Origin of the sequence: Mycobacteroides abscessus ATCC 19977 (genome assembly GCF_000069185.1) — a bacterium.
GTDB lineage: Bacteria > Actinomycetota > Actinomycetes > Mycobacteriales > Mycobacteriaceae > Mycobacterium > Mycobacterium abscessus.
Map to the genome: position 1 here is coordinate 56,103 of NC_010397.1, position 56,489 is coordinate 112,591.

General features: G+C 65.3%; 55 protein-coding genes and 1 pseudogene (2 of these 56 cut by a window edge). 30 read left to right on the top strand and 26 right to left on the bottom strand.

Annotated features, from left to right (window positions below; translation table 11 throughout):
• Together MAB_RS00440 and MAB_RS00445 are read right to left on the bottom strand one after the other, a co-directional pair.
• Positions 1-437, bottom strand: the 5' end (the start) of a protein-coding gene (locus MAB_RS00440; RefSeq protein ID WP_005072184.1) for a MinD/ParA family ATP-binding protein. The gene continues 793 nt to the left of window position 1, outside the view; the window shows 437 of its 1,230 coding nt (coding positions 1-437); it begins with the start codon at positions 435-437; the stop codon falls past the left edge of the window.
• A gap of 186 nt (positions 438-623) precedes the next feature.
• Positions 624-956 carry a hypothetical protein gene (locus tag MAB_RS00445; protein WP_005112834.1) on the bottom strand — a complete coding sequence of 111 codons (333 nt, stop codon included), beginning with the start codon at positions 954-956 and terminating at the stop codon, positions 624-626.
• 173 nt (positions 957-1,129) lie between these two features.
• Here MAB_RS00445 and MAB_RS00450 point away from each other — a divergent pair, with 173 nt between their 5' ends.
• Genes MAB_RS00450 through MAB_RS00460 form a run of 3 tightly spaced genes read left to right on the top strand, consistent with a single transcriptional unit; the run spans position 1,130 to position 4,421 of the window.
• The gene (locus MAB_RS00450) at positions 1,130-1,777 is read left to right on the top strand and encodes a response regulator (protein ID WP_005087440.1); all 648 of its coding nucleotides are present in this window, start codon (positions 1,130-1,132) and stop codon (positions 1,775-1,777) included.
• A gap of 5 nt (positions 1,778-1,782) precedes the next feature.
• Positions 1,783-2,970, top strand: a complete 1,188-nt coding sequence (locus tag MAB_RS00455; RefSeq protein WP_005112836.1) for a sensor histidine kinase — start codon at positions 1,783-1,785, stop codon at positions 2,968-2,970.
• Between the two features lie 47 nt (positions 2,971-3,017).
• The gene (locus MAB_RS00460; RefSeq protein WP_005086123.1) at positions 3,018-4,421 is read left to right on the top strand and encodes a mycothione reductase; all 1,404 of its coding nucleotides are present in this window, start codon (positions 3,018-3,020) and stop codon (positions 4,419-4,421) included.
• Positions 4,422-4,427: 6 nt separating this feature from the next.
• Here the strand turns inward: MAB_RS00460 and MAB_RS00465 are convergent, their stop codons facing one another.
• The 4 genes from MAB_RS00465 to MAB_RS00480 all read right to left on the bottom strand — a co-directional run bounded on the left by MAB_RS00465 (position 4,428) and on the right by MAB_RS00480 (position 8,158).
• The gene (locus MAB_RS00465) at positions 4,428-4,811 is read right to left on the bottom strand and encodes a heme-binding protein (protein ID WP_005086124.1); all 384 of its coding nucleotides are present in this window, start codon (positions 4,809-4,811) and stop codon (positions 4,428-4,430) included.
• Positions 4,812-4,909: 98 nt separating this feature from the next.
• Complete coding sequence (lipE, locus tag MAB_RS00470) at positions 4,910-6,157, bottom strand: lipase LipE (protein ID WP_005086125.1); 1,248 nt, start codon at positions 6,155-6,157, stop codon at positions 4,910-4,912.
• Between the two features lie 33 nt (positions 6,158-6,190).
• Positions 6,191-7,336, bottom strand: coding sequence for an acyl-CoA dehydrogenase family protein (locus tag MAB_RS00475; RefSeq protein WP_005072191.1), 1,146 nt, complete (start codon positions 7,334-7,336; stop codon positions 6,191-6,193).
• Between the two features lie 45 nt (positions 7,337-7,381).
• The gene (locus MAB_RS00480; RefSeq protein ID WP_005086127.1) at positions 7,382-8,158 is read right to left on the bottom strand and encodes a helix-turn-helix transcriptional regulator; all 777 of its coding nucleotides are present in this window, start codon (positions 8,156-8,158) and stop codon (positions 7,382-7,384) included.
• 25 nt (positions 8,159-8,183) lie between these two features.
• On the opposite strand from MAB_RS00480, the gene MAB_RS00485 reads away from it, so the two are divergent.
• The 4 genes from MAB_RS00485 to MAB_RS00500 all read left to right on the top strand — a co-directional run bounded on the left by MAB_RS00485 (position 8,184) and on the right by MAB_RS00500 (position 11,471).
• Complete coding sequence (locus tag MAB_RS00485; RefSeq protein ID WP_005091887.1) at positions 8,184-9,092, top strand: sterol desaturase family protein; 909 nt, start codon at positions 8,184-8,186, stop codon at positions 9,090-9,092.
• Positions 9,093-9,167: 75 nt separating this feature from the next.
• The gene (locus MAB_RS00490) at positions 9,168-9,806 is read left to right on the top strand and encodes a GntR family transcriptional regulator (protein ID WP_005062703.1); all 639 of its coding nucleotides are present in this window, start codon (positions 9,168-9,170) and stop codon (positions 9,804-9,806) included.
• Entirely contained in the window at positions 9,799-11,058 is a 1,260-nt protein-coding gene (locus MAB_RS00495; RefSeq protein ID WP_434089299.1) for an MFS transporter, read from the top strand. The genes MAB_RS00490 and MAB_RS00495 overlap by 8 nt, the downstream gene beginning before the upstream one ends.
• Positions 11,059-11,084: 26 nt before the next feature.
• Positions 11,085-11,471, top strand: coding sequence for a DUF1304 domain-containing protein (locus MAB_RS00500; protein ID WP_005086131.1), 387 nt, complete (start codon positions 11,085-11,087; stop codon positions 11,469-11,471).
• On the opposite strand, the gene MAB_RS00505 is transcribed toward MAB_RS00500, so the two are convergent.
• Genes MAB_RS00505 through MAB_RS00520 form a run of 4 tightly spaced genes read right to left on the bottom strand, consistent with a single transcriptional unit; the run spans position 11,468 to position 15,556 of the window.
• Entirely contained in the window at positions 11,468-12,304 is an 837-nt protein-coding gene (locus MAB_RS00505) for a sulfurtransferase (protein WP_005114312.1), read from the bottom strand. The two genes, MAB_RS00500 and MAB_RS00505, sit on opposite strands and share 4 nt — an antisense overlap.
• A gap of 27 nt (positions 12,305-12,331) precedes the next feature.
• Positions 12,332-13,162, bottom strand: a complete 831-nt coding sequence (locus MAB_RS00510) for a mycofactocin-coupled SDR family oxidoreductase (protein ID WP_005112839.1) — start codon at positions 13,160-13,162, stop codon at positions 12,332-12,334.
• A gap of 1 nt (position 13,163) precedes the next feature.
• Positions 13,164-13,958 (bottom strand): mycofactocin-coupled SDR family oxidoreductase, encoded by a 795-nt coding sequence (locus MAB_RS00515; RefSeq protein WP_005086134.1) that lies wholly within the window; start codon positions 13,956-13,958, stop codon positions 13,164-13,166.
• On the bottom strand, positions 13,955-15,556 hold the full coding sequence (locus tag MAB_RS00520) for a flavin-containing monooxygenase (protein WP_005086135.1): 1,602 nt from the start codon (positions 15,554-15,556) through the stop codon (positions 13,955-13,957). The genes MAB_RS00515 and MAB_RS00520 overlap by 4 nt, the downstream gene beginning before the upstream one ends.
• A gap of 143 nt (positions 15,557-15,699) precedes the next feature.
• Here MAB_RS00520 and MAB_RS00525 point away from each other — a divergent pair, with 143 nt between their 5' ends.
• The 4 genes from MAB_RS00525 to MAB_RS00540 all read left to right on the top strand — a co-directional run bounded on the left by MAB_RS00525 (position 15,700) and on the right by MAB_RS00540 (position 19,724).
• The gene (locus tag MAB_RS00525; RefSeq protein ID WP_005112840.1) at positions 15,700-16,881 is read left to right on the top strand and encodes an acyl-CoA dehydrogenase family protein; all 1,182 of its coding nucleotides are present in this window, start codon (positions 15,700-15,702) and stop codon (positions 16,879-16,881) included.
• Positions 16,881-17,780 (top strand): biphenyl-2,3-diol 1,2-dioxygenase, encoded by a 900-nt coding sequence (gene bphC / locus MAB_RS00530; RefSeq protein WP_005087449.1) that lies wholly within the window; start codon positions 16,881-16,883, stop codon positions 17,778-17,780. The genes MAB_RS00525 and bphC overlap by 1 nt, the downstream gene beginning before the upstream one ends.
• Before the next feature lie 175 nt (positions 17,781-17,955).
• Positions 17,956-18,807: an IclR family transcriptional regulator gene (locus MAB_RS00535; protein WP_005087450.1), complete on the top strand. Its 852-nt coding sequence runs from the start codon at positions 17,956-17,958 to the stop codon at positions 18,805-18,807.
• Positions 18,804-19,724 (top strand): alpha/beta hydrolase, encoded by a 921-nt coding sequence (locus tag MAB_RS00540; protein ID WP_005086138.1) that lies wholly within the window; start codon positions 18,804-18,806, stop codon positions 19,722-19,724. The genes MAB_RS00535 and MAB_RS00540 overlap by 4 nt, the downstream gene beginning before the upstream one ends.
• Here MAB_RS00540 and MAB_RS00545 read toward each other — a convergent pair.
• Together MAB_RS00545 and MAB_RS00550 are read right to left on the bottom strand one after the other, a co-directional pair.
• Positions 19,721-19,978 carry a hypothetical protein gene (locus tag MAB_RS00545; RefSeq protein ID WP_005086139.1) on the bottom strand — a complete coding sequence of 86 codons (258 nt, stop codon included), beginning with the start codon at positions 19,976-19,978 and terminating at the stop codon, positions 19,721-19,723. The two genes, MAB_RS00540 and MAB_RS00545, sit on opposite strands and share 4 nt — an antisense overlap.
• On the bottom strand, positions 19,975-21,132 hold the full coding sequence (locus tag MAB_RS00550; protein ID WP_005086140.1) for a 3-ketosteroid-9-alpha-monooxygenase, oxygenase component: 1,158 nt from the start codon (positions 21,130-21,132) through the stop codon (positions 19,975-19,977). The genes MAB_RS00545 and MAB_RS00550 overlap by 4 nt, the downstream gene beginning before the upstream one ends.
• Before the next feature lie 172 nt (positions 21,133-21,304).
• On the opposite strand from MAB_RS00550, the gene MAB_RS00555 reads away from it, so the two are divergent.
• Positions 21,305-23,011 carry a 3-ketosteroid-delta-1-dehydrogenase gene (locus tag MAB_RS00555; RefSeq protein WP_005112843.1) on the top strand — a complete coding sequence of 569 codons (1,707 nt, stop codon included), beginning with the start codon at positions 21,305-21,307 and terminating at the stop codon, positions 23,009-23,011.
• On the opposite strand, the gene MAB_RS00560 is transcribed toward MAB_RS00555, so the two are convergent.
• The gene (locus tag MAB_RS00560; RefSeq protein WP_005087452.1) at positions 23,012-23,701 is read right to left on the bottom strand and encodes a PadR family transcriptional regulator; all 690 of its coding nucleotides are present in this window, start codon (positions 23,699-23,701) and stop codon (positions 23,012-23,014) included.
• A gap of 86 nt (positions 23,702-23,787) precedes the next feature.
• On the opposite strand from MAB_RS00560, the gene MAB_RS00565 reads away from it, so the two are divergent.
• Positions 23,788-24,222, top strand: a complete 435-nt coding sequence (locus MAB_RS00565; protein WP_005112844.1) for a MarR family winged helix-turn-helix transcriptional regulator — start codon at positions 23,788-23,790, stop codon at positions 24,220-24,222.
• Between the two features lie 183 nt (positions 24,223-24,405).
• Positions 24,406-25,343, top strand: a pseudogene (locus MAB_RS00570) (DUF1254 domain-containing protein).
• A gap of 7 nt (positions 25,344-25,350) precedes the next feature.
• Here the strand turns inward: MAB_RS00570 and MAB_RS00575 are convergent.
• Positions 25,351-25,911, bottom strand: coding sequence for a TetR/AcrR family transcriptional regulator (locus MAB_RS00575; RefSeq protein WP_005086144.1), 561 nt, complete (start codon positions 25,909-25,911; stop codon positions 25,351-25,353).
• 72 nt (positions 25,912-25,983) lie between these two features.
• Between MAB_RS00575 and MAB_RS00580 the strand changes: the two genes are divergently transcribed.
• Complete coding sequence (locus tag MAB_RS00580) at positions 25,984-26,916, top strand: TauD/TfdA dioxygenase family protein (RefSeq protein ID WP_005086145.1); 933 nt, start codon at positions 25,984-25,986, stop codon at positions 26,914-26,916.
• Between the two features lie 76 nt (positions 26,917-26,992).
• On the opposite strand, the gene phoA is transcribed toward MAB_RS00580, so the two are convergent.
• Genes phoA through MAB_RS00600 form a run of 4 tightly spaced genes read right to left on the bottom strand, consistent with a single transcriptional unit; the run spans position 26,993 to position 31,515 of the window.
• A complete protein-coding gene (gene phoA, locus MAB_RS00585; RefSeq protein WP_005086146.1) occupies positions 26,993-28,552 on the bottom strand; it encodes an alkaline phosphatase in 1,560 nt (519 codons plus the stop codon).
• Positions 28,553-28,604: 52 nt separating this feature from the next.
• Entirely contained in the window at positions 28,605-29,744 is a 1,140-nt protein-coding gene (locus MAB_RS00590; protein ID WP_005112846.1) for a PDR/VanB family oxidoreductase, read from the bottom strand.
• Positions 29,744-30,661: a metal-dependent hydrolase gene (locus MAB_RS00595; RefSeq protein ID WP_005062745.1), complete on the bottom strand. Its 918-nt coding sequence runs from the start codon at positions 30,659-30,661 to the stop codon at positions 29,744-29,746. Before MAB_RS00595 ends, MAB_RS00590 begins: the two co-directional genes overlap by 1 nt.
• 20 nt (positions 30,662-30,681) lie before the next feature.
• Complete coding sequence (locus MAB_RS00600) at positions 30,682-31,515, bottom strand: SDR family NAD(P)-dependent oxidoreductase (protein ID WP_005086149.1); 834 nt, start codon at positions 31,513-31,515, stop codon at positions 30,682-30,684.
• 501 nt (positions 31,516-32,016) lie between these two features.
• Here MAB_RS00600 and gltB point away from each other — a divergent pair.
• The 3 genes from gltB to MAB_RS00615 all read left to right on the top strand — a co-directional run bounded on the left by gltB (position 32,017) and on the right by MAB_RS00615 (position 39,316).
• Complete coding sequence (gene gltB / locus MAB_RS00605) at positions 32,017-36,612, top strand: glutamate synthase large subunit (protein ID WP_005086150.1); 4,596 nt, start codon at positions 32,017-32,019, stop codon at positions 36,610-36,612.
• Entirely contained in the window at positions 36,605-38,071 is a 1,467-nt protein-coding gene (locus MAB_RS00610; protein ID WP_005062753.1) for a glutamate synthase subunit beta, read from the top strand. Before gltB ends, MAB_RS00610 begins: the two co-directional genes overlap by 8 nt.
• Before the next feature lie 453 nt (positions 38,072-38,524).
• Positions 38,525-39,316 (top strand): DUF3298 domain-containing protein, encoded by a 792-nt coding sequence (locus MAB_RS00615; protein WP_005114310.1) that lies wholly within the window; start codon positions 38,525-38,527, stop codon positions 39,314-39,316.
• 5 nt (positions 39,317-39,321) lie between these two features.
• Here the strand turns inward: MAB_RS00615 and map are convergent, their stop codons facing one another.
• Positions 39,322-40,089 carry a type I methionyl aminopeptidase gene (gene map / locus MAB_RS00620; RefSeq protein ID WP_005084151.1) on the bottom strand — a complete coding sequence of 256 codons (768 nt, stop codon included), beginning with the start codon at positions 40,087-40,089 and terminating at the stop codon, positions 39,322-39,324.
• Positions 40,090-40,164: 75 nt separating this feature from the next.
• Between map and MAB_RS00625 the strand changes: the two genes are divergently transcribed.
• From MAB_RS00625 to MAB_RS00675, 11 genes are all read left to right on the top strand, one after another.
• Positions 40,165-40,431, top strand: coding sequence for a helix-turn-helix domain-containing protein (locus MAB_RS00625; RefSeq protein WP_005112851.1), 267 nt, complete (start codon positions 40,165-40,167; stop codon positions 40,429-40,431).
• A 25-nt stretch (positions 40,432-40,456) separates the two neighbouring features.
• Positions 40,457-41,788, top strand: coding sequence for a glycosyltransferase 87 family protein (locus MAB_RS00630; protein WP_005112852.1), 1,332 nt, complete (start codon positions 40,457-40,459; stop codon positions 41,786-41,788).
• A gap of 10 nt (positions 41,789-41,798) precedes the next feature.
• Entirely contained in the window at positions 41,799-42,809 is a 1,011-nt protein-coding gene (locus tag MAB_RS00635; protein WP_005065134.1) for a PHP domain-containing protein, read from the top strand.
• 44 nt (positions 42,810-42,853) lie between these two features.
• On the top strand, positions 42,854-43,447 hold the full coding sequence (locus MAB_RS00640) for a TetR/AcrR family transcriptional regulator (protein ID WP_005112853.1): 594 nt from the start codon (positions 42,854-42,856) through the stop codon (positions 43,445-43,447).
• A complete protein-coding gene (locus MAB_RS00645; protein WP_005112854.1) occupies positions 43,444-45,006 on the top strand; it encodes a flavin-containing monooxygenase in 1,563 nt (520 codons plus the stop codon). Before MAB_RS00640 ends, MAB_RS00645 begins: the two co-directional genes overlap by 4 nt.
• Positions 44,990-45,820 (top strand): mycofactocin-coupled SDR family oxidoreductase, encoded by an 831-nt coding sequence (locus MAB_RS00650; RefSeq protein WP_005112856.1) that lies wholly within the window; start codon positions 44,990-44,992, stop codon positions 45,818-45,820. The genes MAB_RS00645 and MAB_RS00650 overlap by 17 nt, the downstream gene beginning before the upstream one ends.
• A complete protein-coding gene (locus MAB_RS00655) occupies positions 45,817-47,067 on the top strand; it encodes a cytochrome P450 (RefSeq protein WP_005112857.1) in 1,251 nt (416 codons plus the stop codon). The genes MAB_RS00650 and MAB_RS00655 overlap by 4 nt, the downstream gene beginning before the upstream one ends.
• Before the next feature lie 22 nt (positions 47,068-47,089).
• Positions 47,090-47,656: a class I SAM-dependent methyltransferase gene (locus tag MAB_RS00660; protein ID WP_005091907.1), complete on the top strand. Its 567-nt coding sequence runs from the start codon at positions 47,090-47,092 to the stop codon at positions 47,654-47,656.
• 113 nt (positions 47,657-47,769) lie between these two features.
• Positions 47,770-49,260, top strand: coding sequence for a flavin-containing monooxygenase (locus MAB_RS00665; RefSeq protein WP_005084144.1), 1,491 nt, complete (start codon positions 47,770-47,772; stop codon positions 49,258-49,260).
• Positions 49,261-50,043, top strand: coding sequence for an enoyl-CoA hydratase/isomerase family protein (locus tag MAB_RS00670; protein ID WP_005112858.1), 783 nt, complete (start codon positions 49,261-49,263; stop codon positions 50,041-50,043).
• 66 nt (positions 50,044-50,109) lie between these two features.
• Complete coding sequence (locus MAB_RS00675) at positions 50,110-50,304, top strand: hypothetical protein (protein ID WP_021268929.1); 195 nt, start codon at positions 50,110-50,112, stop codon at positions 50,302-50,304.
• Here MAB_RS00675 and MAB_RS00680 read toward each other — a convergent pair.
• The 7 genes from MAB_RS00680 to MAB_RS00710 form a co-directional block, all read right to left on the bottom strand.
• A complete protein-coding gene (locus MAB_RS00680) occupies positions 50,294-51,580 on the bottom strand; it encodes a D-arabinono-1,4-lactone oxidase (RefSeq protein WP_074232739.1) in 1,287 nt (428 codons plus the stop codon). The two genes, MAB_RS00675 and MAB_RS00680, sit on opposite strands and share 11 nt — an antisense overlap.
• The gene (locus tag MAB_RS00685) at positions 51,577-52,764 is read right to left on the bottom strand and encodes an amino acid deaminase/aldolase (RefSeq protein WP_005112859.1); all 1,188 of its coding nucleotides are present in this window, start codon (positions 52,762-52,764) and stop codon (positions 51,577-51,579) included. The genes MAB_RS00680 and MAB_RS00685 overlap by 4 nt, the downstream gene beginning before the upstream one ends.
• Complete coding sequence (rraA, locus tag MAB_RS00690; protein WP_005084140.1) at positions 52,764-53,252, bottom strand: ribonuclease E activity regulator RraA; 489 nt, start codon at positions 53,250-53,252, stop codon at positions 52,764-52,766. The genes MAB_RS00685 and rraA overlap by 1 nt, the downstream gene beginning before the upstream one ends.
• A gap of 67 nt (positions 53,253-53,319) precedes the next feature.
• Positions 53,320-53,925: a hypothetical protein gene (locus MAB_RS00695; RefSeq protein ID WP_005112860.1), complete on the bottom strand. Its 606-nt coding sequence runs from the start codon at positions 53,923-53,925 to the stop codon at positions 53,320-53,322.
• A gap of 149 nt (positions 53,926-54,074) precedes the next feature.
• Positions 54,075-54,641, bottom strand: coding sequence for a copper resistance CopC family protein (locus MAB_RS00700; protein ID WP_005084138.1), 567 nt, complete (start codon positions 54,639-54,641; stop codon positions 54,075-54,077).
• Positions 54,641-55,309 (bottom strand): YcnI family copper-binding membrane protein, encoded by a 669-nt coding sequence (locus MAB_RS00705; protein WP_005084137.1) that lies wholly within the window; start codon positions 55,307-55,309, stop codon positions 54,641-54,643. Before MAB_RS00705 ends, MAB_RS00700 begins: the two co-directional genes overlap by 1 nt.
• Before the next feature lie 3 nt (positions 55,310-55,312).
• Entirely contained in the window at positions 55,313-55,969 is a 657-nt protein-coding gene (locus tag MAB_RS00710) for a DUF6474 family protein (protein ID WP_005065147.1), read from the bottom strand.
• A 316-nt stretch (positions 55,970-56,285) separates the two neighbouring features.
• Here MAB_RS00710 and MAB_RS00715 point away from each other — a divergent pair, with 316 nt between their 5' ends.
• Positions 56,286-56,489, top strand: partial view of a hypothetical protein gene (locus tag MAB_RS00715; RefSeq protein ID WP_005112861.1) — the 5' end (the start) only. Its footprint extends 1,257 nt past the window's final position; only the first 204 of its 1,461 coding nucleotides appear in the window; the start codon lies at positions 56,286-56,288; its stop codon lies off the right edge, out of view.

A 56,489-nucleotide genomic window follows, 5' to 3' on the forward strand; every position in this document is an offset into this window, starting at 1 on the left:
CGCCAGGGGCTGCGCACGACGGCAGTGAGTTCCCGAAGCTCGGCCTCCTCGCGGGACTCACCGGGATTGATGACTCCAAAACTTCCGCGGTACACCCATTTACGCCAGCCCGCGGATGCTGGGCGACGCAGTGGAGGAAGAATCTCCGAACGGAGCTGGGCTCCCAGCGCGTCGCCGATGGCCGGCGGAAGATCCACCAGCGGGTCGTGTGGCGGCACCGCATCGACAATGGAAAGCGGCCCGCGGGGCGGCAATTGGGACGGTAGCGGCTCCGGTTGGGTCTGCTGTTGTTGCTGTGCGGCTGCTTCCGCGCGTTGCCGTTTGGCGTGCGCGCCGAGCTTGATGGGAATGATGGGACCGGTCCGGTCGAGGATCTCGTCCTCGGAGCCGTCCGCCACGGAGTCGTTGGGCGCACTCACGACAATCTCCTTCTCCACCAGAAGCTCTCTGGCCCAGCGCTCTGACAGTTGCGTCCTGCGTCGCGGGCAGCGTGAGACCCGTCGCATACGCAGTCTCGTATGGCCGGAGCACCGTTGGCGAGCGCCGTTACCCACCCGTGTCTGAATCGGCACCAAATGGGACGAGGTTGGTGCGTACTCGAGACCAGCCCCTCCGCCCGCGCCTCAGCAGGTGATGTCCACGTACATGGTCTTGGTGGTCGTGGTGGTGGTGAAGACGCCTGGTCGCTTGTTGCTCGGCAGGCCGTAATCGGACCGAACAGTGGTCTGTCCGGGACGGACGCTGCTCGCGGTGCACTGGTTGAGGGCCTTGGATCCGGTCTTGCTGACGATCACGTGGTAGCCCTGCGACTGCAGCTCTCGGACGGTCTGCTGGGCGTCGGAGCCGTCGTTCTGGTCGGAGCCGTCGTTCTGGGCGGCCGCGGTGCCGAGCGCGCACCCGAGCGGCGCGAGCGCGAGAGTGGCTGCGGTGATTCCGGTGATGAGGTACCTCTTCATGATTTCTCCTGTGCCAGTTGATCTTTAAGGTGGATCACCGGGAGCTTGGTGATAGTTCAACGATGCGGCGGCGAAGCCGGAAAGTCTGTCGGGCGACCGACGGATGCACCGGGGGATCTTGATGTCCCCCAATCGGGGGACAGGCGTGGATTTAGCGTGTCAAGCTTGCGTTTATGCAGGTGAGCGGCGAACTTGTGCGGGTCGTCGTCGGGGACGATCACCCCCTCTTCCGGGAGGGCGTGGTGCGGGCGCTCACGGCCAGCGGGCAGATCACCGTGGTCGCGGAGGCTGAGAACGGCACCGGCGCGCTGGAACTGATCAGGGAGCACCGGCCCGATGTCGCGTTGGTGGACTACCGAATGCCGGAGTTGGACGGCACCCAGGTGGCAGCCGCGGTACGCCGTGACGAACTACCCACCAGGGTGCTGCTGCTCTCGGCACACGACGACGCGGCCATTGTGTATCGCGCATTGGAGGAAGGGGCGGCCGGATTTCTGTCGAAGGAATCCACTCGGACTGAGCTGGTCGGCGCCGTGCTCGACTGCGCGCGGGGACGCGACGTGGTGGCGGCAAGCCTGACGGCGGGGCTGGCCGGCGAGATCCGCAAGCGGGCACAACCGGCGGGGCCCTCACTGAGTACCCGCGAACGTGAGGTGCTCAGGATGATTGCCGCCGGGCAGACGGTGCCGGCGATTGCCAGGGCGCTGTTTCTGGCTCCCTCCACGGTGAAGACTCATGTGCAGCGCCTGTACGAGAAGCTCGGTGTCGGCGACCGTGCCGCGGCGGTGGCAGAAGCGATGCGCCGCGGCTTGCTGGAATAGCTGCGATGACCCGGCTGGATAACATGGCCGACTATTTCGCCGCTGAACCCATGCGGGTGTCGGCCTGGCTGCGGCTGCCGCTTATCGGGTTGATAGTGCTGCTGGGTTCAGATCCGAATATTCAGATGTGGCACAACGGCGTCTACTACGGGGTGCTGGCCGCGTACACGCTGTCGGCCGTCGTATGGGTGGGGATCGCGGTACGCGGACAGGTTGCCGATTGGGTTGCTCCCGCAGCCACTTCGGCAGATATCGCCGCCGTGGTGATGCTGTGCCTGGCATCCGGCGCAGGCAACACCGAGTTGCTGCCGGTGTTCTTCCTGCTCCCCGTGTCGGTGGCTTTCCAGGAACGGCCCGCTATCACGGCAATTCTCGGGATCATCACGGCCGTAGCATATTTCGGCATACTTGTGTACTACATCGCCGATGGCAATCTGGAGAGGATTCCGGGCGACGAGTACGTGACCTGGGCGGCGCTACTGTGGTTGACCGTCTTCACGACAGGTATGTGCTTTGTGCTCAAACGCCGTTCCGCGCGCGTCGTCCAGCTGGTGCACATACGTGAGCAGTTGGTCCTGGAATCGATGCGTGCCGACGAGCGCCGCAATCGCGAGGTGGCCGAGCGGCTGCACGATGGTCCGCTCCAAAATCTGTTGGCGGCTCGTCTGCGCATCGAGGAAGTACTTGAACGCCAGTCGGATCCGGTGCTGACGGCGGTGCACTCATCGTTGCGAGAGACGGCGGCCGAGCTACGCGGCGCGGTGTCGTCGCTGCATCCGCAGGTGTTGATCGAGCTGGGATTGACGGCGGCGATCCGGGAGCTGGCGCGTCAGCACACGGCGCGTGGCATCGTCGACGTCAGCACGGCCGTCGAGGAGGTGGGCAGCCCCCCGGCGCAACCACTGGTCTACCGCGCGGCCAAGGAATTGTTGACCAATGCTGTGAAACACGGCAGGGCCAAGAACATTCGGGTGGAGCTCAGCTCGCGACGGTGCTGGCTCACCCTCGTCGTCACGGATGACGGCCGGGGCTTCGACCCGCGTGATCTCGTGCTCTCGGTTGCCGATGGGCATATCGGCCTGGCCTCGCTGACCGTTCCCATCGAGGCCGCCGGTGGCGCAGTCACGATCACCTCGGCGCCGGGCGCCGGTACCCGGGTGTCCGTCACGGCGCCGGCCGATATGGCAGCGTAGAGGGGTCCGCTGGCCGTCACGGGCCCGCCTCAGGAGATGGAGAGTAGATGTACGACCTCGTCATCATCGGTTCCGGCAGCGCAAACTCCTTGCCCGACGATAGGTTCGCCGACCAGGAGATAGCGATCGTCGATCGGGGCGTGTACGGAGGCGCGTACGGCGGTACCTGTCTGAACGTCGGTTGCATCCCTACCAAGATGTTCGTCTATCCGGCGGACCTGGCCGATGAGGCACGTGAGGGCGCACGGCTGGGCGTGGACAGCTCGGTTAACGGCACCCGGTGGGGCGATATCAGGGATCGGGTCTTCGGCCGGATCGATCCCATCGCGGCGGCCGGATTGCGCTATCGCGTGGAGGATTGCCCGAATATCACTGTCTTTCAGCAGGAAGCGCGGTTCATCGAGCCGGGGACCGATGCCGACGGCGACTCGGTGCACCGTCTCAAGCTGGGCGACGGGACGGTGCTGGAGGCGCGGCAGGTGGTGATCGCGGCCGGTTCGCGGCCGGTCATTCCGCCGGTGATCGCCGCAAGCGGCGTGCCGTACCACACCAACGACGACATCATGCGGCTGCCAGAACTGCCGGGACGGGTACTTATCGTGGGCAGCGGTTTCATCGCCGCGGAGTTCGCGCACGTGTTCAGTGGGCTGGGCTCGAAGGTCACCGTGATTGCGCGCGGCCCGCGCTTGCTGCGCGCTCAGGACGAGACCATTTCGCGGCGTTTCACCGAGATCGTCGGGCAGCGGTGGGACGTGCGGTTGAACACCGAGGCAGTGGGCCTGCGTGAGACCGGAAGCGGCGGTGTCGAGGTAGACCTCAGCGATGGGTCGACGGTGACCGGCGATGTACTGCTGGTCGCCACGGGGCGTACGCCCAACGGCGATCAGCTCGACGTGGCGGCGGCGGGCTTGACGCTCGATGCCAAGGGAAGTGTGCCGGTCGATCAGTACCAGCGCACCGCGGTGCGGGGCATCTACGCGCTCGGGGATGTCAGTTCGAAATATCTGCTCAAGCATGTGGCCAATCACGAAGCGCGTGTGGTGCAGGCGAATCTGCTGTCCGGATGGGATTCGCCGACCACGGCCAGCGACCACCGGTATGTACCGGGTGCGGTATTCACCCGTCCGCAGGTGGCGTCGGTGGGGCTCTCGGAGGAACAAGCGCGCGAACGCGGACTCGATATCGCGGTCAAGGTGCAGACGTACGGCGACATCGCCTACGGGTGGGCCATGGAGGACACCGAGGGCCTGTGCAAGCTGATCGCCGATCGTGCCACGGGGTTGCTAGTGGGCGCGCACATCATCGGCTACCAGGCTTCGGCGCTGATCCAGTCGCTGATCACCGCGATGAGCTTCTCGATTCCGGCTCGCGAGATGGCGCGCGGGCAGTACTGGATTCATCCCGCACTTCCCGAGTTGGTCGAGAACGCCCTGCTGGGTCTGGACCTCTAGCCCTACTCAGCCGGCCATGAATTCGTCGTAGGCGGAGGCAAGCCCCGGGGGTAAGACGGTCACGTTGCATTCGCGTTGGGCATCCCCGATCGGCGCCAGGATGCCGCGCAGCTCGTGGTATTCGGTCGGGTGCGCGGTGAAGTAGGAACGGATGTTGGCGGAGGCTTCGGGCCGTGACTGGTTGGAGGCAGCGTCGATCACGGCGCGGGCCCCAGGATGGCTATCGAGATAGCCGCGCGCCGCGATCGTGGTCGAACCGACGGTGTCCGATAGTCGTTCCTGGCTGCAATCCGGTGCGGCTGAGGCGGCAGGGGCCGTTATGACGGCGGCGGCCCCGAGCACGCACGCGGCGCCAGCCGTGCGGCGGGTGAGGTGATGGGAGAACTTCATGTCGGTATTTCCTTTACTGGGTCCGTGGTCACTGATTCCCCGATCCAGCGCAGGTATACCCAGTAAACAAGCCGTGAAACAGGTGCTCGTCGGGCCGGTCAGCCGACGAGCGGCACCTCGGCGGCGATCAGGTCCAGCAGCGCGGGATACCGCTTGGCCTCCTTGTGGTTGCCGGGCTTACCGCTGCTGACCACGCCGACGGACAGGGCGCGCGCTGGGTCCGCCCACACGGCGATGTCGACAAGGCCGGTGTGTCCGAAGGCCGCCGGTGAGTTGCGGCCGAAGGGCCCGAAACGCTTGGAACCCAACATGTATCCGGTTCCCCAGCGCATGGGCATGCCACCGGTCGCCATGTCGGGACGCAGGCGCCGGGCCGGTGCCGCCGCGGCCCGGATGGTCTCGGGTGACATCACCCGTACGCCGTCGAGTTCCCCTCCCCGGCAGAGGATTTCGGCGAATCGGGATAGCTCGTTTGCCGTGGAGACGGTGTTGGACGACGGCACCACACCGGTGAGGAAGAACGGCTGGTTCGACATCGGGATGATCTCGTGCATGGTGCCGCCGACCACCGCGCGGAAGGCCGCACGCATGGGTGCGGGCAGCGGCTTGCCGGTGGGATGGCTCGGTGCCACCAGCGGTACATCTTCGGGCGCCACACCGTAGTTGGTCCATCGGAACCCAAGGGGGTCAAGGATTTCCGTGGCAAGGATGTCGCGAATGCCCTTGCCGGTGGCGCCCAGAACGATCTCACGAACCAAGGGCCCCCACGTCAGCGCGTGATACATGTGCACCAGGCCGGGCCGGTACAGCGGGCGCAGCTGCCCGAGCTGTTCGCGGGTGTACTCGCTGTCGTCCATCCGGGTGATGTCCGGACGCGGACCGGTGGGGACCGGGATACCGGCGCTGTGCGTCATCACGTGCCGGATGGTGATGCGGTCCTTACCGCGGCTGGTGAAGGTGGGCAGATATTCGCAGACCCGGTCGTCGAGCGAGAGCGCGCCGCGCTCCACCAGCAGGTGGACCACCGTCGTCGAGATGGCCTTGGCGGCCGAGTACACGCAGAACGGCGTGTCGGTGGTGACGGGAATCTTCTCGGCGTCGACGGGATCGGTGGGGGCGTTGCCCCAACCGTGCCCGATGGCACGGTTGAGGATCACCTTGCCCCTATGCCGCAAGCACACCTGGATGGCGGGGTGCATGCCGGCCTGGTACCAGTACCGTGCCGCCTGCCAGATGCGCTCGACGGCGGCCGGGCCTATGTCTGAGTGGTCTTCCTCGGCGATATCCGTCACCGAGTCCAGATCGGCGGGAACTCGGATGCGTCCGGCTTGGTCGCTGGCGGTCATGAATTCCTTCCTACCCGACCCCGTTCTGCGGCCTCAGAAGCCCAGGTCGCGGCCGATGAGTTCCTTCATGATCTCGTTGGAGCCTGCCCAGATCTTGGTGACGCGCGCGTCCATCCAAGCGCGTGCGACCCGGTACTCCTTCATGTAGCCGTACCCGCCGTGTAGCTGTACGCAGGCGTCGATGACCTCGTTCTGGACCTGCGACGACCACCACTTGGCCTTGGCCGCGTCAATCGCGGTGAGCTCGCCCTTGCTGTGGGCCAGTACTGCCTGATCGACGTACACCTGTGCCGCTTCCAGCTTGGTGACGAGCTCGGCGATGAGGAACTTGTTGTACTGCAGGCTGCCGATCTGCTGACCGAACGCCTTGCGCTCCTTGGCGTATTCGACGGTCTCCTCCAGCACGGCGACCGCGTGTGCGATGTTGGCGACCGCACAGCCCATCCGCTCCTGAGGCAGGCGCTGCATCATCGAGATGAATCCCTGGTTGACCTCGCCGATGACGTTCTCGGCGGGCACCCGCACATCGGTGAAGAACAACTCGGCGGTATCGGCCTCGGGCTGGCCCACTTTGTCCAGCTTGCGGCCGCGCTCGAAGCCGGGCATGCCCTCCTCGACCGCGAACAGGGTGATGCCCTTGGCCTTCAGCTCGGGCGCGGTGCGTGCCGCGACGACGACGAGATCGGCTCGCGCACCGTTGGTGATGAACGTCTTGGAGCCGTTGATGACCCAGTCGTCGCCGTCCTTGACGGCCGTTGTCTTGAGGGCCGCCAGATCGGAGCCACCCGAGGGCTCGGTCATGCCGATCGCGGTGATCATCTCGCCGCTACAGAACTTGGGCAGCCAGCGTTGCTTCTGCTCGTCGGTGGTCAGCTCGACGAGGTACGGGGCGACGATGTCGAAGTGAATGGACATCGAGGAGGCCAGGGCCGCGCTGGAGCGGGCCAGTTCCTCCTGCAGTACCGCGTTGTAGCGGTAGTCGCCGGCGCTGCTGCCGCCGAACTCCTCGGGGACGTCGAGGCCCAGGTAACCCTGCTTACCGGCCTCTTCCCAGAGCTCGCGGTCAATGTAGCGCTGCTCGATGAATGTCTCGGCGCGCGGGTCGACGTGGCGTTGCACAAACGCCTTCACGGACTCGCGGAATGCCTCGTGGTCCTCGGTGTAGATGGTCCGTTGCATGGTGTTATCGAAGCACGCGTCTAAATCCATGCGCACCGGGCTCCGCTAGCTCAGCTGCACACTGCGGTGCAGCTCCACCGGGGTGATGCCGAACATCTCGTGAAACGCCCGGTTGGCGTGGGAACTGTCGCTGAAACCGGCCGCGTGCGCGGCATCGGTCAGGGTGCCTCCGGTGCGCGCGACCTCGATGGTGCGGATGAGCCGTGCCCAGCGGACATACGCGGGGAAGGACATGCCGGTATCGCGGGCGAACATGCGGCCCAGCCGGTCCGCGGAGAGATGTACGACCCGCGCCACTTCGGCCAACCGCACCGGCCCGGTCAGCATCCCGGGCAGCAGCCGGATGGCCTCCCGGACACTTTCGTGTGGTTCTGACGCGTGCACATCGCCGACAAGTCGGGCGATGACGCTCTCTGCCGAGGACGAATCATCTTGTATGTCACTGAGTTCTGATGCGGCGGCGCACCAGGCGGTGGCGTCGTCGCGTGCGGCATTGTCGAACAGCGCGCCGAGAGCGCGGCCTTCGAAGCAGGTGGGTTCCAGATAGATCATCAGGCCGGTCGATGTGCCGCCGTGCACGGTGTGTTGCGCTCCCGCGGGAATGACGGCGGCGCGGGTGCTGACCCTGCGATCGGCGCCGTCGGTGAGCTGCAGTGTCCCGTCCAGGGCGATGGCGATCTGCACCGCCGCATGAGTATGGCGATGGGTATCCCCCAGCGCCCCGCGGTAGACGAGCCGCCCGGGTTCGATGACTGCCGCGCCTGTCCAGACCATGCCTTTGAGTATCTGCGACAGGTCAACGGATCTGTACATGCGCGGCATACACACAAAAACCAAGACTGCTTGCATGGCTATTTGGTTTGTGCGATACGGCTACGTGCCGCTGATGTTGTTGGGTATCAACGGGGTTGCGATTGCGCTGGCGCACCGGCCCTGGGCACCGCTGTGGATGGTGGTGCTCATTTTGGTGGCGATCGGACTGTCGTTCCTCGCCGAGCGGGTGGCGCCCTACTCGCCCGAGTGGAACGAGTCGATGGGAGACGCGCGGCGGGATGCCGCGCATGCCTTCGTGAACGAGACCGCGCTGCTACTCACGGTGCTGGTCGTACCGGCGGTGGCGCTGCTCTCGCCGTTCCACACCTGGTGGCCGTCGTCGATCCCCTTTGTGTTGCAGGTGCTCATCGCTGCGGCCGTCGCCGATTTCGGAATCACGCTCATGCACTACGCCAGCCACAAGGTGCCGGCCCTGTGGCGACTGCATGCCGTGCACCACAGCATCAAAAGGTTCTACGGCTTCAACGGATTGATGAAACATCCCGTGCACGGTGGGCTGGAACTGATGGCAGGGACGGCGCCGCTTCTCATCATGGGGTTGCCGCAGGCGGTCGCCGAAGCATTGACGGTCTTGATCGCGGTCCAGCTGTTGCTGCAGCATTCCAACGCCGACTACCGGATCGGCCGGCTGCGGGTGGTGCTGGCGCTCAATGAGGGGCACCGGTTCCATCACCTCAAGTGGGCGGGCATCGGCGACGTCAACTTCGGGCTGTTCACGCTGGTCTGGGACCATCTGCTGCGGACGTTCTCATTTGACCCGGCGCGGCGCTTTCACAGCGACGACCTGGGCATGGCGGCCAAGCCGAACTATCCGGCCGGATACACCGCGCAGCTCGCCGAGCCGTTCCGGACCAGCGGTGCGTGCCACTTCGACGGTCTGCAATCCGAGGTGACGGCGACCGGGCGGCAGCCGTCGACGTGACGCTGAACACCCTGTGAGGTGCGACTTTCGGCTTGTGGGGGCCACCGGCGGTGAGCTTAGATACATGTTGTGTCTATGATTCGTACGGTGGCCATCTCCGCGAGTGAAGAGGCCTACCGCTCCGTCAAGGAGAGCATCCTCAACGGTGACATTCCTGGCGGCGAACTGCTGAGCGAAGGGGAGATCTCCGCGCGCATGGGGTGCAGCCGCACCCCCGTACGCGAGGCATTCCTGCGGCTGGAAACCGAAGGCTGGCTGCGGCTCTATCCCAAACGCGGAGCGCTGGTGGTGCCCATCACCCCCGAGGAGCGCCGTCATGTCGTCGACGCCCGCCGCGTCATCGAGGGAGCTGCGGCGGCACGCATCGCCGAGCGGGGCGCACCTCAGTCGTTGCTGTCCGACCTCTCGGCGCTCATCGAGGTGCAGTTGGGCCGCGCGGCGCAGGGCGATGCCGCGGGTTTCGCGGCGGCCGATGTGGACTTTCACCGTGCGATCGTGGCCAAGCTGGGCAACCCGCTGTTGGAGAACTTCTATGACTCCCTAAGGGAGCGCCAGCGCCGGATGGCGGCCGCGGCCATCGGAGTGGACCCGGTGCGGGTCGCGCGATCGGTCGCCGGGCACCGTGCGCTGGTGGACGCGCTGGCGGCGGGCGACGCGGCCCGTTTCAGCACCGAATTGGTCGAGCACATGAAAGTGGTGACGGAAGTTGACTAGTCGTCTGCCCTCACGCCTCGCGCCTTGGCAGCGTGTCGGTCTGGCGATGTTCGGAATTGCTTGGGGTGGTAACGAATTCACTCCCCTGCTGGTGATGTACCGGCAGGCGGGACAGTCCGCGGCATCGGTCGATACGCTGCTGTTCGCGTACGTGCTGGGCATCATCCCCGCCCTTTTCCTGGGTGGACCGCTCTCGGATCGTTACGGTCGTCGCGCGGTGATGCTGCCCGCACCGTTTATCTCGATGCTGGGTTCGCTGGTGCTCGCGCTCGGTGCGCAACATTTCGCGTTGCTGTTCACCGGCCGCGTCTTGTCCGGTGTCGCGCTGGGCCTGGCGATGGCGGCCGGGAGCTCGTGGGTCAAGGAGCTTTCCGCGCCGCCGTTCGACCGGCCCGGTGCCGGCGCGCGGCGCGGGGCGATGAGCCTGACCGCGGGATTCGCACTGGGCGCCGCCGTGGCCGGTGCGTTGGCGCAGTGGGGGCCCTGGCCGCAGCACCTGGCCTTCCTGGTCAACATCGCGATCACGATTCCCGGTGCGGTGCTGGCGCTTTCGGTGCCGGAATCGGCGGCCGAGCGCGCTCCGGGCCGGCTGATCGACGACCTGAAGATTCCGGCAGCGCGCCGCCGGCGCTTCCTGTTTGTGGTGATGCCGTTGGCGCCGTGGGTGTTCGGCTCGGCGGCGGTGGCCTATGCGGTGCTGCCGACACTGATTGCCCCGACACTTCCGGGAGATCGCATCGCTTTTTCCGCGCTGTGCTGCCTAGTGTGCCTGGGCTGCGGTTTCACCGCCCAGATGCTGGCGCCCAGGCTCGACCGGGCGGGCACCGCCCGGCTCGGCATCATCGGGCTGGCGCTGGTCGCCGTGGGTATGGCACTCGCCGCGCTCGCCGCACACCAGCTCACCATCCCACTGGTGTTGATCGCCGCGCTGGCACTGGGCGCCGGCTACGGCACGGCACTGGTCAGTGGCCTGCAAGAGGTCAATCGGATTGCCGGGCCGACGGACCTGGCCGGACTCACCGCCGTCTTCTACGGACTGACCTACCTGGGCTTCGGGGTACCGATGATGTTGACGATGCTCAGCGATGCGTCGCCGCTGCTGACGCATCCGGTGCTGCTGTGTGGTGGTGCACTTTTAGCCACGGTCTGCCTGGTGGTGCTGATGCTCAACTCACGGACCGATGTCGGCGCACGGCCGGGCACCACGGCGGCGGTACCGGCCGACGAAACGCGTGAGCCGGTGTTGCGTTAGCCAGACCCCGGATAGGATTTCGCGGCATGATCATCGCCGGGCTGGTACTGACGGGCATCGCCGCGCTTATCCACGTGTACATCTTCTACCTGGAGTCGATCTCCTGGACCAGCGAGAAGACCCGGAAGGTCTTCGGGGTCCGGACCGCGGAGGAAGCCGAGATCACCAAACCGCTGGCCTTCAACCAGGGTTTCTACAACCTGTTTCTGGCCGTCGCCATCGGCGCGGGCACGGTGTTGTGGGCGCGCGGTTGTACCTCGGTGGGTGCGACGCTGGTGTTCACCGGCGCCGGATCGATGGTCGCTGCCGGGCTGGTGCTGCTGATTTCGTCGCCCGATAAGGCCTCCGCGGCCCTGAAGCAGTTGATACCACCGCTGCTGGGAATCATCGCGCTGGCAGCCGGACTGCTCTAGGCCGGGTTGGGACCCGTCGCGACGGGGCGTTGCGGGTCGCTCGACCACTCCGACCACGAGCCCGGGTAGAGCGCCGCGTCGTATCCGGCGATGGCAAGCGCCGCGATCTGATGGGTGGCGGTGACGCCCGAGCCGCAGTACACCGTGACGGGTGCGGCACCCGCACCCAACTTGTCGAAGCGTTCACGCAACTCGGCTACCGGTTTGAAGGTGCCGTCCGCGGTCAGGTTCTCGGCGGTGGGAGCGGACACGGCACCAGGGATGTGCCCGGCACGAGGGTCCAGGGGTTCTTCATCGCCGCGATAGCGGGCCGCTGCGCGTGCGTCGAATACCAGATTGTCTGGTGATTGGGCTTGAGCGGCAACCGCATCGGCGTCGACGGCGGCAAGACCGTGCAGCGAGGTGATGGTGATGTCGCCCACCACGGGGACAACCTCCTCCGTCGCGACCGGACCACCCGACCGCTGCCAGGCGGCCCAGCCGCCATCGAGTATCCGGACATTCGAGACGCCCGCCGCGCGCAGCAGCCACCAGGCGCGCGCAGCTGCCTGCCCGTTCCAATCGTCGTAAACCACCACGGCGTCGCCGTCGTTCAGACCCCAGCGGCGGGCGCTGGCCGCAAGAGCCTGCGGTGTGGGCAGCGGATGGCGCCCGCGACCCGTGACGGAGTGATCGGCGAGGTCGACGTCGAGATCCACGAACACCGCGCCGGGAAGGTGACCCGCCAGGTAGGCCGCGCGACCGTCCGGCGCCATGACGGTCCAGCGCACGTCCAGCAGCCGGAAGTCGGTTAGCCGGTCAGCGAGTTCGGAGGGCGAGATGAGCACGTCCATACCGGTGACGGTACGCGCTGATGGCTCCTATCGTTGGGTGCTGCCCGCGTCGACGGGAAGGCTCACCGAGGTGATGTACCGCGCCTCGTCCGAGGCCAGGAACAGCGAGGCGTTGGCGATATCGAGCGGCTCTACCCACGGTAGGTCGAGCAGGTTCATGGTCTTGGCGGCCGCCGCGAAATCCTCGCGGGTGGGTTGCTCGAGATCGGGCCGGAACAGTGTGCGTACAAATTCGTTCTGAATCATGGGGGTATCGACGTTGGTGGGGTGCACCGTGTTGACGCGAATCTTGTGGGGCGCGAGTTCGATCGCCAGCGAGCGCATCAGGCCGACCACGCCGTGCTTGGCCGCCACGTAGTGCGAGACCCCGACCAGTCCGCGCAGGCCGGCGATGGAGCTGACCAGCACCATCGCGCCGCCGCCACGCGCGATCAGGTGCGGTGTGGCCGCGCGGGTGGTGTGCCACACTCCGGTCAGATTGACGTCAAGCATTGTCTGCCAATCACTTTCGGGCATATCCAGCAGCATCCTGCGCGAGGTGATGCCGGCGGTGGCGCACACGATATCCAGGCCACCGAACTCGGTGACCGCGTCCTGGGTGAAGGTCTGCACATCGCGCAGATTGCGCACGTCCACCACCCCGGGAATGACCCGGCGTCCGGCCGACTCGACGAGCTCCGAGGTCTTGTCGAGGTCGGCGCGAGTGGCCGGCGGGGTGATGGTGGTGTGTACCGGGGCGCAGATATCGAGCGCGATGATGTCGGCGCCCTCCTGCGCGAAACGCACCGCCTGGGCGCGCCCGATGCCCCGGGCGGCGCCGGTCACCAGGGCCACCTTGCCCGTCAATCGTCCCGTCACGTTATGCCTTCTGTGTCAGTCCGGCGTCGACCACCAGCTGGGTGCCGGTGATGTACCGCGCTTCGTCGGAGGCCAGGAAGACCACCGCATTGCTGATGTCGACGGCTTCTACCCACGGCACCGGTAACAGGGTGCGGGCCGCCAGCGCCTCGGCGGCATCCTCGACAGTTGGGTGCTCCAGATCGGGGCGCAGCCGTGCGATGACCGCCGGGTTGAGGATCATTCCGGTACTCACCGCGCCGGGATGCACGGTGTTCACCCGAATACCCTGCGGCCCCAGTTCATTGGCCGCAGTGCGGGCCAAACCCACCACGGCATGCTTGCTTGCGGTGTAGTGCGCGGTGTTGGCGGTGCCCTTGAGCCCATTGGTGGAGCTGATGATGATCACCGAGCCGCCGTCCAGAAGGTGGGCGGCACCCGCCTTGACCGTGTGCCAGGCTCCGGTGAGGTTCACGTCCAGCGCGCGCCGCCAGGAGTCTTCGGTTAGCTCGCATGACGGAGCCAGGCCGTCGTAGACCCCGGCATTGGCGACCACGATGTCCAGCCGGCCGAGCATCCGCACCCCGGTGTCGATGGCCTCGGTCAGTGCCGCGGCGTCACGGACATCGGCGAATGCCCAGACACAGCGCCGGCCATGCTCCTCGACGGCAGCGGCGGTCTGCGCCAGATCGTCGGATCCGGGTAGGTCGATGGCGATGACGTCGGAGCCCTCCTCAGCCAGACGCTCACAATGCGTGCGTCCCATGCCCTTTCCGGCGCCGGTGACGACGGCAACCCGGCCGCCAAGGCGGGTCATGCGCGGCTCCCGGCCAGGGTGAACCCCTTGTACCCGCTGGCCGCGACATCGGCACAGATAGCGCCGTACACGCCGAAACCGCCGATGAACGGCATGAAAACCCTTGGCTTACCAGGGATATTCGCCCCGAGGTACCACGAGTTGGCTTGGGGGAACATGGTGGCGGCCGCTCGCTCATTGCATTCGGTTACCCAGTCGGCAACGGCCTGAGGCTCCGCCTCCACCGTCGAATAGCCGTGGGCTGCCATGTAGTCGAGCAGGTCGCCGATCCAATCGACATGTTGTTCGGCGCCCAGCACCATGTTGGCGAGCACCGAGGGACTGCCCGGGCCGGTGACGACAAACAGATTGGGGAACCCGTCCACGCCGAGTCCCAAGTAGGTGCGGGGGCCCGCCTGCCAGGCGTCCTTGAGCGGCCGCCCGGCGCGGCCCCGGATATCGATCCGGTTCAGCGATCCGGTCATCGCGTCAAATCCGGTGGCGAACACGATCATATCGAGTTCGTAATACTTTGTGGTGGTGGTCATGCCGCGCCTATTGATGGACTCGATGGGCGCGGCCCGTAAATCCACCACATGGACGTTGTCGCGGTTAAAGGTCTGAAAGTAGTTGGTGTCCGTGCAAATCCGTTTGGTTCCGATGGGGTGATCGGTGGGGACCAGGATGTCGGCGATGGCGGGGTCATGGATGACGGCACGGACCTTCTCCTCGAAGAAGGCTCGGGCCTCGTTGTTGGCGCGCATGTCGGTCGTCTGATCCGGGAAGGTCTTTCCGAACAGCACGCCGCCGAGTTCCCAGCGTCTCTCGAACGCCGCACGACGTTCGGCGGCCGAGATCTCGAGCGTCTTCTTGGGATAGGCCTGATGCGGTGAGCCACCGCCGCTCTCCCGTGATTGACGACGCCGCTCGGCGTAGTTGGCCTTCACCTCGGCGCGACGCTCGGGGCTGATCACGGTATTGCCAGCGGGCACAGTGTAATTGGCAGTGCGCTGGAAGACGAAGAGTTCCTTGGCCGTCTGCGCGGCGATCGGCACCAGTTGGATGCCGGAAGACCCGGTTCCGATCACCCCGACCCGTTTACCGGCGAAGTCCACGCCGGACGCGGGCCAGTGTCCGGTGTGATACAGCTCGCCGGTGAACGCGTCCCGGCCGGGAATGGTGGGCATGTTGGCGGTGGACAGTGCGCCGGTGGCCATCACACAGAATCGGGCGCTCACCGTGTCGTTCCGATCGGTGCGCACCGTCCAGCGCAGCTGATCTTCGTCGAAGACGGCCGAGGTGACCCGGGTGCCGCAGCGGATATCACGGCGCAGGTCGAAGCGGTCGGCGACATGGTTGATGTAGCGCAGAATTTCTTTTTGGCCGGCGTACTTTTCGGTCCAGTCCCACTCCTGTTGCAGCTCGTCGGAGAACGAATAGGAGTAGTCGATGCTCTCCACATCGCAACGGGCGCCTGGGTAGCGGTTGAAGAACCACGTGCCGCCTACATCCGAGCCTGCTTCGAACACGACGACCGACAACCCCTGCGATCGCAGCCGCTGCAGGGCATACAACCCGGCGAAACCGGCGCCGACCACCACCACATCGACGTTCTTCACGAGGGCTTTCACGATTGGTCACGCTAGGGCGACATCGGTTCTCGGCGGGCAGTCGTTCCCGGTGACCGGTCAATCGGATCCAACCGACCGCTGATCGGGAAAAGGCCATGGAGGGGCAACGCGGCGGGCGCACCATCGTGGCCATGACCGAACGCGTAATCGACCGCATCAACGATCTCGCTGAACAGCTGCGTGAGCAGGCGTGGGAGGCGGAGAAGCTGGGCAGGCTGCCCGACGAGACCGCCAAGATGCTCAAGGCCGCAGGCCTCATCCGGCTACTGCAGCCCCAGAAGTACGGCGGCTACGAGGCGCATCCTCGTGAGTTCGCCGAAACCGTGATGACCACCGCGGCTTTGGACCCCGCCTCCGGATGGATCTGCGGTGTGGTCGGTGTGCATCCGTGGCAGGTGGCCTTCGCCGACTCGCGAGTCGCCGAGGAAATGTGGGGCGAAGACCAGGACATCTGGATGGCCTCTCCCTATGCGCCGACGGGCGTGGCCAAGCCGGTGGACGGTGGCTACATCTTCAACGGGCGCTGGCAATTCAGTTCCGGTACGGACCACTGCGACTGGATCATTCTGGGCGCCATGCTCGGTGACGCGGACGGCACACCGATCATGCCCCCGAAAATGCTGCACATGATCCTGCCGCGTGCGGACTACCAGATTGTGGAGGACTCGTGGAATGTGGTGGGGCTGCGAGGCACCGGCTCCAAGGACATCATCGTCAACGACGCGTTCGTGCCGTCGTACCGCGTGATGGACGGTGACCAGGTGATCGACGGCACCGCGCAGCGCGATGCCGGAATGACCGACACCCTGTACCGGATGCCGTGGTCGACGATGTTTCCACTCGGCATCAGCTCGGCGGTGATCGGTATCGCAGAGGGTGCGTTGGCAGCGCACCTGGAATATCAACGCGAACGCGTCGGAGCCCAGGGCACCGCGGTCAAGGACGATCCCTACGTGCTCTTCGCGATCGGTGAGGCCGCCGCGGATATCAATGCCGCACGCCAGGAGATCCTGGCGAACGTCGACAAGATCTGGGGCATCGTCGATTCCGGCAAGGAGGTGTCCTTCGCGGATCGGGCCGCGGGCCGTCGCACCCAGGTGCGTGCCGCGTGGCGGGCCGTGATGGCCGTCGACCAGATCTTCTCGCGTTCCGGCGGTAACGCGATGCGATTGGACAAGCCGCTACAACGGTACTGGCGCGACGCTCATACCGGTTTGGCACACGCGATTCACGTGCCCAGCACGGTGTTCCACGCGTCGGCACTGAGCTCGTTGGGTATCGAGCCGCAGGGCCCGCTGAGGTCGATGATCTGATGTTGACGAGCTTGGGATACCTGACCGTTGCGACCCGGGACATGGACCGCTGGAGACATTTCGCGCTGCGTGTGCTGGGTTTCGCCGAAGGCAGCGGGCCCGATCCCGACGCCCTGTATCTGCGGATGGACGAGCGTGCCGCGCGCGTCGTGGTGGTGCCGGGCGAGACGGATCAGGTCATCACCGTGGGCTGGGAGGTGCGAGACGGCGCGGCGTTGCGTGCGGTCGTGCGGGCCTTGGAGGCAGCCGACATCGGCGTCGAGCGGTTGTCGCCGGAGGAGGCCGACAGCCGCCGGGCCGAGGAGGTGGTGGCTTTCACCGACCCCGCTGGTACCCCCGTGGAGGTGTTCCACGGACCGGTGCTGGACCATAGCCCGGTGGTGACGCCGTACGGGGCGCGATTCGTGACGGGTGCCCAGGGGCTCGGACACGTGGTGCTGCCGGTCACCGACCCGGAGGGCGCCTTCACCTTCTATACCGAGGTGCTCGGGTTCCGGCCGCGGGGCGCCTTTCGGATTCCCGCGCCGCCGGAATTCGGTCCTATGCGGGTGCGCTTCCTGGGCATCAACGAACGTCATCACAGTCTCGCGCTGTGCCCCGCGCCGCATGGTGGCGCACCCGGGCTGGTGCATGTGATGGTGGAGGTGGACAGCCTCGATGCCGTCGGGCAGGCGCTCGACCGCGTGCTCAAGGACGATTACTCGTTGTCGTCCACACTGGGCCGGCACACCAACGACAAGATGGTGTCCTTTTATGTACGGGCACCAGGCGGATGGGATATCGAGTTCGGGACCGACGGCATGCGCGTCGACGAAACGTGTTACACCGCAGAAGAAATCACCGCAGACAGTTATTGGGGACACGACTGGTCCGGTAGCCAGCCGCTGGCCGCGATGTAATCCTCCCCCCCGTTCGGCCGAGCAGACGCTTGGTGCACGCGAAGTCCAGGCGCGTGTGCACCAGGCGTCTGTTCGCGTTTATCGGGAGTTGTGTCGGAGGACACACCCATGATACAAACAGCTATATGACTAATAGTCATATGTGACCGAGACCCCAACGCCGTGGGAGGGCACCATGACCATCACCGCCGATTCGGCCACCCCCAGCGCCGTCATCGATCGGGTATCGCTGCTGCTTGACGCCTTTGATGGCCCCGGTCGGCTCACGCTGGCGCAGTTGGTGCGCCGGACCGGACTCCCCCGCTCGTCTGTGCACCGGATGCTGGAACGGCTGGTGCAGCTGCGCTGGTTACGGCGTGACGGCCGTGACTATGAGCTGGGCACGCGGCTGGTGGAGCTTGGCTCGCTGGCAGTGCACCAGGACAGGTTGCACGCCGCGGCGCTGCCGATGCTGCACGAGCTGCATCGCGCCACCGGGCTCGTCGTGCATCTGTCCATCCTGGACGGCGCCGACGTCGTCTATCTGGAGAAGATCGGCGCCGGGATCGGTGCCGCCGTGGCCACTCGCATCGGTGGCCGCCAGCCGGCGCACTGTACGGCCTCCGGCAAGGCAATCCTGGCGTATCGTGCCCAGATCCTGGACGGCTGCACCGCGCTGGCCCGTAAGACCCGCTACTCGATCGGTTCGGCGGCCCAGTTGCGGCCGGAGTTGGACAAGGTGCGTGGGCATGGTGTGGCCTTCGACCGTGAGGAGCTGCAGCAGGGCATCGGCTGCGTGGCGGCTCCGATCGGAAGCATCGGCGATGCCGTGGCCGCCGTGTCGGTGTGTGGCCCGATGACGCGGATGACCTTCGACCAGCGCCTGGCGGCCCCGGTGCGGATGACGGCGATGGGAATCTGGCGCAATGTGGAGAACGGTCCGAGCCGAGTGGCCCCGACCTTGCAGCCGATTCGCCCACTGCGTTGCGGTCCCGCCGCCTCCTCAACTGGACGCGAGATGAACTCGCCCGCATTGCAGTACGCGTGACCCTCGATCCTCAGCTGGCCGCCCTGCTACCGGCGCTCAATGCGGGCTTTCCGCGCGTCGAGAAGATGACGGGTGCACAGGCGCGGGCCGCAATCCGTGCCCGATACGTTCCGCCGGCCAGGCCACTGCCGATGCGTTCGGTGACCGACGAGTGCGTGTACGCCTTCGGCGGAGAGCTACCGATCCGCGTCTATCGTCCTGCCGTGCCCGGACCGCTGCCCACTGTTGTCTTTGCGCACGGCGGCGGATTCGTATTCTGCGACTTGGACTCTCATGACGGACTATGTCGTCGTTTGGCAGCCGGGATTCCCGCCGTGGTGGTGTCTGTCGACTATCGACGCGCCCCGGAGCACCGATGGCCGACGGCGGCGCAGGACATGTTCCTGGCGGCGTGCTGGGTGACACGCAATGCCCCCACGTTGGGGGGTGATCCCGCGCGGGTGCTGGTGTGCGGTGACAGCGCGGGAGGAAATCTGGCGGCGGTGACCACATTGATGGCCCGGGATCTGGGGGGACCCGTACTGGCGGGCCAGATCCTGATTTACCCCGTCTTGGACGCAGACTTCGATACCCCCTCGTACCGCAGCTGCGGCTCCGGGTACTACAACACGCGAGCTGCGATGCAGTGGTACTGGGATCAGTACCTGCCCGACCCGGCATTACGCGACCACCCGTACGCGGCTCCGCTGCGCGCCGACCTGAGCGGGTTGCCACCTGCGGTGGTGGTGACGGCGCGCTATGACCCGCCATGCAGCGAGGGCGAGGCCTATGCGGCGGCGCTGCGCGAAGCAGGCGTGCCGGTACGGTATCGACGCTACGACAATGCGATTCACGGATTCATGACCATGCCAGGCCTGGAGCTGGCGGATGCGGGGATCCAGCGACTGTGCCGCGATGTCGGCGAAATGCTTGGTTAGCCGCCGTACTCCTCGGCGAGCACGGGCAGCCGGCCGCTGTGCGCGGCATCGAGAATCGAGCTGCGCAACTCCGAGCACACCAGGAACAGGCCGGTGCAGTTGCGGCGCTGCGCGCACCGCGACTCCGCATCGGCATTCCACTGCACGCTGGTCTGCTGCCAGCTGCTCTTGCGTGCCAGCACCTGGGCGCCGCAGCGTTCGCAGCCCACGGGCACCATCGGCGAATCGGCCAGGCGGTTGTCCGTGCGGATCATGAAGGCGCGCCCCCGGCCATCGCCGCGAGGTTCTCCTCGACCTGGGCCTTCCACGCCTCGCCAGGGCGAGTGGTGTCCACCTCGTACTCGAACCGGTCGGTCATCTCGGCGGTGACGTCGGCGACGTCCACATAGAACTGCTCATACCAGCGCCGTAGCTGATAGACCGGGCCGTCTTCCTCACACAGCAGCGGATTATCGATGCGCGCCTTGTTCTTCCAGATCTGTACGTCCTGCTCGAAGCCGGCCTTGATCCAGTCCCCCAGCGTGATGGCGGCGGCCAGCGCGTCGTCGTCGGACAGCCCGGCGGATTTCTTCACAATGATTCCGTATTGCAGTACAAAGGAATTCGCATCGATCGGGTAGTGGCAGTTGATCAGGATCGAATTCGAGTCGTATCCCACGAAGTGGTAGGTCAGATCGTCGATCATGAACGAGGGGCCATAGTACGACGCGACCGACGTCTGCCCGGTCATCTGAACGCCCTCGGGGATCGGGAGGTCGGCACGCGGTTCACCGGTGTTCATGTATTGCGTGGCGATGTGTCCTTCGAAGATGTTCTTGAAATAGGTGGGTACCGCGCCGTGCACGTAGAAGAAGTGCGCCATGTCCACCACGTTGTCGATGATCTCGCGGCAGTTGGTATTGACGACTGTTGTGTACCAATGCCAATCGGTCCATTCCGGGCTGGTGGCCCCCTCGATACGGGGAATGGCGACATCCTCTGGCGGCGGATTGCCCTGCGGGTCATGCCAAATGAACAGCATGCCGTCCTGCTCCAGGGTGATCCAGGTGGCGGTCCGGGCCAGTTTAGGGGTCCGTCGACTGTAGGGGACCTTCTTGCAGCGTCCGTCACCACCCCACCGCCAATCGTGGAAGGGACAGGCTATCTCGTCGCCCTTTACTTCGCCCTGACTCAGGTCGCCGCCCATGTGCCGACAGTAGGCATCCAGAACACTGACCTTGCCGCCTGCCGGGCGAAATACCACCAATTTCTGCCCGAATGCGTTGACGGCATGTGGTTTTCCATCCCCGAAGTCCTTGATGAGGCCGAGGCAATACCAGCCACGGGCGAACCGTGCGGGCGCCGCGTCCGCCTCGATGCTCCGAACGGTCGCGGGGTCGAATTCGGTAGCTGACTGGGCTGTCGTCATGGACCTGTTCTAACAGCCGGTTTACCGCCGACCCAGGGGGTCGGTCCGCTCACCGGACATCGTTGTGCCCTTTTGCGATCACCTCCCGCTGGGAGGGAAACGTGACCGCAGCCCGCTGCTCGTCGGCTTAGCCTCGGCGCCGTCCACGTGAATTCGACGGAGGTATGCACAGATGGCGTCAGCACCCCCCGGGCTGATCCCCGCCGGGACCGTCGCAGGTGATATCGAGATCGATCTGCTGATCGTCGGAGCCGGGACGGGTATGGCTGCCGCACTGGCCGCCAGCGAGCTCGGATTGTCGGTGCTGATCGTCGAGAAGTCGCACCAGGTGGGCGGGTCTACCGCTCGCTCCGGGGGAGCGCTCTGGCTACCGGCCAGCCCGGTCCTGCGGGCCGCGGGAACGGGTGACTCCGTGGAGCGGGCGCGTACCTACCTACGGTCGGTGGTCGCGGGCAGCGCGCCGGACGCACGCAGTGACGCCTTTCTGGAACATGAAGCGGCGACCGTCGACATGTTGACGAGATTGACCCCGATGCGTTTCACCTGGTGCCGAGATTACGCGGACTACCACCCGGAGGAACCAGGAGGCAGCCCGACCGGGCGCACCTGCGAATGCCGGCCGTTCGACGCGTCTGTGCTGGGCGAGTACCGGACCAGGCTGCAGCCGGGAGTCATGAAGCCCCCGGCAGTACCGATGCCCGTGACCAGCGCTGACTACCGCTGGATGAATTTGATGGCCCGGCTCCCTCGTAAAGCATTGCCGCTCATCGTAAAGCGAATTGCGCAGGGAGTCGGCGGCGCCGTATTGGGACGGCGCTACCTGGCCGGCGGTCAGGCGCTGGCGGCAGGACTCTTCGCGGGAGTGCTGCGCGCGGGGATTCCGATCTGGACCGGCACCTCACTGGTACGTCTGACCACCGCGGGCGGGCGTGTCACGGGCGCGGTGGTCGCCCTTGCGGGGCGCGAATTCACGGTGACGGTCAGCCGGGGCGTGGTGCTGGCGGCCGGCGGCTTCGACCACGACATGGAGATGCGACACAAGTTCCAGTCGGCGGCACTGGGAGAAAACATGAGCCTGGGCGCCGACACCAACACCGGTGATGCGCTCCGGATCGGTCAGGACTGCGGTGCGGCAATCGATTCCATGAACCAAGCATGGTGGTTTCCGGCTGTGGCGCCGCTGCCTGGTGGCGCCCCGAAGGTGATGTTGGCGGAGCGATCGCTTCCGGGATCGTTCATCGTCGATCACACCGGAAACCGCTTCATCAACGAGGCGACTGACTACATGTCGTTCGGACAGCGGGTACTGGAGCGGGAGCGTTCCGGTGACCCGGCGGAATCGATGTGGATCATCTTCGACCAGCAGTATCGCAACAGTTATGTCTTTGCGGGCCAGTTGTATCCCCGGATGCCGGTACCCGTCAGCTGGTTCGAAGCCCGGATCGCCTATCGTGCGGACAGTTTGGCTGATCTTGCGGCCATGATCGGGATACCGAGGGACGCGTTCTTGGCCACGGTGTGCCGTTTCAACGAATCGGCCGCAGCCGGGGACGACGGTGACTTCCACCGCGGCCGCAGCAGCTACGACCGCTACTACGGTGACCCGACGGTCACCCCCAATCCGAATCTGCGCCCGCTGCGGCGCGGGCCGTTCTATGCGGTGCGCATGGTGCTCAGCGACCTGGGGACCTGCGGTGGCTTGCGTGCTGACGAGCGCGCACGGGTGCTGCGTGAAGACGGCAGTGTCATCAAGGGTCTGTATGCGATCGGCAATACCGCCGCCAACGCGTTCGGTGCCACCTATCCGGGTGCCGGGGCAACAATTGCGCAGGGACTCGTCTACGGATACATCGCGGCACATGACGCGGCCGCGCGGTGATCAGTCCGCCGTATCGTGCTGTGTAGAAAGCTTTTCGGCGTCCACTCGCTTCTCGACCTCACGCCAGTAGCCGGGAACGAGGCGAGGTGTTCCACCGTCCGGCCCGGCCTTGTCGAACTCCTCGGCCGCCTCCGCCAGATCCTCGATCATCATCATCGCCAGATCGCGCTCGGCCGCGTAGTAGCGCTCCGCCCACTTGAGCGCCACGCGCGAGTACGCCCAGGCGGGCTGCGCCGCAGCACCGGCGGCGTCCAGTGCCGCGCGCCGCTGCATATTCTCGGCGTACTCGATGTGTCGTTCCAGAATCTCCTTGAGCCGGGCAGGATCTGTCATGTGGCCCTGCATCACACGCAGCACCACACTGTGTTTGAGCACTTGCGGCTCAGCGGGCGTCTCATTGGCCCACTGACTCATCGCCGCCATGCCCGCCGGGGTGATCTTGTACAGTCGCCGGCTGCGGGCACCGTTGTCATGGTCCACACGCGAGGTGGCGTAGCCGATCTTCTCCAGTTTCCTCAGCTCGGAATAGACCTGACTGAAAGACGGGCTCCAGTAGAAGTAGCTGATGCTCCAGTCGGCCCACTTCTTGATGTCGTAGCCGGAAACCTCTTCCTCGTAGGACAGCATGCCGAGGATCGTCCAGCTCGTGGCAGCAAGATTCGGTTCGCCGGGCGAACTGATTGCTGCCATCGATCAAGGGTAGCAACGGCCGATAGCGGGTACGGTGCTCCCGGGCCGCTCAGCGGGACGACAGTAGCTGTGTCAACATCACTGATATGGATGAGCAGGAATGGCAGCCGCTCGGCGCGTTGATGTATCGCGTGTCTGCGGCTTTGCGATCTGAGATCACGGCGGCGTTGGCATCGCTGAATCTGCCATTCCCCCAGTACGTCTGTATGCGGGTGCTATCGAAGAACCCGGGTTGGTCCAACGCCGATCTGGCCCGTGCGATCGATGTGACTCCGCAGTCGATGAATACCGTACTGCAGGCTCTGCAGGACGCCGGGTTGGTATCGCGGCCGGACACCGTGGACACCGGTCGCGCCCGGCCGGCGCAGTTGAGCCGGTCCGGCACCGCCCTACTCAAACAGGCAGATGTGTTGGCCCGGGAGGCCGAGGAACGCCTGTTGTCGGGTATCTCGGCGCGGCAACGCAGCGACTTCTTCCAAACGCTGCGCGATATCGCCGGCGAGGATGCTCCCTGTCCATAGGGTGCGTATCGCACGGCAGGGCCCGGTACTTTCGAGGTCGTGAGGTGGCTCGCCGCGAGTGCGTTGATAGGAGTTTCGGCCGTACTTGTCGGGTGCTCGCCGTCGCCCCGCCCACCCGCGGACGGCGAAGCTGCCTCGAGCGCGCCTTTCCCGGACAGGCGCACACCCGACGGCGCGATCATCGTGACCCCCGACAATTTCGCGCGGGCGGAGACGGATCTGTACTTCGGAAACATCGTGAAGGATGGCGGTTTTGGCACGTTCCATCACATCCGTGAGCTGTCACCACTGGACCGCCAGCTGGTAATCCGGCAGAACCGCGACACGTTGTATTCCTCGGCGGTGTTCGATCTGGACGCCGGGCCGGTCAGCATTTCCACGCCCGATCCGGGCCAGCGGTTCATGTCGCTGCAGCTCATCACCGAAGACCACTACGTACCTGCCGTTTTCTACGGCAAGGGTCAGCACACGATCACCAAGGAGCAGACCGGTACGCGCTACATTGCCGCGGTGGTGCGCACCCTGGTCGATCCCGGAGATCCAGCGGACCTTGTACAGGTCCACGCCCTGCAGGACGGTGTTTCGGCGCGGCAAGAGAAGCCGGGCGCCTTCGATGTCCCCAAATGGGACGGCGCAAGTCAACGAAAGGTACGTGACGGTCTGCTTCAGCTGGCCGCGACGCTGCCCGACACCACGGCGATGTTCGGGGCCAAGGCCACCACCGACCCGGTCCGCCATCTGATCGGCACCGCCTCCGCCTGGGGCGGGAATCCGGAGAAGGATGCCCTCTACCTCACCGTGAATCCCGCCAAGAACGACGGAACCACGGTGTACCGGCTCACTGTCGGGCCGGTACCGGTGGACGGCTTCTGGTCGGTCACCGTCTACAACAAGGACGGGTACTTCACGCCGAATGCGCGGAACGCCTACTCACTCAATAACATCACCGCGCGGCACGGCACCGGCGGACAGACCACGGTGCAATTCGGTGGATGCGCACCGACCACGATGAATTGCCTGCCCATTACGCCGGGCTGGAACTACATGGTCAGGTTGTACCGGGCGCAACGCAGGTTCTCGACGGCAGCTGGGTCTTTCCCGAGGCGCTGCCCGTCGCGTAGACCAAACCTAATGGGGTGTAACGATCTTGGCGATCTGTTGGGCAATTTCGGCGCGCATATCCGCGTCGGACATGTCATCCAGGCCGAATCCCGCACGCAGGCTGGGCCCCATCAGCCGCCAGCCAAGTTGTAGCGCTATCGCGTGGGCCGCGGCCAGCCGGGCATCACGCTCATCGGCGTGCCCGGGGCGTACCTGTTCGAGCAGCCACGCCATTCCCGGCTTGCGCTCCTGAAGCTCTTCGATGGGAAAGCCGTCCAGCGTGGAACGGACCATCACGCGCAGTTGCAGGTCGTGCGCGGCCTCGAGTTCCTCGATGGGGGCTCCTGCCTCGCGCACGGCTGCCGCGGTGTCGGCGAGGTGCTGCAGGGTTGCCGCCAGCAGCTGACGCTTGCTGCCGAAATGGCGGTGGACCAGGCCGTGGTTAACCCCTGCCCGGGTAGCGACCTCGCGGATCGATGTCGCGGCCGGGCCCTTCTCGGCGAACAGTGCGGAAGCGGCGGTCAGGACGGCTTCCACGACCTCCTCCTTGCCGACGGGTTTGGCGTCCGTTGCCTCCGGTGTAGTCATGTGTGTACAGTAGCGGATGACCAAAGTGTAGTCAGTTGACTACACCGGATTATCGGACGGAAGGAACGGGTCATGAGCAGCGATTTGCGGGTCGTGAAGCTGGGCGAGAACATCGGCGCCCGTATCGACGGAGTGCGCCTCGGGGAGGTGGACACCGCAACCGCGAGTGCCATCAATGAGGCGATGTTGGAGCACAAGGTGGTCTTCTTTCGTGGGCAACACCATGTGGACGACGAGGTGCAATTCGCGTTTGCGAAGAGCATGGGCATACCCACGACTCCGCATCCGACGCTGACTTCGAGTGACGTCAAGGTGCTCCCGATCGACTCAGAGGAGGGCGGCCGCGCCAACCAGTGGCACACCGACGTGACCTTCGTGGACCGCATCCCCAAGGCCTCCATTCTGCGTGCGGTCGAGCTGCCGCCCTACGGCGGAACCACCACGTGGACGTCGACGGTCGCCGCGTACCGACAGCTGCCCAAGCCGCTGCAGGATCTGGCGGACAACCTGTGGGCCATGCACAACAATCAATTCGATTACACCCAGGTCGATCCCGCCAAGGTGGCCGAGTTGTTGGCCAAGGCTGGATCCGGCTCGAAGTACGTCCGTGAGTTTGGTGCGACACATTTCGAGACGCACCACCCGGTGGTCCGGGTGCACCCGGAGACGGGCGAGAAGGCGCTGCTGCTGGGCAACTTCGTCAAGCGGATCTTGGATGTGAGTGCCAGCGAGTCGCAGGCGCTGTTCCGGATGTTCCAGGATCGGGTTACCTGGCTGGAGAACACTATTCGATGGAGCTGGGAGCTCGGCGACGTGGCCATGTGGGACAACCGCGCTACCCAGCACTACGCCATCTCTGATTACGGTGATCAGCCACGCCGCATGCACCGCGTCACGCTGGCCGGTGACGTTCCGGTGGGGGTCAATGGTGAGAGCAGCCGGGTGATCGCCGGCGATGCCAGCGACTACTCGGTGATCGACAATCCGAAGCGGTTGGTGGCCTAGCGTTGTCGGCGAGCAGACACGTATTGCGCGCCCATCCAGAGGTTGTTGTCATGCGTGTCTGCTCGCGCGTGGGGCGCTAGGTCTGGCGCTTACCCACGAGGAACGCGGCCGCGGCACCCAGGGCGGCCGCCACCACCGCGATCCCCCCGGCCGCCCACCAGGACGGGCCGCTTGCGGCGTCGGGGCTCTTGGGTCCGAGTAGTGCACCCACGATCGTGTTGAAGTTGTCGGTCTGATCGGTGAGTCCGGAAACGTTCGCGGCACCCGGGCCGTATGCGGCGATGCGGACCTGGGTACCGGTGTGGGTCTGTGACTCCCCTTCCGGCGCAGTGGGATACATGATCCGCATGGTGGCGCCGTCGGCGGTCTTCACCGCGACGGACAGGGTTGTGGGGCTATTGAAGTCATCGGGCACGATGAGCGAGGAATGCCCGTGATCGGAGGTCACGATCACCAGGGTGTTGCGGTCCTGGCGGGCGAAGTCGACGGCGGCGGCGACGGCCTCGTCGAGGGCGATGGTCTCGCCGATCTGTCCGCAGATATTGGCCGCGTGATCCTGTTTGTCGATCGACGCGGACTCGACCTGCAGGAAGAAGCCCTTGTCCTTGCCCTTCTTCGAGTTGACCAGTAGATCAATGGCTTTGGTGGTCATCGCGGAGAGCTGAGGTTGGTCCCTGGGCAGGTCCGGATTTTGCCTGCAGACGGTTGGGGGCAGCTTGCCGCCGTTGGGTACCGCGGCCGGTACCTTGTCCCACTGCACCGGCAGGTTTCCCGTGCCGAAGATGCCCAGCACCGGATTGTCCAGATTGTTCACCTTGTTCAGATCGCCTGCTGTGGTGGGTAATTGGTATCCCGCAGCCTTGGCGACCTCCAGCGAGGTTTTGCCCTTGTGCTCACCGGCGGTGATGGTCTCCGCAAAGTACTTGCCGCCACCACCCAGGCTGATATCGGCGCGGGTGTTCACCAGCTGTTCGGAGATGGATCCCCTGCCGCCGTTGTCGACGGCGTTCCCGGCGCACCTCGCCAGGGTCTCTTTGGGGCCCTTGCAGTCCCGATCGGTGACATGTGCGGTGAGCACGGCCGGCGTAGCATCCTGCAGCTCCGCGGTGGTGACGTTTCCGGTGGCGAAACCCTGCCTCTGCACGATCTCCAGGATCGTATCCAGCGGCTTGCCTTCGAGATCGACCGAAATGGCGCCGTTATAGGTCTTGGTGCCGGTGGCCCATCCGGTGCCGGAGGCCGCCGAGTCGGTGACATAGTCCGGCTTGCCCTTGTCCGGCCCGTCCTTGGTCAGTGCGAACGTGGTGTACTCGCCGGTGATCGGCAATGCGTCCAGCCCCGGTAGTGTCCCGGCGGCGCCGTACTGATAGTTGCGCGCCGAGGTGATCTCCGATGTGCCCATGCCGTCGCCGATCAGCAGGATGACGTTCTTGGCGTTGCGCCCCCGCACCGAATCGCGCAGATCGGCTGTCTTGTCGCCGTCGCGCCCGCCCGTGGTGCGGTTGGCGCCGCCTGTCTTGGCGATGTCGCCCACGGGGACCTCGGGCGCATCCGATGGTGGCGCGGCGGCAGCCACCGGAGCGAGCGCGAGGGTGAGTGCGGATGTGACGGCGGTAGCTGCGTGAGCGATGCGCATCGGGCCAGTTTGCCGGGAACCGATGAACGCCGGGTAAACCCTCCGCAGTGGGCTATTCGGCGGGCAGGTCCAGAACCAGGCGTCCTTCGCCGCGCGAAACGCAGGTGAGGATCTGACCCTCGTCGCGCTGGGACTCGGTGAGGATCTGATCGCGATGATCGACGGTGCCGGCCAGCACGTTGACCTTGCAGGTGCCGCAGAAACCCTGCTGGCACGAGTAGGCAACATGCGGCAGCCGCTTCTTGATCACATCCAGCGCCGTGCGGTCGGCGGGTACATCCAGCACCGGTCCGCCAGGCCCCAACTGCACCTCGAAGGGATGGCCATCCACCACGGGCGCGGCGGCGAAGCGCTCGAAATGCAGCTCTACCGAGGGCATTTCGAGGAGGCGCCGCTGTAACACCGCGAGCATCGGAGCCGGGCCACAGCAGTACACCGCGTCGTTCTCCCCCACGCCGGGCAGTAAGTCGTCGGCGGTCGGAAGTCCGGATTGATCGTCCGTCCGGATGATCACGCGGTCGCCAAAGCGCTTGAGCTCGTTGAGGAATGGCAGCGAGTCGCGGTGCCGTCCGGTGTACACCATGGTCCATGGCTTGCCCAGCTGCTCAGCGAACGCGATCATGGACAGGATCGGCGTGATACCGATGCCACCGGCCACGAAGTGCAGCTTGCGCGGCCCCGGCTGGGTCATGGCCAGCGGGAAGGCGTTGCGCGGTCCGAGGATGGACACCGTGGCACCGATCTGCAGCGCGTCATGCACCTCGATGGATCCGCCCCCGCCACCGGGAATGCGGCGTACGGCGATGCGGTAGTGGTACGGATCGGAAACGTCGCCGCACAGCGAGTATTGCCGCATCCGGCCGGAGGGCAGCAGCAGGTCCAGGTGCGCGCCGGGATGCCACGGTGGCAGCCGGTCCCCGTCGGGCGAGGCCAGCACGAGGCTCGCCACGTCCTGATCCTTGGCTTCGATCCAGCGGTCCTTGACCACCAGCTTCAGCGTGCGGTCGACGTGGTTCTCCGGCGGCTTCTTGAGAATCAGCAGCGCACCGATGGCCCGGACCGCGACCGGGAACAGCGCGGTGCCCAGCGCGATGGTGGGTGAAACCGGCAGCGTGCCGTACAGCGTGGGCGGCAGCGACGGCCGCTTGCGCTTGGAGGTGGGCTGGCCCGTGTGGCGGAAACGATCGAACATCAGTAGCCAGCCGCTGCCTTGGCGGCGGGCGACGTACTCAGGTACGCGACTGCCTGTGCGGTGCTGCCCACCTGGTCGGGTGAGAAGCCCGGACGCATGAACTCAAGAGCCGACTTGCCCAGCTCGCGCCACCGCAGGAAAGCGCCCCGCTTCATGGCCTTGTTCATCTGGCGCAGCACGCCGAACACTCCGTAGTTGGGCAGTGACGGGTCCTGCCGCACCAGGAACTTGGTGTAGCGCAGCATCACGCCGACCAGCAGCATGGTGGCCAGCACGAAGGTCAGCATCATGTGCCCGCGCCGGATCTGGAAGTACCGGGCGACGTCGTATGCGACGCTGCGGTGCTCGACCTCCTCGGCGCCGTGCCAACGGAACAGATCCACCATCTCCGGGTCGGCATTGAATTTCTCGAAGGGGTGGTTGAGTACCCAGTCGCCGAGAACGGCGGTGAAGTGCTCGATGCCGGCGATGAGTGCCAGCTTCTCCACCATCACGCGGTAGCGCAGCTTCTCGCTGCGCAGCTCGTTGGTCCGCTCCAGCATGTGTGTGATGTATTCGATCTGCGTGAGCGCGGGCCGTACGTCCAGACCGTTCTTCTCCAGGAAATCCCCGAGCACCTTGTGGTGAGTCTCGGCATGCACGGCCTCCTGGCCCATGAACCCGATCATGGCTTCGCGGATCTTGTCGTCCTTCACGTAGGGCAATGCGCGGGTGAAGGTGTCGACGAAGGCCCGCTCGCCTTCGGGGAGAAGGAGATTGAAGGCCGAGATGAAGTGCGACACGATGGGCTCGTTCGGAATCCAGTGCAGCGGCGTGTGGCTGGTGTCGAACTGCACATTGCGCGGCCGCAGCACGACCTCGCCCGGCTCGGTGGGTACGACCTGCACGCCCGTGGTGTCAGTTGTGTTGCGCACCATGATGTCTGATCTCCTTCTTGCTACCGACTGATCTTGTCGCTGAGGCCCCAGAAGAACCTGTTCAGCGCCGGGGCCAGGCGGCTGAAGTGGTACTGCACGTGTGCCTCCGGAGTCACCGGCACAACCGACTTACCCTTGGCGACGGCGTTGACGATTTCCTTGGCGACCTTCTCCGGGCCGTATCCACGCTTGGCGTACAGGCCCGCTCCCTGCTGTTGCCGCTTGGCCTCGTCCTCCGGCGAGAGGCCCGAGAACTGGGTGGTGCGAATGATGTTCGTGTTGACGATGCCCGGGCAGATGGTGCTCACCTTCACCTTGTCGCGCGCGAGTTCGCCGCGCAGCACGTCGGAGAACATGAACACGGCCGCCTTGCTGGTGGCGTAGGCGCCCATCTCGGGGATCGGCGTGTATGCAGCGGCACTGGAGATGTTCACGATGTGGCCGCTCTTGCGCTCGGCCATCCGCGGCCCGAACGCGCGACAGCCGTGGACCACTCCGCCCAGGTTGATGTTGAGTACCCGCTGGAAGTCGGTGGAAGACGTCTCGAAGAACCGGCCGCCGTGTCCGACGCCGGCGTTGTTGATCAGGACATCGGGCACGCCGTGCTTGGCGCACACATCGTCGGCGAAGGCAGTCACCGCCGCCTCGTCGGACACGTCCAGCGCGTACGGGTACGCGGACCCGCCGAGCTTCTCGATGAGCCCGACGGTCTCGTTGGCGGTGTCATGGTTGATATCGGCGACCACGACACGGGCGCCCTGGCGGGCGAAGGCCAGCGAGGTCTCGCGGCCGATGCCGCTGCCGGCCCCGGTCACCACCACCAGGCTGTTGCGCTGGGCACTGCCGGATGTCATGCATCCTCCGAATCCTGCGCACCGCTGCGCTTACGTGATGAAGGAGATTGTAAATCACTGCGAGCAGGCAGAAAAAGACGTGACGTTCAATACGGGATAGGTGGAGGTTCACCGGGGAAACACGCGTTGACCTTGCTGTGAAGAAGGCGTTGAGAACGTGACGCCATCAGGTGTCGCGCCATCTAACCACCCGAGTTGGCGTGCGACGGGGTTCCTGACATATCGTTTTGGTTACTTGTCGCGTCGGGGCACGAGATCCGCTGGTCAACGGTGTCCGGTGGGTGCCTCATCGTCGGAGCCGGATGCTCTTCACGCAAGCGGTTCATCGCCGCGAGCCCACGGAGCAGACGGCCGAGAAGGACGCTACGGACAAGGGCCAACGGGCCAGCCCCGGGGTACAGCACCACCCCGTGCCGGTCTGTGAGGCACCTTCGAGGAGGGCACGACGGGAGCATCCAGGCGATGCGCCCGGGCAGGCCCTGGAGACGAGACGAGCAGCCCATGCCACACCCCGCGACCGGGCTTTACAACCCGGCATACGAGCACGATTCGTGCGGTGTCGCCATGGTCGTGGATATGCACGGCCGGCGCAGCCGCGACATCGTGGACAAGGCCATCACCGCACTGCTGAACCTGGAGCACCGTGGTGCCGCGGGAGCCGAGCCGAACAGCGGCGACGGCGCCGGAATCATGCTGCAGATTCCCGACAAGTTCTTCCGTGCTGTCCTGGCCGAACAGGGAAGCTTCGAGCTACCCGCCGAGGGCAGCTACGCGTCCGGTATCGCCTTCCTGCCGCAGGGGTCCAAGGACGCCGCCACAGCGTGCGAGGCCGTCGAGAAGATCGTCGAGGCAGAGGGTTTGACGGTCCTGGGTTGGCGTGAGGTTCCTCATGACGACTCTTCGCTGGGTGCCCTCGCCCGCGATGCCATGCCCACCTTCCGTCAGCTGTTCATCGCCGGCGCCTCCGGCATCGATCTGGAGCGGCGCGTCTACGTGGTGCGCAAGCGCATCGAGCATGAGCTGGGCAACCAGGGATCCGGCCGGGGCAGCCTGGGTGAGGAAACCGTCTACTTCCCAAGTCTTTCCGGCCGCACCTTTGTCTACAAGGGCATGCTGACCACCCCGCAGCTAAGGGCGTTCTACCTTGATCTGCAGGACGAGCGGGTCGAGAGCGCACTGGGCATCGTGCACTCGCGCTTCTCCACCAACACCTTCCCGTCCTGGCCACTGGCACATCCCTATCGCCGGGTGGCGCACAACGGCGAGATCAACACCGTCGCGGGTAACGAGAACTGGATGCGGGCCCGTGAGGCGCTCATCAAGACCGACGTCTTCGGTGACCCGGCCCAGCTCGAGAAGATCTTCCCGATCTGTACGCGCGGTGCCTCGGACACGGCGCGGTTCGACGAGGCACTGGAACTGTTGCACCTGGGTGGCCGCCCCCTGCACCACGCGGTGCTGATGATGATTCCCGAGGCGTGGGAACGGCACGAAAATATGAGCGCCGAACTGCGTTCTTTCTACGAATTCCACGCGTCCCTGATGGAGCCCTGGGATGGGCCGGCGTCCGTCTGCTTCACCGACGGCACCATCGTCGGCGCGGTCCTGGACCGCAACGGTCTGCGGCCGTCGCGTGTGTGGGTGACCAACGACGGACTTGTCGTGATGGCCTCCGAGGCCGGCGTGCTGGACCTGGACCCGTCCACCGTCGTACAGCGCACCCGCCTGCAGCCCGGCCGCATGTTCTTGGTGGACACCACCCAGGGGCGCATTGTTTCCGATGAAGAGGTCAAGGCCGAGCTGGCCGCGGCCGAGCCGTATCAGCGGTGGCTCGAGGAAGGTCTGGTGCGTCTCGAGCAGCTGCCGGACCGCCCGCATCAGCACATGCCGCATAACCGGATCGTGTTGCGCCAGCAGGTGTTCGGCTACACCTATGAAGAGATCAACCTGCTGGTGGCGCCGATGGCCCGCACCGGTGCCGAGGCACTCGGCTCGATGGGCACCGATACCCCGATCGCGGTGCTGTCCAACCGTTCCCGGATGCTTTTCGACTACTTCCAGCAGCTTTTTGCTCAGGTCACCAATCCCCCGCTGGACGCCATCCGCGAGGAGGTCGTCACCAGCCTCGGCGGTGTGATCGGTCCCGAGGGTGACCTGTTGCATCCGACGGCCGAGTCGTGCCACCAGATCCTGCTGCCGCAGCCGGTGTTGCACAACGACGAGTTGGACAAGCTGATCCACCTCGATCCCGCCGACACGGTCAACGGCCGCGCGCACGGCTTCTCCAGCCGGGTTATCCGCTGCCTGTACCCGGTCGCCGAGGGCGGTGCCGGACTGCGCACGGCACTCGAGTCGGTGCGCGCGGAGGTTTCCGCGGCCATCGCCGGCGGCGCCCAGGTGATCATCCTGTCCGACCGTGAATCGGACGACCTGATGGCGCCCATCCCGTCGCTGCTGGCTGTCGCGGCGGTGCACCACCATCTCGTTCGCGAGCGGTCGCGCACCAAGGTCGGCCTGGTTGTCGAGGCCGGCGACGCCCGCGAGGTGCACCACGTTGCGGCATTGGTCGGTTTCGGCGCCGCGGCGGTCAACCCCTACATGGCGTTCGAGTCCATCGAGGACCTCATCGACCGCGGTGTGATCACGGGTGTGGATCGCGACAAGGCGATTCGCAACTACATCAAGGCCGCCGGCAAGGGCGTCCTCAAGGTGATGTCCAAAATGGGCATCTCCACGCTGGCCTCCTACACCGGTGCTCAGCTGTTCCAGGCCATCGGCCTGTCGCAGGAGCTGCTCGACGAATACTTCACCGGATTGGCCTGCCCCACCGGCGGTATCGGCCTCGACGAGATTGCCGCCGATGTGGCCTCGCGACACAACCTGGCCTTCCTGGACCGCCCCGAGGAGTGGGCGCATCGCGAGCTGGAGGTCGGCGGCGAGTACCAGTGGCGCCGTGAGGGCGAATACCACCTGTTCAACCCGGACACGGTCTTCAAGCTGCAGCACTCCACTCGCACCGGCCAGTACTCGGTGTTCAAGGAGTACACCCAGCTGGTCGACGACCAGAGCGAGCGGATGGCCTCGCTGCGCGGTCTGCTGAAGTTCAAGACCGGTGTGCGCCCACCTGTTCCACTGGACGAGGTGGAGCCCGCCAGCGAGATTGTGAAGCGCTTCTCGACCGGTGCGATGAGCTTTGGCTCCATCTCCGCCGAGGCGCACGAGACGCTGGCCATCGCGATGAACCGCTTGGGCGGACGGTCGAACTCCGGTGAGGGCGGCGAGGATCCACGCCGGTTCACCCCGGACGAGAACGGCGACTGGCGCCGCAGTGCCATCAAGCAGGTGGCCTCCGGCCGGTTCGGCGTCACCTCGCACTACCTGAGCAACTGCACCGATATCCAGATCAAGATGGCTCAGGGAGCCAAGCCCGGCGAGGGCGGCCAGCTTCCCGCGCACAAGGTGTACCCGTGGGTGGCCGAGGTCCGGCACTCCACTCCGGGCGTGGGTCTGATCTCCCCTCCCCCGCACCACGACATCTACTCGATCGAGGACCTGGCGCAGCTGATCCACGATCTGAAGAACTCCAACCCGCAGGCACGCATCCACGTGAAGCTGGTGTCGGAGAACGGTGTTGGCACGGTGGCCACGGGGGTTTCCAAGGCCCATGCCGACGTGGTGCTTATTTCCGGCCACGACGGTGGAACCGGCGCCACCCCGCTGACGTCCATGAAACATGCGGGCGCGCCGTGGGAGCTCGGCTTGGCCGAGACGCAGCAGACGCTATTGCTCAATGGTCTGCGTGACCGCATCGTCGTGCAGGTCGATGGCCAACTCAAGACCGGCCGCGACGTGATGATCGCGATGCTGCTCGGCGGCGAGGAGTTCGGTTTTGCGACCGCTCCGCTGGTGGTCTCCGGCTGCATCATGATGCGGGTGTGTCACCTGGACACCTGCCCGGTGGGCGTGGCCACGCAGAACCCGGTGCTGCGGCAGCGGTTCAACGGCAAGCCCGAGTTCGTGGAGAACTTCTTCCTGTTCATCGCCGAAGAGGTGCGCGAGCTCATGGCCGAACTCGGCTTCCGCACCGTCAACGAGGCGGTGGGCCAGGTCGGTGCGCTGGACATCGAACGCGCGGTGGCGCACTGGAAGGCCAGCAAGATCGATCTGACCCCGGTGTTGACCGAGCCCGAGTCGGCGTTCATGAACCAGGACCTGTACTGCAGCGGCTCGCAGGATCACGGCCTGGAGAAGGCGCTGGATCAGCAGCTCATCGTGATGAGCCGCGAGGCACTCGACCACGGCACCCCGGTGAAGTTCGAGACGCTGATCACCAACGTCAACCGGACAGTCGGCACCATGCTGGGCCACGAGGTCACCAAAGCCTATGGCGGAGAAGGCCTGCCCGACGACACCATCGATATCACGTTCACCGGGTCCGCCGGCAACAGCTTTGGCGCGTTTGTCCCGCGCGGCATCACGCTGCGGCTGTTCGGCGATGCCAACGACTACGTGGGCAAGGGATTGTCCGGTGGACACATCGTGGTGCGCCCGTCCCGCGAGGCGCCGGAAGGCTTTGTGGCCGAGAAGAACATCATCGGCGGCAATGTGATTCTGTTCGGTGCCACCAGCGGTGAGGCCTTCCTCAACGGCGTGGTCGGTGAGCGGTTCGCGGTCCGAAACTCCGGGGCTGCGGCCGTCGTCGAAGGTGTGGGCGACCACGGCTGCGAGTACATGACCGGCGGCACCGTGGTGGTGCTCGGCCCGACGGGCCGCAACTTCGCGGCAGGCATGTCGGGCGGCGTGGCCTATGTCTACGACCCGGACAAGCGGTTGATGGACAACCTCAACGACGAGATGGTGGATCTGGACGCACTGGATCCGGACGATCAGCAGGTGCTGCGCAGCCTCATCGAGAAGCACGTGGCGGCGACCGACTCTGCTGTCGGACAACGCATTCTGGCCGACTGGAGCGGCCACAGCGACTCCTTTGTCAAGGTGATGCCTCGCGACTACCGTCGCGTCCTGGAGGCCATCGCCGACGCGGAGCTGACCGGAGGCGATGTGAACGAAGCGATCATGGCGGCTGCTCGTGGGTGACCCAAGCGGCTTTCTGAACCACACCACCCGCGAACTGCCCAAGCGGCGCCCCGTGCCGCTGCGGCTGCTCGACTGGAAAGAGGTCTATGAAGATTTCGAGTCTTCGAGACTTCAAATTCAGGCATCGCGCTGCATGGACTGCGGAATCCCGTTCTGCCACAAGGGCTGCCCGCTGGGTAACCTGATTCCGGAGTGGAACGACATGGTGTACCGCGGGAACTGGCGCGAGGGCATCGAGCGGCTGCATGCGACCAACAACTTCCCCGAGTTCACCGGGCGGCTCTGCCCGGCGCCCTGTGAGGCATCGTGCGTGCTGGGCATAAACCAGGACCCGGTGACCATCAAGCAGGTCGAGGTCGAGTTGATCGACAACGCCTTCGAGAACGACTGGGTCAAGCCCATTCCGCCCGAGGTGAAGACCGGCAAGAAGGTAGCGGTCGTGGGCTCGGGCCCGGCGGGACTGGCTGCGGCACAGCAGCTCACCCGCGCCGGACACGACGTCACCGTCTACGAGCGCGCGGACCGGATCGGCGGGCTGCTGCGCTACGGCATCCCCGAGTTCAAAATGGAGAAGCGCCACATCGACCGGCGTCTGGAACAGATGCGGGCCGAAGGAACGGTTTTCGAGGCCGGCGTGAATGTCGGAGTTGACATAACGGCGGATCACCTCCGTTCAAACTTCGACGCGGTGGTCCTCGCGGGCGGAGCGACCGCCTGGCGTGACCTGCCGGTTCCCGGCCGCGAGCTCGAGGGCATCTACCAGGCCATGGAATACCTGCCCTGGGCCAATAAGGTGCAGCTCGGCGATGATGTCGTGGACGCCGATGGCCAGCCGCCGATCACGGCGAAGGGCAAGCGCGTCATCATCATCGGTGGTGGCGACACCGGCGCGGACTGCCTGGGCACCGCCCACCGGCAGGGTGCGGCGAGTGTTCAGCAGTTCGAGATCATGCCCAAGCCGCCGGAGAGCCGTTCCGAGCGCGACCCGTGGCCCACCTACCCGACACTGTTCCGGGTGGCCTCCGCGCACGAAGAGGGTGGCGAGCGGATCTACGCCGTCAACACCGAGCGGTTCCTCGGCGAGGACGGCAAGCTCACCGGTTTGCGTGCGCACGAGGTCGTCTTCAACGCCGGCAAGTTCGAGAAGGTGGAGGGCTCGGATTTCGAGCTGGAAGCCGACATCGTATTCCTGGCAATGGGATTCGTCGGTCCGGAGAAGCCGGGTCTGCTCGAGAGCCTGGGCGTGGAGTTCACCGAGCGTGGCAATGTGGCGCGCGATGACGCGTATGCGACCTCTGTCGATGGCGTGTTCGTGGCCGGGGATATGGGACGCGGACAGTCGCTGATCGTGTGGGCGATTGCCGAGGGCCGCTCTGCCGCTGCCGCGGTGGACGCGTATCTGACCGGTGAGACGGCGCTTCCGGCGCCGATCAAGCCGACGGCCGCCCCGCAGCGCTAGCCGTTCTGCGTGTGAGCGCAGATGTTGCCGGGCTTGCTCCGGTTCGGTAGCTCGCAACGATGTCAACCCCGATTACCGCAGAGGTTTGCGTGAAGCGGGTGTGACACGTGAGATCGGCAGGAATTTGCGTTATGCTACTGACCGGTTCTGAAAGCTTGCCGACGCAGGAGATGTCCTCGTGCCCAACACACCCGTTACCAAGACATGGGTTGGCCGAATTGCCTGGTCACTGCTCCGCCACCCCATGAAGAGTCATAGTTTCCCTGCCAAGAACGAGCGACTCATCACTCCCGAAGAGCTTCTGCGCTTCAGCCACTGAGCGTTGCTCACGATGAGCGTCGGCGTGTCGGAATGCGGACACGCGCATCATTTTAAGATCGTTATGGACCTGTAACCAGCCGGAGTGTGGGTGGTAGCCGGTGCTGGTGAGCGCCGGGTGGCCGCTAGGGGGAGATGACGAGGGTGCGTATAGCGGCCAGTGTGCTGGCCGCGGCGCTATGCGGCTGGGCGGGCACTGCGCCGGTGGTCCGGGCAGAGCCGTCGAGTGCGGTCGGCCTATGCCGGGAGATGCGTGGAGCGTGGGACGAAAGTGCCGCTACCTGCACGCTGATTTCCCGGAACAGCAAGGGCGCTGATATGACGGCGATCGCCAAATATTCGCCGGAGTTGCTCGATGACCCGGTCATGGGCCCAGCGTTGACCGATAACGTGAGGAAATTTCTGTGGCAATTTTCGTCCCTGGATGAGGGGTACGTTCGCAGCAGTGAGGCGACGCTGGACTATGTCCGCTATGAGCGGACGCCGACAGACAAGTCGGTGCTGTTCAAGTACTACACATTCTTCGGTGGCGCAGCCCATCCGAACACCGCGCTGGCAACCTTCACTTTCGATATCCCACGGAGAAGGCAACTGCAGCTCGCCGACTTATTTTGTGGGGGAACCGATCCCGGCAAGGTGCTGCCGCCGTATGTGCGCCCGTACCTTCAGAAGAAGATCGATGAACTCAACGCCAACAGGCCGGAGGGTAACTCGCCACTGACCGTCGACGAGTTTGAGCCATTGCCCCTGGGAAGCGAGCACAGTCACACGTACGTCGACTCGTATGACGCCTGGGTTTTGGACGGTGACTCATTGCTGTTGTTCCTGCCGTCAGTCCGGCTCGGTCCGGTCGGAGCCGGACTCTTCGAGGTCAGGGTCCCGCTATCGACGTTGCAGCCAGTACTTCGCGAGAGCTGCGCGGCGTAGTGGGCCTAGCCCTGCACCGTCAGCACCTGCGGCCCGTCCTCGGTGATGGCGATGGTGTGCTCGGAGTGCGCGCCGCGTGAACCGTCCGCCATCCGCAGGGTCCACCCGTCCGCGTCCACGGTGAGCCGGTCGGTTCCACGACCGAACCATGGTTCGAGCGCGAGCGTGAGGCCCGGCTCCAGCTTCATCCCCCGGCCGGCCGTTCCCTTGTTGGGCACGTGGGGATCCTCGTGCATGGTGCGGCCCAGGCCGTGCCCTCCGAAGTCGGTGTTGATCCGGTACCCGGCGCCCTCTGCGACGGCAGCCACGGCCGCCGAGATATCGCCGAGTCGATTACCCGGGAGGGCCGCGCCAATGGCGGCATCGAGAGCTGCCCGCGTGGTGTCGATGAGTCGGACATCCTCGGGCTCTGGTGTCCCGACGATGACACTGACTGCGGAGTCGGCGACCCACCCATCGATGCTCACCGCAAAGTCCATGCTCAACAGATCGCCGTCGGCAAGCACATAGTCGTGAGGAAGTCCATGCAGCACAGCGTCATTGACGGAAAGGCAGATCACGTTGCGGAATGGGCCGCGGCCGAACGAGGGGGAGTAGTCCCAGTAGCAGGACACGGCGCCGCGGTCGCTGACCATCTCACGAGCCCGCTGCTCCAGGTCGAGCAGATTGACACCCGGTGCGGCCAACGACGACAACTCGGCGAGCACGGAGGCCACGAATTCGCCGGTCACGCGCATGCGCCCGATCTCCGCGGGCGACTTCAGCTCGATCACGTGTACCTCCTTGACGGTATTTAAATACCACTGTAGGGCTTTCGGTATTTAAATACCAAGACTAGAGTCGGCGCCATGGTCCGTCAGCCGCTCACCGCCGCACAACTCGCCGCGGGCAAGCGTCTGGGCCGACTGCTGCGCGCCGCCCGCGCCGACCGCCCTCTTGACGAGGTGGCGCGCACTGCGGGGATCTCGCCGGAGACGCTGCGGAAGATCGAGACCGGTCGGCTCCCGACGCCCGCGTTCGGTGCCGTCGTGCAGCTTGCGGCGACTCTGTGTCTCGACCTCAACGACGTCGCCGCCGTCTGGCAGCAAGAGACCAAGATCGGCGCCGCGTCCTAACCGCCGCGGTCGTAAACTCGGCCGGGTGCACAGCTGGGGTGGGGAGAAGCGGCTGCCGCGTAGCGCCGTGGTGGGCGCACTGGTCGCGGCGGTGTTGGCGATGGTGGTGCACGACCACCTTGTGCCGTTCGACGTCCGTTTCTTCGGGTTGACCCAGAACGGCTATGACCTGGACACCTATCGTGCGGCCGTGCGCGGCCTCTGGGATGGCAAGAGGTTGTACGAGGCACCGGCCCTGAACCAGGCCTGGTTCGTTTACCCGCCCTTCGCCACGTTGGTTCTCGCGCCGCTCGCGTGGGCATCCTTTGAGGTGGCGAAGTGGATGCTGTTGATTCTTTCGCTCTCGGCGCTGGCGCTCATCGCGTGGCGCATCCTGCGGTTGGCCGGTGTCCGCGCGGACAGCCGGCTGGGTCTGGCCAGTGCCGCGCTTGCCGCCATCGTCGTCGACGTCGAGCCGGTGCAGGCCACGTTGTGGTGGGGGCAGATAAACATCCTCCTCATGGCGGTGGTGCTGCTCGACTTGTTGGGCCCGGCGCAGTCGCGCTGGCGGGGCGTCGGGCTCGGCCTCGCCGCGGGCATCAAGCTCACCCCGCTGATCTTCCTGCCATATCTGCTGTGCACGCGCCAGTGGCGCGCCGCGACGCACGCCCTGGGCACTATGGCTGCCACCGTGGCGTTGACGTGGCCGCTCCTGCCGCGTGACAGTGAATGGTTCTGGAGTCATCTGGGTGACACCGCACATATCAGCCGAATCGACCATCTGGCGAACCAGACGATCAACGGATTCCTTGCCCGGTACTTCTTTCCTCAGCCGCGACCCGAATGGCTGTGGATTGCCTTGAGCCTCTTGGTTCTTGCCGCGGGCCTCGCGGTGGCGGTGTGGGCGCATCGCAGGGGCGAACACGCGCTGGCGCTGATACTGGTGGGCCTGACCGGGTGTGCGGTGTCGCCGTTCAGTTGGGCCGCCCACTGGGTGTGGTTCGCACCCGCGATTGTTTGGCTGGTCGCGAAGGCGTGCACCACGCAAGGGCCGTGGTCTCAGGGCTGGATCTACCGCGCGGCCGGACTTCTCGCGCTGGTCTTCATGTGGACTCTGCATCGGCCCGGTCGCGGACACACCACCATCTACTTCAGTGGCGTGTACTGGAATTTCCTGGACCTGCGGCCCTTCTGGGCGGGTCAGCTGGTGAGCGGCTGGTATCCGTTGGTGTTCCTGTGCTTCACAATCGCCACGGCCAGCTGGTTGCGCCTCAGTACCGGGGGCTGCGCCGAACCCGACGAACTGGCGACGCTGACCGCGGACATCGAGGACTACCCGCCGGAAATCTTTGATGAGGAGTTGGCGGTTCGCGCCTAGAGTCCAGGACATGGATCCCGTCTCGGCACTCAGGGAGATCGCGTATTACAAAGAACTCGCTCGCGAGGAATCCCGGCGGGTTATGGCCTACCGCAAGGCCGCAGAGATCATCGCCGGGCTCAGTCCTCAAGAGCGAGAACGCCATGGCGCCAACAAGACGTGGAAGAGCCTGACCGGTCTTGGGCCAAAGACGGCGACGGTCGCGGCCGAGGCATGGGCGGGAAAGGTCCCGGCCACGCTCGAACAACTGCGGGCCAATGCCAAGAGCACCGGTGGGGGAGCGATGCGTGAAGCGCTCAAAGGTGACCTGCATCTGCACTCCAACTGGTCAGATGGCTCGGTGCCCATCGAGGAAATGATGAGTACCGCCAAGGCGCTCGGGCACGAATACTGTGCGCTCACTGACCATTCGCCCCGCCTTCGGGTCGCTAACGGGTTGTCGGCCGACCGGCTGCGCACCCAGCTGGCGGTGATCGACGGTATGCGAGAGCAGATGGCGCCCATGCGCATTCTTACCGGAATCGAGGTCGACATCCTCGACGACGGCGACCTGGATCAGGACCCTGAGCTCCTTGAGCAGCTCGATATCGTTGTGGCGAGCGTGCACTCCAAGCTGGCGATGGACGCCGACGCGATGACCCGACGCATGATCGCCGCCGTCACCAACCCACGGGTGGATGTGCTGGGGCACTGCACGGGCAGGTTGGTAGAGGGGGAGCGCGGCACCCGCGGAGAGTCGAAATTCGATGCCGCAGAGGTGTTCCGGGCCTGCCGTGATTCCGGAACCGCCATCGAGATCAACTCGCGACCAGAACGCAGGGACCCGCCGCGGCGGTTGCTCGACCTGGCGCTGAATATCGGCTGCGATTTCTCCATCGATACCGACGCGCACGCACCTGGGCAGTTGGAATTTTCCGGATACGGCTGCGAGCGTGCCCTGGAGGCGGGCGTTCCGGAGGATCGGGTGATCAATACCTGGCCGGTCGACCAGTTGCTGGCCTGGACACGGCAAGGCCGGTAAGCACTTCTTGACACTTTGAACACTTTCGCGCAATGTGTTCAAGCATGAAGCTCGTAAAGACGACGGGCCCGCGCGGTGAGGTGCCTGAACCCATCGTCGCGGCCGTGGCTCAGACGCTGGTCAGATCCGGAATTCAGCGCTTCAGCCTGTCTGCTGCCGCCGACGAGGCCGGTGTGTCACGTGGCACCATCTACAACTGGTTCGGCGGCAAAAAAGAAGCCATCGATGTCGCCGTGGGCTTTATTGCCGGTGCGTTCATCGAGCTGTTCGCCGGGGCGGTGAGCGCCAAGACGACGCTGACCGATCAGGTTGGCGAGGCCGCGGTGCGGATCAGTGACCACCGCGCGTGGTCTGATCGCCTGGACCCGACGCTGCACGTGTCGAACGTGTTGGAACTGGTACTCGAGGAGTGCGGCGACGATCTCATGCGCCGGTCTGTGGAGTTCTGGGTGCCGCAGGTAGAGGCCGCCAAGCATCGGGGAGAAATCGGCGGGGACGTAGACGCCACCGAAGCGGCCGAATGGATCATGCGCACCCTGATGAGCATCGAGGTCCTGCCCGCCATCTCCGTGGACCTGACGGACCCGAACCGGGTGCGCAGGTACTTTTCCCGGTTCATCTTGCGTGGACTGGCATGAGCGATATCGACTTTCGGGTAGCAATCATCGGTGCGGGCCCGGGGGGTATCGCCGCCGCCTACTATCTGCGACGGCAGGGCATCAACGATTTCGTCATCTTGGAGCGGGCCGATGATTTTGGTGGCACCTGGCGGGACAACACCTATCCGGGGCTTGCCGTCGATATCCCGGTTGTGTTCTACCAATTGAGTTTCGCGCGAACCGGTCGGTGGAACAAGCTGTTCGCCGACGGCGCCGATATTCAGCGCTATCACCTGTCGGTGGTGGCGCAGTTGGGCCTGCGCGAGCATTTCCAGGGTGGCAGCGAGGTGATCGCGGAACGTTGGGACGACGATGGCGACTATTGGGAACTGACCATCACGGGAAAGCCGGTCGTTCGTGCTCGTTACGTGATCAGTGCCGTCGGCGGATACATTGACACCAAACCGGGCCCCGATATCCCCGGTATCAACGACTTTCGCGGCAAGGTCATGCGCCCGAACGAGTGGGACCATTCCTACGACTACACGGGTAAGCGGGTCGCGGTGATCGGCACCGGCTCCAGCGGTATCCAGATCGCCCCCGCCGTCGCACGAACCGCCGCGTCGGTGACGACCTTCCAGCGCACCCCGGCATGGATCATCCCCAAACCCAACCCTGCGCTCTCGCCGCGCGCCCAGCGGATACTGAGTGCGCCGTTGATGCTGACGCTCATCAACGCGTCGATCGCCGTGTCCATGGACATCGTCGAGTTCGTGCTATTCCATCTGCTGCCCCTGCTCCCGGAATCGGTCCTGCGCGTGTTGATTCCCCGCTACGACAACATGGCACGGCGGTGGTACCGCAGATTGTTGCGTAGCACCGTCCAAGATCCGGAGCTGCGCAAGGCGCTGATGCCCAGTTACGGCATCCTCGCGCGGCGCACCATCTTGTCGAGCGACTTTCTCCAGGCAGTGGATGCCGGCGAGGTTCAACTGGTCATTGAACCGATTGCGCGTGTCACCGAGGACGGCATAGATACCGCAGATGGTGCGCATCACGCCGTTGACTTGTTGGTGCTGGCGACCGGCTATGAGATCTACACGGATCCAGAACACTACAAACCGGGAGCGGTGCGAGGCCGCAACGGCTTCGACCTGGGTACGTACTACTGCGACAACGACATGCGAACCTATGGCGGATCGGCACTGCCCGGCCTGCCGAACCGGTGGATGCTGGTGGGCCCGGAGGGTAACCAGGGGCAGGGCTGGCACGCGATGGTAGAGGCCAACGCACGGCACGCCGCCCGGATCATCGGCGCGTCGAGCAGGTGCCACCGCGAGGTCGCGGAGGTCAGCCGGCGGGCATTTGACCGGTGGGTGCGCAAAATGGCGCACCAGAGCAAGGCGATCCGGCTGTATGCCACCGACTGCCAACCGCCGTTGAGCACCTACTTCGTCAACTCCAAGGGGGAGACGCGGTATTACCGCCCGCAGACGGTCAGTGAGATGAATTGGTTCTCCAAGCATTCCCCCATCTCCGACTACTCGTTGCGGCCGGTTTCGATGGAGACGAAGGTGCGCTATGACCAGTCAGCATGACAAGCCCCTTGCCGGGCGCGTCGCGTACATCACCGGGGCCGGGCGCGGCCAGGGCCGGGCGCACGCCATCCGGTTGGCGGCCGACGGCGCCGACATCGTGGCGATCGACACCTGTGACAAGCCCTCCCCGTACAACGACTACCCGGCGACTACGTCACATGAGTTCGATGAGACCATTTCCGCGGTAAGGGATCTGGGCCGCGACATCATCACCGAACGCGTCGATGTACGCGATCTTGCGGGGCATCAGAAGGTGATCCAGGAAGCGATCACCCGGTTCGGACGCCTGGACATCGTGGTGGCCAACGCGGGTATCGCCAGCTGGGCGCGGCTCTGGGAGATCGAGGCCGACCAATGGCGCGATGTCATCGACGTCAATCTGACCGGAGTGTGGAACACCATCAAAGCCGCGGTCCCGGCGATGATCGAGGCAGGCAACGGTGGCTCCATCATCACGGTGAGTTCCTCGGCGGGTATCAAGGCCATGCCGGGGTGCGGGCACTATGTAGCGGCCAAGTTCGGTGTGGTGGGTTTGACCAACTCACTGGCGATCGAATTGGGCGAGTATGGGATTCGAGTCAATTCGATTCATCCTTATGGGACCAACACACCCTTGGCGGGCGATCAGTCGGTATTGAGGATGTTCGAGATGTATCCCGGATATCTGCAGAGCTTTAGCCAGACACTGGTCGACAACGACAGGCTGATCGAGCCCGCCGAGATTGCCGAGGTGGTGGCGTGGCTGGCCGGCGATGCGTCCGGGGTCATGACCGGCGCACAGATTCCCGTCGACAAGGGATACCTCAAGCGATGACCACCTGCCCATTCACACCCGGTTTCGATTTCACGGATCCGGATCTCATTCAGCACCGCATCCCGGCCGAGGAATTTGCGTATCTGCGAAAGACCGAGCCCATCTGGTGGAATGCGCAACCCAGGGGAGTGGCCGGATTCGATGACGACGGCTACTGGGTGGTGACCAAACATGCTGACGTCAAAGAGGTGTCACGCCTGAACGAGGTCTTTTCCAACAGCGTGAACACGACAGTGGTGCGCTATAACGAAGACATCACCGCCGAGCAACTTGAGATTCAGCGCGAGAACCTGCTGATCGACATGGACGAACCCAAGCACCGCATCCTGCGCCGTATAGTTTCGCCGCTCTTCACGCCCAAGGCAGTCAACGGATTACACGCACGGCTGGTGGAGCGGGCCCACGGCATCGTGGAGGAGGCCGCTGAAAAGTCCAGTGGCAATTTCGTTTCCGATATCGCCTCGGTGCTACCGATGCATGCCATTGCCGACCTCGTCGGCATTCCGGAATCGGACAGACAACAGGTGTTGGACTGGACCAATCAGATGTTCGCCTACGACGACCCGGCCATCGGCAGGGACACGGCAACCACTGCGACGGTTTCAATGCTCGGTTACGCCTACGCGATGGCCGAAGAGCGGCAGCTCAATCCGCAAGATGACATCCTGACGGGTTTGGTGCGCGGTGCGTACGACGACCGGCCGCTGACGCCACTGGAGTTTGCCTACTTTGTCATCCAGTTGATGGTCGCGGGCAACGAGACCTCGCGTAACGCGATTACGCACGGTGTGCTGGCATTCGCCGACAACCCCGCACAGTGGCGGCTGTATCGCGAACGGCGCCCGTCTACCGCCGCCGACGAGATCATCCGGTGGGCCAGCCCTATCATCGCCTTCCAGCGCACCGCACTACAGGATGTCGAACTGGGCGGCGTACAGATCCGCAAGGACCAGCGCGTCGGAATGTTCTATGCCTCTGCCAATTTCGACGAGGACGTGTTCGACGACCCCTTTGCGTTCAATATCGAGCGCGACCCCAACCCGCATCTTGCGTTTGGCGGTCACGGGATTCACTACTGTCTCGGCGCGAACTTGGCCCGGCTGGAAATCGGCATCATGTTCGACGCGCTGGCGGATCGGCTGCCGGATTTGATGCCGACCGGAGCGCCCACCCGCTTCCGCTCGGGGTGGATCAACGGCGTGGTGGCGCTGCCCGCCAACTACCACGGCTCAGGGCCTCGTGGTTGATCGGTCGAACGGATACGAGGGTGTGGCCACCGAGTTCATCAGGGTTCGATCGGCCACCATCGGGGTGACACGGGTCCGCGACTGGGCCACAGCGCTGCCGCGCGGGTCGGCCGTCGTCGATCTGGGCTGTGGACCCGGTATTCCTCTCACTGAGGTGATGGTGGCCGAAGGACTTCAGGTCTATGCGGTGGATGCCGCCCCGTCTCTCGTCCGGGCGTTTCGGCGCAATCTGCCGGGCACACCGGTTGTTTGTGAGGCCGTGCAAGACACCGGCTTCTTCGGACGGGACTTCGATGGAGTCTTGGCGTGGGGACTGATGTTCCTTCTTTCCGCCGAGGATCAGCGGCGCCTGATCCAGCGAATCGCCGGCGTTTTGGTGCCCGGCGGCAGATTGCTGTTCACCTCCTCGGCGGAAACAGCGTCAGGCAATGACGCGCTGACAGGTTTGGCAGCCCGATCCCTTGGTGCACGCGAATACCGGCAGCTGCTCGCCGCCGTGGGGATCTCTGTCGTTGAGGAGTACGAGGACGAGGGAGGCAATCACTACTTCGACGCGGTGAAGGCACCGGCCGGTATCGGCAAGGGCTGACTGGGAAGCACCGTGACCAGTGGCAACACGCCCAGGTCTTTACACAGTGTGATCGGGATCGCAAGGGTCTAACTTTACTTTTCTCGCTGATCCGTAAGCGGTAGCATCGCGGCATGTCCGAACACTTTGACGTGCTCATTGTCGGTGCAGGTATCTCCGGGATCAGTGCCGCGTGGCATATCCAGGATCGCTGCCCGACCAAGACCTACGCGGTGCTTGAAGCCCGCGACGACATGGGCGGCACCTGGAACCTCTTCAAGTACCCGGGTATTCGCTCCGACTCGGACATGTACACCTTGGGCTTCCGGTTCTCGCCGTGGAACGACAGCAGGACCCTGGCCGATGGTCCGTCGATCCTGGACTACGTGCACAAGACGGCGGCCAACGCCGGTATTGACGGGCACGTGCGGTACCGGCAGAAGGTTGTCGGCGCTGCCTGGAACACCGAAACCCAGCAGTGGACCGTTGAGGTGGATCACGATGGCAAGACCATCGAATACACCTGTTCCTTCCTGTTCTGCTGCAGTGGGTACTACGACTACGACCAGGGCTACTCTCCGGAGTTCCCCGGGGTGGCCGACTTCAAAGGCACCGTGGTGCACCCGCAGCACTGGCCCGAAGACCTGGACTACAAGGGCAAGAAGGTGGTCGTGATCGGCTCCGGCGCCACCGCCGTGACGCTGGTTCCGGCGATGGCGCCCGATACCGGCCACATCACCATGCTGCAGCGTTCGCCCACCTACATCATGTCGCTGCCCAATGAGAACCCCATCATCAATGGCCTGCGAAAGATTCTGCCGCCCAAGGTGGCTTACCCGATTGCCCGCTGGATCAATATCGGGCAGCTGATCTTCAGCTACCAAGCCAGCCGCAAGTTCCCGCGCGCCGCACGGCGAATCATCATGCAGCAGGCCAAGCTTCAGCTGCCCAAGGGGTTCGACTACAAGACGCACTTCGGTCCCAAGTACAACCCCTGGGACGAGCGTTTGTGCGTGGTGCCCAACGGCGACCTGTACAAGGCCATCCGTAAGGGCAAGGCCGATATCGTCACCGATCACATCGAGACGTTCGACGAGACGGGTATCAAGCTGAAGTCGGGCAAGCACCTTGACGCCGATATCATCATCACAGCAACGGGTTTGAACCTGAAGTTCTTCAGCGGTGTAATTCCGACGGTGGATGGCGTGCCTGTGGATCTGCCCGCGCAGACCGTCTACAAGGGTGCGATGCTCACCGGCATCCCCAACATGGCGTTCACCATCGGCTACACCAACGCCTCCTGGACGCTCAAGGCCGACCTGGTGTCCGAGTACGTGAGCCGGCTGCTGAACTACATGGACGAGAACGGTTACGTCACAGCGGTTCCCGAGCTCGCCGACGAGACACTGGAGAAGCAGCCGTTCATGGACTTCACCCCCGGCTACGTGTTGCGCGCGCTGGATGAGTTGCCCAAGCAGGGAAACAAGCACCCCTGGCGTCTGAAGCAGAACTACGCCTACGACATCGGGATGATGCGGCGCAGCCGGGTCACCGAGGGTATGCGGTTCGGGCGGAAGAAGACGGCGGCGGCGCCGGCATCTGAATCGGTGGCCGTCAACAGCTAGGTGACTGAACTCCACGAAGAAATTCGTGACGGGGTAGCGGTTCTCACGCTGCACGGACCGTCGACGCGGAACTCCTTCACGGTCGAGCTGGGTCGTCAACTCGGCGCCGCATATCAGCGGCTCGACGACGATCCAGCTGTTCGTGTCATCGTGCTCACCGGCGCGCCACCCGCGTTCTGCAGTGGTGCCCAGATCTCGGCGGCCGCGGAAACATTTGCGGCGCCGCGTAATCCGGACTTCTCGGCGTCGCCGGTGCAACCGGCCGCGTTCGAGCTGAGAACCCCCGTCATCGCGGCGGTGAACGGACACGCGATCGGTATAGGAATGACGCTGGCGTTGCATGCGGACATCCGCATCCTTGCCGAGGAGGGGCGTTATGCCATACCGCAGGTGCGGTTCGGAGTGGCACCCGATGCGCTGGCGCACTGGACGCTGCCCAGGCTGGTCGGTACTGCGGTAGCGGCGGAGCTACTGCTCACCGGCGCGAGTTTCTCGGCACAGCGGGCCGTCGAGACAGGCTTGGCCAACCGGTGTCTGCCCGCAGGAAAGGTACTGGGTGCGGCCCTGAGGATGGCTCACGATATCGCGACAAACGTGGCGCCCGAGTCCGCGGCCCTGACCAAGCGGCTGCTCTGGGATGCGCAGATGACGGGGATGTCAGCGGCCGAGGTGGCGGCACGGGAGACGGCAGACCACCTGCGTTTGATGGGCTCGCAGGATGCGGCCGAGGGCCCGCGCGCGTTCATCGACGGCCGCCCGCCGCGCTGGGCCGGTCAGCGGTAGCTCCGCCGTCACCCACGGTTGAATCATCCCGGCGGGGCGCCTATTCTGGGTATCAACCGTATCCAGATGGCGAAGGAGCTCTGCGTGGGAAGACACCACCGCCCCTCTGTCGTTGCGGTACCGGCGACCGATTCTCGGCCGCTGCAGACCGACTGGCCCGTCGACTTCGCCCAGGGCGGAGAAAATGCCGGTGCGAGGCGCCCGCCGATCGAGCCGGACCGTGCCGCAGTACCGGTGCCACCGCCCTGGTTCAGGGGCTGACCGGCCCGAGCAGCCGGTTCAGATATCCGCCGCTGAACGTACCCCCAGGGTCAAGCCGTGCACGGATGTCCTGGAACGTGCCCCATTCGGGGTAGCGCTCACTTAACTGTTGGGCCGTCAACGTGTGCCGCTTGCCCCAATGCGGCCGACCGCCCAAGCCGATCAGGATGGGCTCGAGGCCGCCGAAGTAGGACTCCCATGAACCGTGCACCGTTTGGTGCACAGCGAGATACACACTTTCGCGGCCATAAGCCGGTGCGAGCAGCGCGTCGTCGGCCTGGGTAAAACGGACCTCCAGGGGGAAAGCCACCTGATGGCGATCTCGTTCGATGGTGGCCAGTGCGGTCTCGATCGCCTCACGGGCGTTGGTCAGCGGGAGCGAATACTCCATCTCGGTGAACTTCACCTTGCGTGGGCTCGCGAACACCGCCGCGCTTTCATCCTGCGACTCATTGGAACTAGCCAGCGCTGCAACAAGTTTGGATATCCGAGGGGCGGCAGCGGGTAGGCGGCCGGCCGTCCACATCAACGCGCCGAGTGCCCCGTTTTCCACCAGGTCGCGTTCCACCCAGTGTTTGACCGGATTGCGTGGCCATGGCGCCTCGTCGGTCCGGGTGGATTGCAGCAGCAGTACCCGACGCGTGTGTGGAAACAGATACAGCTCAAGATGATCGGTGTCCGCCAGCAACGTGGGGAGGTCGGCCAGTACGGTATCAAGGTCGTGAACGGACTGGCTGCGGTGCAGCCGGAAGGCCGGGACGCATTGCAAGGTGAACTCGGTGACCACGCCGAGTGCACCCAGTGATATCCGCGCGGCGCGCAGCGCATCGCCGTCGTCGAGCTCATGAATAGTGCCGTCGGCGGTCATGATGCGCATCGAGAGGATGGTCTGGGAGATGTTGCCGAACTTCAGGCCGGTCCCATGGGTGCCGGTCGCGGCCGCCCCGGCCAGTGTCTGGACGTCGATGTCGCCGAGGTTGGGCAGCGCCAGCCCGTGCCGCAACAACGTGCGGTTCAGTTCGTGGAGGCTGATTCCGGCTTGCACCCGCACCCGGTCCTGAGCGTCTATCGATATCAGTCGCCGCATTTCGGAGACATCAATCTGCACATCCTCGGTGACGCACAGTTGGGTAAAGGAATGCGAGGAGCCGATCGGTCGCACGGTGCGCCCGGCCGAACGTCTCAGCGCGAACGCCAGTTCATCTTCAGACCGGGGACGCACCAGCATAGCTGGGGCACAAGATGTTTGACCGCTCCAGTTGCGCCATTCGCTCACAGAAACATCATTCCCTCGCCGCGATACGTCGACACCGATCCGGCGTGCTGTCCCCCTTCGACGAGCTGTAACTCGGTGAAATGCTCGCAGAGTTCACCGGCCTTGGCGTGCCGGAACCACACCGCATCGCCGATCCGCAGCGCGCGTGCTCCCCGTAACGGCGTTTGTACCTCCCCGGCCCCTTCCGAAGCCTCGAAGGACAAACCGGGCGGCCACGACGGCACCGGCACCCGGCTGGCACCGGCCGGGCCACTGGCGATGTATCCGCCGCCGAGCACGGTCGCGAGCCCTGGTGCAGGTTTACGTACCACCGGCAGCGCGAAGGCGGCGGCCGGCTCCAGGTGCAGGCTGCGGTAATGATCGAACAGGGCGGGTGCGAAGAAGCCGGACCCGGCGGCCAGTTCGGTGGCGAAGCCGAGCCCTGCGATGCGGGCAAGGCTGCCGGTGCCACCGGAGTTCACCAACTCCAGCGGCGGTGCCCCCGCCGCGCGCAGTCGTGCGGTCACCGCATCCAGAACCCGGGGGAGGCGCTCACCAAGCTCGCGCAGGGATGAGGCCTGCATCCCCCGAACCGCCAACTGGTACCACGGATTTCCCGGCACAATATCGCCGACCCCGGCTATCTGCCCGTCGTAAGCCATCACAGCTGCAAGCCGTAGCCCCGGCGTCGCACACACCAGATCGGTCAGTGCTGCCGCCTGCTCAGGAGTGCGTACCGGCGATCGCTTGGGTCCCAGATGTACTGGACCACCCAGCGGTCGCCAACCGGCATCGATGTCCAGACACACCGGGATGGGTGCGTTCGTCTCACGCGATATCTCGGCCAACAGGCGCACGTGGTCGGCCGAGTCGATCAGAGGCCGGATGACAGAGCGATGCCGGGCTGCCGTCGCCAGAGCCCCGCGATCGACGCTGGGGTAGGCGATCAACACGTCGTCGACGCCGGCATCGCCCAAATGCACGGCCTCCGCCGGAGTAAACGCAAGAACTCCGTGAAAACCCGGTATTTCCAGAAATTTTCGAATCAGTGCGGTGCTGCGTATGGACTTGCTGGCTACCCTAATGGGCAGCCCGGATGCGGCGTCGACCAGCGTCGCGGCGTTGCTCCGCGCCGCGTCTATGTCGACCGCGGCCAGCGGCGCCGGTGCTCCCCGCAGTGCCTCCGCCAGCCGCCGCACGGACATCAGGCAGGAACCACGACAACGCCGTCATGGTCGGCATAGCAGATCGCGCCCGGCGTGAAGTCGATACCGCCGAAGCTGACGACGACATCACGCTCCCCCGCCCCGGTCTTGTGGCCCTTACGGGGGTTGGTGCCGAGAGCCTTGATGCCGATGTCCATGGTCGCCAGTTCGGCACTGTCCCGGACGACGCCGTTGATGACAAGGCCGGACCAGCCACTGGCGACGGCGAGGCCAGCGATCACGTCGCCCACTAGGGCACAGTGCAGCGAGCCACCACCGTCGATGACTAGTACGCCGCCCGAACTCGGTTCGGACAGAACGGATTTCAATAGTGCATTGTCATGGTGGCAGCGCACCGTGGTGATGACTCCGGCGAACACCGGCCGCGCGCCGTACTGATTGAGCTGAAGATCGCAGCTGGCCATATCGATGCCGAGCTCGTCTCCCAGGTCGGCGGTCGGTCGGGGGGTGATCGGTGCGGTCGTCATACCCCGAGTTTATTGCCCGGTGGGGCAGCTCTCAGAGGCCACCGGTCCGGTAGTCCGGCGGGACCGATCACTCCGATTCGACGGAGTCCTCCCGGCGGCGCCGGCGGCGCAGTAGCAGCAGGGCAAGGATCGCGGCAACGGCACCGACGGCGATCTTCAGGTTCGGGGATTGCCGCCCCTGTTCGGGGGCGGGGCCCGGGATCGGTGGCGGAGCCGAGTCGACGGTGGATTTGGCCTGCGCGGCGGTCTCCCGGGCGGCGGCCGCGAGATCCGGCTGTGCGGGCTCTGGCTTGGCGGCTTCCGGCTTTGATGCCGGTGCGACAGGCTTGGGCGCCGCCGGAGCCTCGGACACCGGCTGGGCCGCAGGCTTGGGCGCCGGTGCCGGTTCCGCTGCGGGGGCAGGCGCCGGGGCGGCGGGCTTGGGTGCCTCGGCGGGCTTCGCCGCGGCGGGCGGTTTCGGAGCCGCGTCAGCGCTGGGCGCGGGCGCGGCCTTGGGGCCCGACTTGGGCGGTGCCGATGAGCCGGCGGGCCGCTTGGCGGGTGCGCGTTTGGCGGCCGGACGCTTGGCGGCCTTCGCCGGCCGGGCCGGCGCCGAGGGCTTGGGCGATTCGCCGCCCGCAGCCTTCTCCGGTGTTTGGTTGGGCTCGTTGGCCGAATTGTCCTGGTCCGCCATGCGCCTGCTCCTTCGCAAGTTTCGGTCGTCCTGGGTGTTCGTGGCGCACTCTCGGCCACGATGGGCGGCTTACACCCGAGTCTCTGCCGCCCCGCCGTTGTCCATCATGCCGTCACGGCGGAAAAAGGCCAGTGGAGGCCCCCAACGGCTTACGACTGACGGCGCTGAGTCCAGATCAGCGCGGCTCCCACCGAGACCACCACGGCGACCACAAACGGCCACATGGGTAGGTCGCCATCGGTGGGGTTGGCCGACGGCACCGGTGCAGAGGAGGTTGTCCCCGATGGCTGCTGCGATATCGCAGGTGCGCCCGCAGCGGCCGACGAACCCGAACCGGTGATGGTGAATGCCCACGACCCGTCCACCGGATGCCCGTCTTCGGAGATCACCCGATAGTTGACCGTGTACTTACCGGCGGGGGCTCCGGCCTTCACCCCGACAGAAATCACCGCGCCCGAAACCACCGGATCACCGGCCTGCCATTGGTCGGTCTTGTCATCCGGGCCGATGACCGTCATCGCGGAGAAACGCTTCTGCAGCGGTTCGTTGAAGGTGGCACTGACCTGCACGGGAGGCCCGGACAGCACCGCATTCTCGGCCGGGTCGGAGGAAACCTTGACCGCGTGCGCCGAGGCCACGGCGGGCAACGCCAGGCCAAGCGTCAACGCGATGAATGCCGACACGAACACCGATACCGATTTCCGCAGTACAGCCATCACTGTTGCCTCCGCTTGTTCGTCACAGCGAGCACGAGGGCGACAGCACCGAGAATCAGCCCGATGCCGCCGAACCAGCGCGCCGTCTTGTCCGGGTGCGCTTCGTGTGCCCCGGATTCATGGGTAACCGATACCTGAGGTGCGTGTGCCGAGTGGCCGTCGTGGTCGGCCTTGCCCTGGGTCAGGTCCAGGGCGGGCGCCGGATGCTCCGGCTCGGCTCCGCCGGGCTGCGCCTGTTGATCCCACGTGACCACCTGACCGTCGGCGTATGTCTGGGTCGCGGGGAAGGTCACCGAATCGGTATCAGGGAGCTTGACGCGCACGCGGAACAAAGCGAACTGATCAGGTCCGATCCCGTTGCCGGCCACGGCTTTCCAGGTGACCGACTTGACTGTGCCCTTGGCGGTGTCGCGATCTACCGCGCTGGTCCAGCCCGGTAGCAGTTCGGTGCTGGCCGAGCCGACATCCGGCAACCGAACGGTCAGCTCGGTGGTCAGTGACTTGGTCTGGGACTCGTTGGGAACCGAGAACTCCAGCGTCGCGTAGCCGCCGCGTGCGGTGTTGTCGGTGGTGACCCGCACATGCGCGGAGGCCGGAATCGCGAGCGCCACAAGGGCCGCTGCTGCCGTGGTCGACACCGCGACCAGCCGGGGGAGTACGCGCCGCATGGGTTACCTCACTCCGAGTCGTGCGAGCAGATCCGCGTCAATGCCGTCCAGCTCGCGGGCGATGGCGGCATGTGCCGCGCGCCGCCGGGTCGGCGGCATGTGTTCGGATGCCCCCACCGCGGTACCCAATTCCTCGAGCCGGGCACGAACGGTGGCAGTGAACTTCTTGGTCTCGGCATCCTTGGGCGCACGGTCCAGCACGGCCTGTAGCGACTGTTCGGCGCCGGCGATACGGGCCGACAGTTCTGCGCCGAATCCCGAGTACTGGCCCAGCTCGGCCAGCGGTATGCCGAGTCGATCGGCGCGGCGCTGGTCCAAGACCCCACGGACCGCGATGGCCGCCTTGTACAGCAGCGGCAACAGCACAGGAGCTAGCAGCCGCACAACCGTGAGCGTGCGCTTGATCCGGGTGGGCGAGAGCAGCTTGCCTTCCCGCACCGCCCTGAGCTGATCCTGGGCGATTTGCCGCTGGGCCTTCAGCGTCGCCAGCTCCGTCTTGCGCGCGTCGCGCCGGGCAGCGGACTCCGACCGCGCTTGTACGCGCATCCTGCGCCGGTCATTGCGCGCCGCCAACCGGGCTTCGAGCTTGGCTTTCGCCTTCAGCGCCCGCGCCTCGGCACGTTTCGTCGAGCGGCTCTTGCGGCTGGTGAGAAAACCCATCCCAGCGGCCTCCGTTCATCGCGTTGCGAGTGTGGCGCTAACCCTAGCGCGCCGACCCGCACCGGCCCCGTGCGGATGGGGGCTCCTATTTAGGTGGTCGTGGCATGCACTGCAAAGGTTCCCGTCGGCCCGCAGCGAAGTCTCGGCCGCCACCATTTCCGCGGTACGTGGGAAACATGAGGTGAAAGGGCCCACAATATGTGACGGACATTTGACCTCCGAGCAAATTCCCGGCATGCTGTTCGCCGTGGGGCGACATCGAGCAAATCCGAGCAGGAGAAGCCAGCAGCTGAAGCGTGCCTCTGCGCGCGCCGCTGTGGTGACCGTGCTCAGCTCGGGGACCCTCATGGGGGGATTCGGGGTTTTCGCCATCACCACGCCGGCCGCGGACGCAAAACCCGGCGGAGGATCGGGCAACGACCATGACCACGATCACGGCCTGGGTGGCGCTCTGCACAAACTCACCGGAGGCCTGTTGGGTGGCGGTGGCGGCGGTAACGGCGGCCCGGGCAGCGGTGGC

Excerpts from the sequence above, each read along its gene's own strand:
- MAB_RS00445 (WP_005112834.1), bottom strand. The coding sequence starts at position 956 with ATGAAGAGGTACCTCATCACCGGAATCACCGCAGCCACTCTCGCGCTC.
- MAB_RS00450 (WP_005087440.1), top strand. The coding sequence starts at position 1,130 with ATGCAGGTGAGCGGCGAACTTGTGCGGGTCGTCGTCGGGGACGATCAC.
- MAB_RS00455 (WP_005112836.1), top strand. The coding sequence starts at position 1,783 with ATGACCCGGCTGGATAACATGGCCGACTATTTCGCCGCTGAACCCATG.
- MAB_RS00460 (WP_005086123.1), top strand. The coding sequence starts at position 3,018 with ATGTACGACCTCGTCATCATCGGTTCCGGCAGCGCAAACTCCTTGCCC.
- MAB_RS00465 (WP_005086124.1), bottom strand. The coding sequence starts at position 4,811 with ATGAAGTTCTCCCATCACCTCACCCGCCGCACGGCTGGCGCCGCGTGC.
- lipE (WP_005086125.1), bottom strand. The coding sequence starts at position 6,157 with ATGACCGCCAGCGACCAAGCCGGACGCATCCGAGTTCCCGCCGATCTG.
- MAB_RS00475 (WP_005072191.1), bottom strand. The coding sequence starts at position 7,336 with ATGCAACGGACCATCTACACCGAGGACCACGAGGCATTCCGCGAGTCC.
- MAB_RS00480 (WP_005086127.1), bottom strand. The coding sequence starts at position 8,158 with ATGCCGCGCATGTACAGATCCGTTGACCTGTCGCAGATACTCAAAGGC.
- MAB_RS00485 (WP_005091887.1), top strand. The coding sequence starts at position 8,184 with ATGGCTATTTGGTTTGTGCGATACGGCTACGTGCCGCTGATGTTGTTG.
- MAB_RS00490 (WP_005062703.1), top strand. The coding sequence starts at position 9,168 with ATGATTCGTACGGTGGCCATCTCCGCGAGTGAAGAGGCCTACCGCTCC.
- MAB_RS00500 (WP_005086131.1), top strand. The coding sequence starts at position 11,085 with ATGATCATCGCCGGGCTGGTACTGACGGGCATCGCCGCGCTTATCCAC.
- MAB_RS00505 (WP_005114312.1), bottom strand. The coding sequence starts at position 12,304 with ATGGACGTGCTCATCTCGCCCTCCGAACTCGCTGACCGGCTAACCGAC.
- MAB_RS00515 (WP_005086134.1), bottom strand. The coding sequence starts at position 13,958 with ATGACCCGCCTTGGCGGCCGGGTTGCCGTCGTCACCGGCGCCGGAAAG.
- MAB_RS00525 (WP_005112840.1), top strand. The coding sequence starts at position 15,700 with ATGACCGAACGCGTAATCGACCGCATCAACGATCTCGCTGAACAGCTG.
- bphC (WP_005087449.1), top strand. The coding sequence starts at position 16,881 with ATGTTGACGAGCTTGGGATACCTGACCGTTGCGACCCGGGACATGGAC.
- MAB_RS00535 (WP_005087450.1), top strand. The coding sequence starts at position 17,956 with ATGACCATCACCGCCGATTCGGCCACCCCCAGCGCCGTCATCGATCGG.
- MAB_RS00545 (WP_005086139.1), bottom strand. The coding sequence starts at position 19,978 with ATGATCCGCACGGACAACCGCCTGGCCGATTCGCCGATGGTGCCCGTG.
- MAB_RS00550 (WP_005086140.1), bottom strand. The coding sequence starts at position 21,132 with ATGACGACAGCCCAGTCAGCTACCGAATTCGACCCCGCGACCGTTCGG.
- MAB_RS00555 (WP_005112843.1), top strand. The coding sequence starts at position 21,305 with ATGGCGTCAGCACCCCCCGGGCTGATCCCCGCCGGGACCGTCGCAGGT.
- MAB_RS00560 (WP_005087452.1), bottom strand. The coding sequence starts at position 23,701 with ATGGCAGCAATCAGTTCGCCCGGCGAACCGAATCTTGCTGCCACGAGC.
- MAB_RS00565 (WP_005112844.1), top strand. The coding sequence starts at position 23,788 with ATGGATGAGCAGGAATGGCAGCCGCTCGGCGCGTTGATGTATCGCGTG.
- MAB_RS00575 (WP_005086144.1), bottom strand. The coding sequence starts at position 25,911 with ATGACTACACCGGAGGCAACGGACGCCAAACCCGTCGGCAAGGAGGAG.
- MAB_RS00580 (WP_005086145.1), top strand. The coding sequence starts at position 25,984 with ATGAGCAGCGATTTGCGGGTCGTGAAGCTGGGCGAGAACATCGGCGCC.
- phoA (WP_005086146.1), bottom strand. The coding sequence starts at position 28,552 with ATGCGCATCGCTCACGCAGCTACCGCCGTCACATCCGCACTCACCCTC.
- MAB_RS00590 (WP_005112846.1), bottom strand. The coding sequence starts at position 29,744 with ATGTTCGATCGTTTCCGCCACACGGGCCAGCCCACCTCCAAGCGCAAG.
- MAB_RS00595 (WP_005062745.1), bottom strand. The coding sequence starts at position 30,661 with ATGGTGCGCAACACAACTGACACCACGGGCGTGCAGGTCGTACCCACC.
- MAB_RS00600 (WP_005086149.1), bottom strand. The coding sequence starts at position 31,515 with ATGACATCCGGCAGTGCCCAGCGCAACAGCCTGGTGGTGGTGACCGGG.
- gltB (WP_005086150.1), top strand. The coding sequence starts at position 32,017 with ATGCCACACCCCGCGACCGGGCTTTACAACCCGGCATACGAGCACGAT.
- MAB_RS00615 (WP_005114310.1), top strand. The coding sequence starts at position 38,525 with ATGACGAGGGTGCGTATAGCGGCCAGTGTGCTGGCCGCGGCGCTATGC.
- MAB_RS00625 (WP_005112851.1), top strand. The coding sequence starts at position 40,165 with ATGGTCCGTCAGCCGCTCACCGCCGCACAACTCGCCGCGGGCAAGCGT.
- MAB_RS00635 (WP_005065134.1), top strand. The coding sequence starts at position 41,799 with ATGGATCCCGTCTCGGCACTCAGGGAGATCGCGTATTACAAAGAACTC.
- MAB_RS00640 (WP_005112853.1), top strand. The coding sequence starts at position 42,854 with ATGAAGCTCGTAAAGACGACGGGCCCGCGCGGTGAGGTGCCTGAACCC.
- MAB_RS00645 (WP_005112854.1), top strand. The coding sequence starts at position 43,444 with ATGAGCGATATCGACTTTCGGGTAGCAATCATCGGTGCGGGCCCGGGG.
- MAB_RS00650 (WP_005112856.1), top strand. The coding sequence starts at position 44,990 with ATGACCAGTCAGCATGACAAGCCCCTTGCCGGGCGCGTCGCGTACATC.
- MAB_RS00655 (WP_005112857.1), top strand. The coding sequence starts at position 45,817 with ATGACCACCTGCCCATTCACACCCGGTTTCGATTTCACGGATCCGGAT.
- MAB_RS00665 (WP_005084144.1), top strand. The coding sequence starts at position 47,770 with ATGTCCGAACACTTTGACGTGCTCATTGTCGGTGCAGGTATCTCCGGG.
- MAB_RS00675 (WP_021268929.1), top strand. The coding sequence starts at position 50,110 with ATGGCGAAGGAGCTCTGCGTGGGAAGACACCACCGCCCCTCTGTCGTT.
- MAB_RS00685 (WP_005112859.1), bottom strand. The coding sequence starts at position 52,764 with ATGTCCGTGCGGCGGCTGGCGGAGGCACTGCGGGGAGCACCGGCGCCG.
- rraA (WP_005084140.1), bottom strand. The coding sequence starts at position 53,252 with ATGACGACCGCACCGATCACCCCCCGACCGACCGCCGACCTGGGAGAC.
- MAB_RS00695 (WP_005112860.1), bottom strand. The coding sequence starts at position 53,925 with ATGGCGGACCAGGACAATTCGGCCAACGAGCCCAACCAAACACCGGAG.
- MAB_RS00700 (WP_005084138.1), bottom strand. The coding sequence starts at position 54,641 with ATGGCTGTACTGCGGAAATCGGTATCGGTGTTCGTGTCGGCATTCATC.
- MAB_RS00705 (WP_005084137.1), bottom strand. The coding sequence starts at position 55,309 with ATGCGGCGCGTACTCCCCCGGCTGGTCGCGGTGTCGACCACGGCAGCA.
- MAB_RS00710 (WP_005065147.1), bottom strand. The coding sequence starts at position 55,969 with ATGGGTTTTCTCACCAGCCGCAAGAGCCGCTCGACGAAACGTGCCGAG.